The sequence below is a fragment of the Clostridioides sp. LIBA-6822 genome (genome assembly GCF_056688955.1).
In genome coordinates this window covers 1,366,102-1,423,772 of sequence record NZ_CP196995.1, presented here as the reverse complement: position 1 = coordinate 1,423,772, position 57,671 = coordinate 1,366,102, and the positions used below count along the sequence as shown (strand labels likewise).

General features: G+C 28.7%; 53 protein-coding genes and 1 other annotated feature (1 of these 54 running past the window's edge). Of the genes, 9 read left to right on the top strand and 44 right to left on the bottom strand.

Annotation, left to right across the window (positions count from 1 at the left end):
- The 15 genes from ACTG48_RS06880 to ACTG48_RS06810 form a co-directional block, all read right to left on the bottom strand.
- On the bottom strand, nt 1-494 hold the 5' portion of the coding sequence (locus ACTG48_RS06880; protein WP_021384066.1) for a polysaccharide deacetylase family protein. The gene continues 250 nt to the left of window position 1, outside the view; 494 of the gene's 744 nt are visible here — the first part of the coding sequence; it begins with the start codon at nt 492-494; the stop codon falls past the left edge of the window.
- 187 nt (nt 495-681) lie between these two features.
- Nucleotides 682-2,793, bottom strand: a complete 2,112-nt coding sequence (gene pnp / locus ACTG48_RS06875; RefSeq protein ID WP_169465617.1) for a polyribonucleotide nucleotidyltransferase — start codon at nt 2,791-2,793, stop codon at nt 682-684.
- 123 nt (nt 2,794-2,916) lie between these two features.
- Complete coding sequence (locus ACTG48_RS06870) at nt 2,917-3,762, bottom strand: DegV family protein (RefSeq protein ID WP_021384058.1); 846 nt, start codon at nt 3,760-3,762, stop codon at nt 2,917-2,919.
- Nucleotides 3,763-4,001: 239 nt separating this feature from the next.
- Nucleotides 4,002-4,259 carry a 30S ribosomal protein S15 gene (gene rpsO, locus ACTG48_RS06865; protein ID WP_021384061.1) on the bottom strand — a complete coding sequence of 86 codons (258 nt, stop codon included), beginning with the start codon at nt 4,257-4,259 and terminating at the stop codon, nt 4,002-4,004.
- A gap of 103 nt (nt 4,260-4,362) precedes the next feature.
- Nucleotides 4,363-5,292, bottom strand: a complete 930-nt coding sequence (locus tag ACTG48_RS06860; RefSeq protein WP_021384038.1) for a bifunctional riboflavin kinase/FAD synthetase — start codon at nt 5,290-5,292, stop codon at nt 4,363-4,365.
- A gap of 131 nt (nt 5,293-5,423) precedes the next feature.
- Nucleotides 5,424-6,329 carry a tRNA pseudouridine(55) synthase TruB gene (gene truB / locus ACTG48_RS06855; RefSeq protein ID WP_021384020.1) on the bottom strand — a complete coding sequence of 302 codons (906 nt, stop codon included), beginning with the start codon at nt 6,327-6,329 and terminating at the stop codon, nt 5,424-5,426.
- Between the two features lie 12 nt (nt 6,330-6,341).
- Complete coding sequence (locus ACTG48_RS06850; RefSeq protein WP_154106825.1) at nt 6,342-7,325, bottom strand: DHH family phosphoesterase; 984 nt, start codon at nt 7,323-7,325, stop codon at nt 6,342-6,344.
- Nucleotides 7,306-7,686 carry a 30S ribosome-binding factor RbfA gene (gene rbfA / locus ACTG48_RS06845; protein ID WP_021384033.1) on the bottom strand — a complete coding sequence of 127 codons (381 nt, stop codon included), beginning with the start codon at nt 7,684-7,686 and terminating at the stop codon, nt 7,306-7,308. Before rbfA ends, ACTG48_RS06850 begins: the two co-directional genes overlap by 20 nt.
- A gap of 42 nt (nt 7,687-7,728) precedes the next feature.
- On the bottom strand, nt 7,729-9,669 hold the full coding sequence (gene infB / locus ACTG48_RS06840) for a translation initiation factor IF-2 (protein WP_479918415.1): 1,941 nt from the start codon (nt 9,667-9,669) through the stop codon (nt 7,729-7,731).
- 21 nt (nt 9,670-9,690) lie between these two features.
- Complete coding sequence (locus ACTG48_RS06835; protein ID WP_021384040.1) at nt 9,691-10,002, bottom strand: L7Ae/L30e/S12e/Gadd45 family ribosomal protein; 312 nt, start codon at nt 10,000-10,002, stop codon at nt 9,691-9,693.
- The gene (gene rnpM, locus ACTG48_RS06830; protein WP_044213074.1) at nt 9,992-10,273 is read right to left on the bottom strand and encodes an RNase P modulator RnpM; all 282 of its coding nucleotides are present in this window, start codon (nt 10,271-10,273) and stop codon (nt 9,992-9,994) included. The genes ACTG48_RS06835 and rnpM overlap by 11 nt, the downstream gene beginning before the upstream one ends.
- A 6-nt stretch (nt 10,274-10,279) precedes the next feature.
- The gene (gene nusA / locus ACTG48_RS06825; protein ID WP_479918414.1) at nt 10,280-11,434 is read right to left on the bottom strand and encodes a transcription termination factor NusA; all 1,155 of its coding nucleotides are present in this window, start codon (nt 11,432-11,434) and stop codon (nt 10,280-10,282) included.
- Nucleotides 11,435-11,464: 30 nt separating this feature from the next.
- On the bottom strand, nt 11,465-11,926 hold the full coding sequence (locus ACTG48_RS06820) for a ribosome maturation factor RimP (RefSeq protein WP_021384019.1): 462 nt from the start codon (nt 11,924-11,926) through the stop codon (nt 11,465-11,467).
- 201 nt (nt 11,927-12,127) lie between these two features.
- On the bottom strand, nt 12,128-16,426 hold the full coding sequence (locus tag ACTG48_RS06815) for a PolC-type DNA polymerase III (RefSeq protein ID WP_021384036.1): 4,299 nt from the start codon (nt 16,424-16,426) through the stop codon (nt 12,128-12,130).
- A 213-nt stretch (nt 16,427-16,639) separates the two neighbouring features.
- Nucleotides 16,640-18,475, bottom strand: a complete 1,836-nt coding sequence (locus ACTG48_RS06810) for an SH3 domain-containing protein (protein ID WP_479918413.1) — start codon at nt 18,473-18,475, stop codon at nt 16,640-16,642.
- A gap of 314 nt (nt 18,476-18,789) precedes the next feature.
- Between ACTG48_RS06810 and ACTG48_RS06805 the strand changes: the two genes are divergently transcribed.
- Complete coding sequence (locus ACTG48_RS06805) at nt 18,790-19,527, top strand: NAD-dependent protein deacylase (protein WP_021384028.1); 738 nt, start codon at nt 18,790-18,792, stop codon at nt 19,525-19,527.
- A 120-nt stretch (nt 19,528-19,647) separates the two neighbouring features.
- Entirely contained in the window at nt 19,648-19,968 is a 321-nt protein-coding gene (locus ACTG48_RS06800) for a MazG-like family protein (protein ID WP_021384031.1), read from the top strand.
- A 186-nt stretch (nt 19,969-20,154) separates the two neighbouring features.
- Here ACTG48_RS06800 and ACTG48_RS06795 read toward each other — a convergent pair whose 3' ends face one another.
- Nucleotides 20,155-20,295 (bottom strand): hypothetical protein, encoded by a 141-nt coding sequence (locus tag ACTG48_RS06795; protein WP_021384055.1) that lies wholly within the window; start codon nt 20,293-20,295, stop codon nt 20,155-20,157.
- 270 nt (nt 20,296-20,565) lie between these two features.
- On the opposite strand from ACTG48_RS06795, the gene ACTG48_RS06790 reads away from it, so the two are divergent.
- Entirely contained in the window at nt 20,566-21,234 is a 669-nt protein-coding gene (locus tag ACTG48_RS06790; RefSeq protein WP_021384003.1) for a TMEM164 family acyltransferase, read from the top strand.
- A 92-nt stretch (nt 21,235-21,326) separates the two neighbouring features.
- On the opposite strand, the gene ACTG48_RS06785 is transcribed toward ACTG48_RS06790, so the two are convergent.
- From ACTG48_RS06785 to ACTG48_RS06755, 7 genes are all read right to left on the bottom strand, one after another.
- Nucleotides 21,327-22,778, bottom strand: a complete 1,452-nt coding sequence (locus tag ACTG48_RS06785; protein WP_479918412.1) for a leucyl aminopeptidase — start codon at nt 22,776-22,778, stop codon at nt 21,327-21,329.
- A gap of 15 nt (nt 22,779-22,793) precedes the next feature.
- Nucleotides 22,794-23,234, bottom strand: a complete 441-nt coding sequence (locus ACTG48_RS06780) for a MarR family winged helix-turn-helix transcriptional regulator (protein WP_479918411.1) — start codon at nt 23,232-23,234, stop codon at nt 22,794-22,796.
- Between the two features lie 248 nt (nt 23,235-23,482).
- The gene (locus ACTG48_RS06775) at nt 23,483-23,887 is read right to left on the bottom strand and encodes a spore germination protein GerW family protein (RefSeq protein ID WP_479918410.1); all 405 of its coding nucleotides are present in this window, start codon (nt 23,885-23,887) and stop codon (nt 23,483-23,485) included.
- A complete protein-coding gene (locus ACTG48_RS06770; protein WP_021384013.1) occupies nt 23,871-24,503 on the bottom strand; it encodes a DUF2953 domain-containing protein in 633 nt (210 codons plus the stop codon). The genes ACTG48_RS06775 and ACTG48_RS06770 overlap by 17 nt, the downstream gene beginning before the upstream one ends.
- Before the next feature lie 190 nt (nt 24,504-24,693).
- Nucleotides 24,694-25,233, bottom strand: a complete 540-nt coding sequence (gene scpB, locus ACTG48_RS06765) for an SMC-Scp complex subunit ScpB (protein ID WP_021384030.1) — start codon at nt 25,231-25,233, stop codon at nt 24,694-24,696.
- A 1-nt stretch (nt 25,234) separates the two neighbouring features.
- Complete coding sequence (locus ACTG48_RS06760) at nt 25,235-25,954, bottom strand: segregation and condensation protein A (protein ID WP_479918409.1); 720 nt, start codon at nt 25,952-25,954, stop codon at nt 25,235-25,237.
- 30 nt (nt 25,955-25,984) lie between these two features.
- Nucleotides 25,985-26,581: a site-2 protease family protein gene (locus ACTG48_RS06755; protein WP_021384047.1), complete on the bottom strand. Its 597-nt coding sequence runs from the start codon at nt 26,579-26,581 to the stop codon at nt 25,985-25,987.
- Between the two features lie 259 nt (nt 26,582-26,840).
- Between ACTG48_RS06755 and ACTG48_RS06750 the strand changes: the two genes are divergently transcribed.
- From ACTG48_RS06750 to ACTG48_RS06740, 3 genes are all read left to right on the top strand, one after another.
- A complete protein-coding gene (locus tag ACTG48_RS06750; protein ID WP_479918408.1) occupies nt 26,841-27,335 on the top strand; it encodes an N-acetyltransferase family protein in 495 nt (164 codons plus the stop codon).
- Between the two features lie 140 nt (nt 27,336-27,475).
- The gene (locus ACTG48_RS06745) at nt 27,476-28,312 is read left to right on the top strand and encodes an AraC family ligand binding domain-containing protein (RefSeq protein WP_479918407.1); all 837 of its coding nucleotides are present in this window, start codon (nt 27,476-27,478) and stop codon (nt 28,310-28,312) included.
- Between the two features lie 20 nt (nt 28,313-28,332).
- Nucleotides 28,333-28,755, top strand: coding sequence for a DUF2000 domain-containing protein (locus ACTG48_RS06740; RefSeq protein WP_479918406.1), 423 nt, complete (start codon nt 28,333-28,335; stop codon nt 28,753-28,755).
- Between the two features lie 164 nt (nt 28,756-28,919).
- Here the strand turns inward: ACTG48_RS06740 and ACTG48_RS06735 are convergent, their stop codons facing one another.
- From ACTG48_RS06735 to ACTG48_RS06725, 3 genes are all read right to left on the bottom strand, one after another.
- A complete protein-coding gene (locus ACTG48_RS06735) occupies nt 28,920-30,083 on the bottom strand; it encodes a D-alanyl-D-alanine carboxypeptidase family protein (protein WP_021384057.1) in 1,164 nt (387 codons plus the stop codon).
- 53 nt (nt 30,084-30,136) lie between these two features.
- Nucleotides 30,137-30,337: a CD1290 family small acid-soluble spore protein gene (locus ACTG48_RS06730; RefSeq protein WP_021384062.1), complete on the bottom strand. Its 201-nt coding sequence runs from the start codon at nt 30,335-30,337 to the stop codon at nt 30,137-30,139.
- Nucleotides 30,338-30,546: 209 nt separating this feature from the next.
- Complete coding sequence (locus tag ACTG48_RS06725; protein WP_079746946.1) at nt 30,547-32,223, bottom strand: ribonuclease J; 1,677 nt, start codon at nt 32,221-32,223, stop codon at nt 30,547-30,549.
- A gap of 216 nt (nt 32,224-32,439) precedes the next feature.
- Between ACTG48_RS06725 and ACTG48_RS06720 the strand changes: the two genes are divergently transcribed.
- Complete coding sequence (locus ACTG48_RS06720; RefSeq protein WP_021384024.1) at nt 32,440-33,177, top strand: metal-dependent hydrolase; 738 nt, start codon at nt 32,440-32,442, stop codon at nt 33,175-33,177.
- Nucleotides 33,178-33,293: 116 nt separating this feature from the next.
- On the opposite strand, the gene ACTG48_RS06715 is transcribed toward ACTG48_RS06720, so the two are convergent.
- The 18 genes from ACTG48_RS06715 to ACTG48_RS06630 all read right to left on the bottom strand — a co-directional run bounded on the left by ACTG48_RS06715 (nt 33,294) and on the right by ACTG48_RS06630 (nt 55,534).
- Nucleotides 33,294-33,752, bottom strand: coding sequence for a Fur family transcriptional regulator (locus ACTG48_RS06715; RefSeq protein WP_021384065.1), 459 nt, complete (start codon nt 33,750-33,752; stop codon nt 33,294-33,296).
- A gap of 282 nt (nt 33,753-34,034) precedes the next feature.
- Nucleotides 34,035-34,322, bottom strand: coding sequence for a DUF1292 domain-containing protein (locus tag ACTG48_RS06710; protein ID WP_021384007.1), 288 nt, complete (start codon nt 34,320-34,322; stop codon nt 34,035-34,037).
- A 77-nt stretch (nt 34,323-34,399) separates the two neighbouring features.
- Entirely contained in the window at nt 34,400-34,825 is a 426-nt protein-coding gene (gene ruvX, locus ACTG48_RS06705) for a Holliday junction resolvase RuvX (protein WP_021384054.1), read from the bottom strand.
- Between the two features lie 153 nt (nt 34,826-34,978).
- A complete protein-coding gene (locus ACTG48_RS06700) occupies nt 34,979-37,150 on the bottom strand; it encodes a hypothetical protein (protein ID WP_479918405.1) in 2,172 nt (723 codons plus the stop codon).
- Nucleotides 37,151-37,159: 9 nt separating this feature from the next.
- Nucleotides 37,160-37,417, bottom strand: a complete 258-nt coding sequence (locus ACTG48_RS06695) for an IreB family regulatory phosphoprotein (RefSeq protein ID WP_003419418.1) — start codon at nt 37,415-37,417, stop codon at nt 37,160-37,162.
- Nucleotides 37,418-37,441: 24 nt separating this feature from the next.
- On the bottom strand, nt 37,442-40,081 hold the full coding sequence (gene alaS, locus ACTG48_RS06690) for an alanine--tRNA ligase (RefSeq protein WP_479918404.1): 2,640 nt from the start codon (nt 40,079-40,081) through the stop codon (nt 37,442-37,444).
- Nucleotides 40,082-40,148: 67 nt separating this feature from the next.
- Nucleotides 40,149-40,388: a binding site (T-box leader), on the bottom strand.
- A gap of 142 nt (nt 40,389-40,530) precedes the next feature.
- Nucleotides 40,531-41,610, bottom strand: a complete 1,080-nt coding sequence (gene mnmA, locus ACTG48_RS06685) for a tRNA 2-thiouridine(34) synthase MnmA (protein WP_479918403.1) — start codon at nt 41,608-41,610, stop codon at nt 40,531-40,533.
- Between the two features lie 149 nt (nt 41,611-41,759).
- Nucleotides 41,760-44,594 (bottom strand): cell wall-binding repeat-containing protein, encoded by a 2,835-nt coding sequence (locus ACTG48_RS06680; RefSeq protein ID WP_479918402.1) that lies wholly within the window; start codon nt 44,592-44,594, stop codon nt 41,760-41,762.
- Between the two features lie 324 nt (nt 44,595-44,918).
- Nucleotides 44,919-45,359, bottom strand: coding sequence for a Fe-S cluster assembly scaffold protein NifU (gene nifU, locus ACTG48_RS06675; protein WP_021384029.1), 441 nt, complete (start codon nt 45,357-45,359; stop codon nt 44,919-44,921).
- A gap of 53 nt (nt 45,360-45,412) precedes the next feature.
- Entirely contained in the window at nt 45,413-46,606 is a 1,194-nt protein-coding gene (nifS, locus tag ACTG48_RS06670; RefSeq protein WP_021384067.1) for a cysteine desulfurase NifS, read from the bottom strand.
- 17 nt (nt 46,607-46,623) lie between these two features.
- Nucleotides 46,624-47,070: an RrF2 family transcriptional regulator gene (locus tag ACTG48_RS06665; protein ID WP_479918401.1), complete on the bottom strand. Its 447-nt coding sequence runs from the start codon at nt 47,068-47,070 to the stop codon at nt 46,624-46,626.
- Nucleotides 47,071-47,179: 109 nt separating this feature from the next.
- Nucleotides 47,180-47,950 carry a GNAT family N-acetyltransferase gene (locus ACTG48_RS06660; RefSeq protein ID WP_479918400.1) on the bottom strand — a complete coding sequence of 257 codons (771 nt, stop codon included), beginning with the start codon at nt 47,948-47,950 and terminating at the stop codon, nt 47,180-47,182.
- Nucleotides 47,951-47,980: 30 nt separating this feature from the next.
- Nucleotides 47,981-49,246 carry a replication-associated recombination protein A gene (locus ACTG48_RS06655; RefSeq protein ID WP_021384051.1) on the bottom strand — a complete coding sequence of 422 codons (1,266 nt, stop codon included), beginning with the start codon at nt 49,244-49,246 and terminating at the stop codon, nt 47,981-47,983.
- Nucleotides 49,247-49,364: 118 nt separating this feature from the next.
- Nucleotides 49,365-50,150, bottom strand: coding sequence for a GTP-sensing pleiotropic transcriptional regulator CodY (gene codY / locus ACTG48_RS06650; protein WP_021384027.1), 786 nt, complete (start codon nt 50,148-50,150; stop codon nt 49,365-49,367).
- Between the two features lie 165 nt (nt 50,151-50,315).
- On the bottom strand, nt 50,316-52,403 hold the full coding sequence (gene topA, locus ACTG48_RS06645; RefSeq protein WP_021384059.1) for a type I DNA topoisomerase: 2,088 nt from the start codon (nt 52,401-52,403) through the stop codon (nt 50,316-50,318).
- A 32-nt stretch (nt 52,404-52,435) separates the two neighbouring features.
- Complete coding sequence (gene dprA, locus ACTG48_RS06640) at nt 52,436-53,536, bottom strand: DNA-processing protein DprA (protein WP_021384018.1); 1,101 nt, start codon at nt 53,534-53,536, stop codon at nt 52,436-52,438.
- Between the two features lie 18 nt (nt 53,537-53,554).
- Entirely contained in the window at nt 53,555-55,159 is a 1,605-nt protein-coding gene (locus tag ACTG48_RS06635) for a YifB family Mg chelatase-like AAA ATPase (RefSeq protein ID WP_021384008.1), read from the bottom strand.
- A gap of 30 nt (nt 55,160-55,189) precedes the next feature.
- Nucleotides 55,190-55,534 carry a YraN family protein gene (locus tag ACTG48_RS06630; protein ID WP_021384060.1) on the bottom strand — a complete coding sequence of 115 codons (345 nt, stop codon included), beginning with the start codon at nt 55,532-55,534 and terminating at the stop codon, nt 55,190-55,192.
- Nucleotides 55,535-55,718: 184 nt separating this feature from the next.
- Here ACTG48_RS06630 and ACTG48_RS06625 point away from each other — a divergent pair, with 184 nt between their 5' ends.
- Together ACTG48_RS06625 and ACTG48_RS06620 are read left to right on the top strand one after the other, a co-directional pair.
- Nucleotides 55,719-56,879: a sensor histidine kinase gene (locus tag ACTG48_RS06625; RefSeq protein ID WP_021384006.1), complete on the top strand. Its 1,161-nt coding sequence runs from the start codon at nt 55,719-55,721 to the stop codon at nt 56,877-56,879.
- Nucleotides 56,872-57,516: a response regulator transcription factor gene (locus ACTG48_RS06620; RefSeq protein WP_021384005.1), complete on the top strand. Its 645-nt coding sequence runs from the start codon at nt 56,872-56,874 to the stop codon at nt 57,514-57,516. The genes ACTG48_RS06625 and ACTG48_RS06620 overlap by 8 nt, the downstream gene beginning before the upstream one ends.
- Nucleotides 57,517-57,671 lie beyond the last annotated feature (155 nt).

Sequence of the window (57,671 nt, the reverse complement as noted above, 5' to 3'; positions counted from 1 at the left end):
CCGAAAGAACCTGCTGGTGCTTGAAAAAATTTAGTTTTTTCACCTATGATTTCTTCAATTATTTTTTTAGATGTCTCTATTTGTTCATAATTATCTTCATATGATAATGTCGAATAATCTAAATGTTTGTATCCATGATTGCCTATTTCATGTCCCTGTTTTTTTATCTTTAATAATTCATCCTTATTCTTTTCTGCCCACTTACCTGTTACATTAAAAGTAATTTTTACATCTTCCTTTTTAAGAGTCTCTAAAATAGATTCCACATACTCTGTTTCCCATCCAAGGTCTATATTACAAGTTAATGCAACATATCCACTTTTATCTTTTGTGCCTCTTTCATATGGTAAATCTACCCCATTAAAGAAGTTGAATACTGGTTTATTATTAAACATTTTTAATACCATTACTCCTCCTGATAGCCCTAATAATAAAACTAAAATTAGTATTATTATTTTCTTGAGTTTACTCTTGTTAAGTACCATCATTATCATTAAAACTCCCCCTAATTATGTACAAATTGTTTCTTATTTAATACTATTAAAAGAAAGCTTTATTTATGCACTAAATATGATGTAAATACTTTTTTACATGTCAATATAATATATATCATTTAAGAAGATATATATTTACATTAAAAAAAGCAAAATCATAAGATTTTGCCTTTAATTATTTATTATATTATTTATTTTTATGTTCTGGTTTTGGTAAAAGAACTTTTCTTGATAAATTAACTCTTCCTTTTTCATCTATTTCTGTAACTTTAACTTCAACTTCATCTCCTATATTTAATACATCTTCAACTTTAGCAACTCTTTCATGAGCTATATGAGATATATGAAGTAATCCTTCTTTTCCTGGAAGTATTTCAATAAATGCACCAAAGTTCATTATTCTGCTTACTTTACCTTTATAAGTTTTTCCTACTTCTGGTTCGATTACTATATTATTTATAAGTTCTTGAGCTTTCTTAATCATATCAATCTCAATACCTGATATAAATACTTCTCCAGTTTGTTCGATATCTATCTTAACTCCAGTTTCATCTATTATCTTAGTTATTATCTTTCCACCAGGTCCTATTACATCCTTTATTTTATCAGGATTTATTTGCATTTTAACAATCTTAGGTGCATATGGTGAAAGTTCTGGTTTTGGTTGAGATATAGTTTTTCTCATTTCTCCTAGTATATGGATTCTACCTTCTTTAGCTTGTTTTAAAGCTCTTTGTAGAATTTCCTTATCTATACCATCTATTTTTATGTCCATTTGTATTGCTGTTATACCATATTCTGTACCAGCTACTTTAAAGTCCATATCTCCTAAATGGTCTTCCATACCTTGTATATCTGAAAGTACTGCAACCTTACCATCATGTTTTATAAGTCCCATAGCTATACCTGCAACCATATCTTTTATGGGTACACCTGCATCAAGTAAAGATAATGTTGAACCACATACACTTGCTTGAGATGTAGAACCATTTGAACTTAATACCTCAGAAACTAATCTAATAGCATAAGGGAAGTCTTCTTGAGATGGTATCACTGGTAATAAAGCTCTTTCTGCTAAAGCACCATGTCCTATTTCTCTTCTTCCTGGTCCTCTTGATGGTCTAGCTTCCCCAACACTATATGCAGGGAAATTATAATGATGCATATATCTCTTATTTTCTTCTTCATCTAATCCATCTAACTTTTGAACATCTCCTAAAGCACCTAAAGTAGCCACATTAAGTACTTGAGTTTGACCTCTAGTAAATATAGCCGAACCATGAGCTCTAGGTATCATACCAGTTTCACACCATATAGGTCTTATTTCTTCTAATTTTCTATTATCTGGTCTTACATTTTCATGTACTATAAGCTTTCTTACTTCTTCTTTTATTATATCTTGTAATACTTCTTCTATATCTCCAATATAATCTTCAAAATCTTCAAGAGTTTCTTCAAAGTGAGCTAAAGTTTCTTCTTTAACTCTATCCATATTTTCCATTCTCTCTAATTTTTCAAAAGTTTGAACTGCTTCTTTCATCTTATCAGTTGCAAATTCACGAACTAATTGAGTTATTTCTTCTCCTGCATGGTACAATTCAACTTCTAATTTTTCTTTTCCAACTTCTGCAACTATACCATCTATAAACTCAACTACTTTTTTGATTTCTTGATGTGCAAATAAAATAGCCTCTAACATCACATCATCAGGAACTTCATCTGCTCCTGCTTCAACCATCATTATTGCTTCTTTTGTACCTGAAACAACTAAGTGCATTGAACTTTTTTCTCTTTGTTCTGCATTTGGATTTACAACAAAGGCACCATCTACAAGACCAACACATACTGAACCAGTTGGTCCATTAAATGGTATGTCTGATATAGAAAGGGCTATAGAAGAACCTATCATTGCGACTATATCTGGTGTGCAATCTTGGTCTACTGATAAAACAGTTGCAACTACCTGAACATCATTTCTAAATCCTTTTGGGAATAATGGTCTTATTGGTCTATCTATCAATCTTGATGTAAGTATCGCTTTTTCTGAAGGCTTACCTTCTCTTTTTAAAAAGCCTCCTGGTATCTTACCTACAGAGTATAATTTTTCTTCATAATCTACACTTAAAGGAAAGAAGTCTATTCCGTCTCTAGGTTTAGCCGATTTAGTTGTATTCACCATTACCATACTATCACTGTATCTAACTATACAGCTACCACTAGTCATTTCACAAATTTTTCCTATTTCTACAGAAAGTTCTCTTCCTGCAAAATCCATTTTAAATATTTTATGTTCAAACATTAATGCTTGTCCTCCTCTTATTAAAAACACGTATATCACTCTATTTACTATATTATCAAAAATACTATAAATTAACAATATAAAATTATCTTTACACATATATGCAAAAAGCTTATATTACTACTAATTAGAGCAACTTATAGCTAATATATCTGGCCCTGTATGAGAGCAAATAGAAACGCCTCCTCGAGTAAATAACACTCTTCTTGCTTTTATTCTTTTGTTTACTTCTTCTTTTAATATTTCACAATCATGAAGATTATCTCCACAACCTATCGTAACAATTTTTCCTTCTAAAGACCCTTCATTCATCTCTAATATTATATCAACCAATTTACTTGCTATATTCTTTACTCCTCTAACCTTATTTACTAACTTAGCTTCCCCATTATCAAAGAAAAATATAGGCTTTATATTCAACATATTTCCTATCAAAGCAGTTGCCACTGGAACCCTTCCGCTTTGTTTTAAAAAATCAAGTGTATATGGTGCGAAAAGTAATCTCACACTACTACGAGTATTTTCTAATTCTTCTATAATTTCTTCAAATGCCAATCCTTCTTCAAGAAGTTCACATGCTTTTATAACATATTGTCCACTACCAAGAGATAAGTTTCGAGTATCAAATATATGTATTTTTTCATTTTCATCTACATCATTTTTAGCTATCATAGCACTTTGAAAAGTCCCTGATGCATTTGCTGCTCCTGTCATGCAGATTATATGGTATCCATCTTCTACAAACCTATCAAATACTTCCTTAAACTCCATATATGTAGCCTGTGATGTTTTAGGTATTTGCTTAATTTCTTTTACTTTTTTATAAAACTCTTCTTTATTTATATCTACTCCTTCTATATATTCTCTATCATTAAAAATAACTGTAAGTGGAACTATTTCTATATAATCTTTTTCTGATATTTCATCTGGAATATCACATAAACTATCACATACTAACTTTATTTTCAAAATAATATCCTCCTTATTCCAACTAATTATACTGTTATAAAGTTTCTATATTTATATTGTCTTTCCTTTTAAATTAATTATGTATTTATATATTTCTCTAATATTCTTACCCAATATTATTCATTTTATAATTTTTTATAATATATAAACTACTTTTATTATTAACTATTTTACTTTATAATGAATTAACTATAAAAAAGCAGGTATACACTATACCTGCTTTTTTATAAAGAATGAAATTACTTTCTTAATCCTAACTTAGCTATTAATGCTCTATATCCTTCAAGATCTTTTTCTTTTAAGTAAGCTAATAAGTTTCTTCTTCTACCAACCATTTTTAATAGTCCTCTTCTTGAATGGTGGTCTTTCTTATGAGTTTTTAAATGTCCATTTAACTCGTTTATTCTAGCTGTTAATAAAGCTATTTGTACTTCTGGAGAACCAGTATCTCCTTCAACTCTTCCAAATTCTTTGATTATTTCTGACTTGTTTATCATTTAGATTACCTCCGTATTTTTTTAGAAACGCCTATTACTAAGCATTGATTGGAGTATTCAAATGCCGAGTAATGGTTATTTTCCTTAATCATTTTATCATACATTACTTGTTTTTGCAAACATAGTTTTCGTATACATAATTTGTGTCATTAAACAATTGATTTTTTAAGTCATCTATTGAATTAAATTTTCTCTCATCCCTTATTCTTTCCAAAAACTCAACAATTATATTTTTACCATAAATATCTCTGTCAAACTCTAAAATATTGGTTTCAATAGATAAAGATTTTCCATTGACTGTTGGGTTATAGCCTACATTTGTAGCACCAAAATAAGCCTCATCTCCAATATGTACAATAGAAGCATAAATACCTCTCTTTGGAACGAGCATATTGTTCTTAAGGTCAATATTTGCTGTTGGAAATCCCATAGTTCTTCCAAGGTGTTTAGAATGTATAACACACCCTTCTAACTTGTAATTACGACCTAAATACTCTTTAACATTAGCCATGTCGCCTTGGGATACTAAACTTCTAATATAAGTACTACTCACTCTTACATCATTTATTTTGATTGGTTTTATTACTTCTACCTCAAAACCAAATTCATGTTCTAAGCTTTTTAATAGATTAACATTACCTTCTTTTGCTCTTGCAAATGTAAAGTCATGGCCAATTACTATTTTTTTAGCTTTTAATTTTTTTACTAGTATCTCGTCTACGAAATCCTTTGCAGGTATTTTAGTCATATACTCATCAAATGGTATGATTACAACTATATCTATTCCCAAGTCTTCTAATAATTTTATCTTGTCATTATTGCTTATAATATTTTTTGTTGAGTTTGGTCTAAAGTAATTTACAGGATGATTTGCAAAGGTAAATACAATACTTTGTATATTTTGTTTTTTTGCATATTCAACTGTTTTTTTTATAAGAACTTGATGTCCTTTGTGTACACCATCAAAGTTTCCTATGGTAATGACGCTTTCTTTTATGTTTGCTATTTCTGCTATAGATTTTATAATCACCATAATAAATGTTCCCCGCTAAAATTATAATTTACTCTTAACTTATTCACAAACTATTATAGCATAAGTAAAAGAGATAGACTATAGAAGTTATTATAGTACTATCTCTTTTGGAATTCTTTTAAATACATTAATTATATGAACATCTTATCACTTTTAACACTTATTGTATTATTATGTTTTGATAATTTTCCTAATCCTAAGAAGTTATCTGTGCTATACACCCTTACAAATTCATCATTCTTATTGAGATTATCTTTCAAAAATCTTTTATCATCTATTGAACCACCATTGCTATAATATTTTATAGCATTAGGATTTAATACAATATAATTAAATGAATCAAGTACATAATCTATATCATATAAGTGTTTGTCTAAAGTTTTATTTTCATAAAATGATTCTAGTTCTTCTAATGTTATTGAATTATCTAAATCAAATTTACCAGAAGATGTTCTATTCAAAAATGACATATGTGCTCCACAACCTAGGTATTCTCCTATATCATGACAAATACTTCTTACATAAGTCCCTTTAGAACACTCAACATAAAACATTACTTTGTTACCTTTTATACTGAGTATTTTTATGTCTTTTATATTCACTCTTCTAGTTTTTAAAGTAATTTCAGATTGTCTACCACTTCTTACTAAATCACACATTCTCTTTCCATTTACTTTTAAAGCTGAATAGATTGGAGGAAGCTGACTTATTTCTCCTCTTTGTGTATCAAAAGCTTTTTCTATATCTTCATTACTCAACTTAAAATCATCAACTTTTTTTAAAATTTCACCTGAGGCATCATAAGTATCTGTACTTATACCTAAAGTAAGCTCACATATATATGATTTATCTTTGTTTAAAATAACTTCACATACTTTTGTAGCTTTTCCTATACAGATTGGTAAAACACCTGAAGCATCTGGGTCAAGAGTACCTGTATGACCGACTTTTTTTATATTTAAAATCTTTCTCACTCTACTTACAACATCATGAGATGTCATACCTGTAGGTTTCAATATACTTATAATCTTATTCATTTTACTGTCACCTTAAATTGATTTTAACACTGCCTCTAATACCATTTTTTTTGCATTCTCAACATTATCTCTAATAGTACATCCAGCAGCTCTTACATGACCACCACCGCCAAATAACTTGGCTATTTCACTTACATCAACATAATTTTTTGACCTAAAACTTACTTTAATTTCATCTTGTTTTTTCTCTTTAAATAGAATTCCAACTTCAATTCCTTTTATATCTCTTGTATATGTTGTTATTCCATCAACATCGTTGAAACTTGTATTATTTCTATTCATCATGTCTTGAGTTAAAACTATACTAGATACTTTTGAATCAAATATTTCCAAAGATTTTAAAGCTTCTCCTAATAATTTATAGTAATCAGAAGAATTACTTTGATATATATTTTGTATTATAGTATTTTTTTCTGCACCTAAAACAAGTAAATTTTTTGCCATTTCAAAACTACTTGCATGCACATTTGAATATGAAAAGTTTCCAGTATCAGTTACAAGACCTGTATATAAACATGTTGCTATATCTTTATTTATAATCTCAATATCTTTTATTTGCTGGAATCTAATCAATAAATTATAAACTAGCTCACATGTAGAGGATGCATCCATATCTACATAATTTAAATCCCCATATGAATCATTACTAGCATGATGGTCAATACAGATTACTTTTGATGCATTACTTTTGATTTCATCACTTACGCATATTCTCATTTCATCTCCACAATCAAGTGCTATTAGAGAATACTGATTCATATCAAGTTCATTAGACTTATAAATTTTTACGTCTTCAACCAAAAACTTTAAATTTAATGGTGCTTCATCATCAAGTACATAATATACTTTTTTCCCTAAGTTTTTTAATGTATAATACATCGAAAGTGTAGAACCAATATTATCTCCATCTGGGCTAATATGAGAGGTAACTATAAAATAGTCACCCTCATAAATATGGTTTATAATACTATCAATATTATTCATCATAATTTTCATCCTCATTTTTTTGAGTATTTTTTTCATTAACTCTTTTTATAAGGCTATCCATATACATTCCTTTTTCTATTGAATCATCAAGCTTAAACATTATTTCAGGAATATATCTAAGTTTTATATTTTTTCCTACTTCTCTTCTTATATACCCTCCAGCACTTTTAAGTCCAGTTAGTGTAGATTCTTCATCTCCACCTAAAATGCTTACATATACATAAGCGTATCTTAGGTCATTTGTAACTTCTACATCAGTTACACTTACCATAGATGTTATTCTAGGGTCTTTTACTCCATTTATAAGCATAGTACTTACTACTTTTCTTATTTCTTCTGCTATTCTTCTTGTTCTATTATATGATGCCATACCATCGACCTTCTTTACTAACTGATTTTCTTTGATACGAATTTATAATTTTCTTTCTACTTCTTTAGTTATATAAGCCTCTACTACATCGCCTTCTTTTATATCGTTATAATTTACAAAACTCATACCACATTCGTATCCAGAATTAACTTCTTTTACATCATCTTTAAATCTCTTAAGTGCTGCAAGTTCACCTTCATGTATTATTATACTATCTCTAACTAATCTAACTTTACAGTTTCTAAATATCTTACCATTAGTTACATAACATCCAGCTACTGTTCCAACACCAGATATTTTATATATTTCTCTTATTTCAGCTTTTCCTGTTTCTTCATCAACATATTCAGGGTCTAACATACCAGTCATAGCAGCTTGTATATCTTCTATGGCTTTGTATATTATAGTATATGTTCTTATATCAACATTTTCTTTTTCTCCTAGAGATTCTGCACCTGGAACTGGTCTTACATTGAATCCTATTATTATTGCATTAGAAGCTGCTGCAAGTAATATATCTGATTCTGTTACAGCTCCAACACCTCCATGTATTACTTTAACTTGAACTTCTTCATTTGATAGTTTTTCTAAAGATTGTTTAACTGCCTGTACTGAACCTTGTACGTCTGCTTTTATAACTATATTAAGGTCTTTTATAGAACCTTCACTCATTTGACTAAATAAAACATCTAGTGATAATCTTTGAGTTGATTTTAACATTTCATCTCTGACTATTTGCTGTCTTCTTGCTGCTACACTTCTAGCAATTTTGTCAGTTGGAACCTCAACAAATTGGTCTCCACCTTGTGGAACTTCTGATAAACCTAATATCTCAACTGCTGTAGATGGTCCTGCTGTTTTTACTCTTTTCCCTTTTGCATTTATCATTGCTCTAACTTTACCACATGCAGCACCTGCAACGATTGGGTCACCTACTGTTAAAGTACCACCTTGAACAAGTACTGTTGCAACTGGACCTCTTCCTTTATCAAGCTCAGCTTCTATAACAGTTCCTACTGCTCTTTTATTTGGATTTGCTCTTAATTCTTCCATTTCAGCAACCAATAATACCATTTCTAAAAGTGTATCTATTCCTTCTTTTTTCTTAGCTGATACTGGAACTGCTATTACTTCTCCACCCCAGTCTTCAACTAATAATCCTTGGTCTGCTAATTCTTGTTTTACTTTATCTGGATTTGCACCTGGTTTATCTATTTTATTGATAGCAACTATTAAAGGTACTCCTGCTGCTTTAGCATGGTTTATAGCTTCTACTGTTTGAGGCATTATACCATCATCTGCTGCAACCACTAATATTGCTATATCTGTAACTTGTGCTCCTCTTGCTCTCATTGATGTGAAAGCCTCATGTCCTGGAGTATCTAAAAATACTATTTTTTGTCCATTAATTTTAACTTCTGAAGCACCTATATGCTGAGTTATTCCTCCTGCTTCACCTGAAATTACATCAGTTTTTCTTATTGCATCTAGTAGAGATGTTTTACCATGGTCAACATGTCCCATAACTGTAACAACTGGTGGTCTAGATTTTAAATCCTCTTCTTTATCTTCTTCAATTTCCATTAAAGCTTCTATTTCTAAAGCTTCTGTATCATCACTTTCAGCTACTGTTAGTTCAAATCCATAGTCTTTGGCAACTAAAGCACCAATTTCAAAACTTATCTCTTGATTTATTGTTGCCATAGTTCCCATTTTCATGAGCTTCATAATTACTTCTGATGGAGATTTATCTAACTCTGTTGCTAATGCTTGAACTGTTAGCTTTCCATCTATCTCTATAACATTTTCATTTTCTTTAGATGAAGCTTCATTTAAGAATTCTAATACTAATTCTAATTCTTCTCCTTCTAATACTGAATCTTTATCAGCTACATTTATATCTAATTCAGTTAACTTATTCATAAGCTCTTCATTTGATATATTTAATTTTTCTGCTATTTGGTATACTCTTGTTTTTGACACAAGATCACCCCCTATTTTATTTTAAACTTCTATTAGTTCAATTATCTTTTTAGAAAAATTTTCATCTTTTACTCCTACAACTGCTCTTGGAGATTTTCCTATTGCAAATCCTATTTCCTCTTTTGTTGAAAAAAATAGATATGGAATATTTCTAAAAGTTGATTTATCCTTAAAAAGTTTTTTAGTATTATTTGATGCATCTTCTGCTATTAAAACCAACTTTACTTTTCCTTTTTTCAAGTCAAGCAAAGTTGAGTCATCACCAGACACTATTTTCCCTGCACGAGTTGCGAGCCCTAAGAATGAATGTATTTTTTCTTTATTATTTTTCATATTCTTCTAACTCCATAAGTAGATTATCATAGACTTCATCAGGAACATCTATCTTAAAAGCTTTATTTAATGCTTTGCTTTTGATAGCCTTTTTGAGACATTCAGAGCTTTTACATACATATGCTCCTCTTCCATTAGCTCTTCCTGTTTGGTCTAAAAATATTTTTCCTTCTTTATTTTTAACTATTCTTATAAGCTCTTTTTTAGAGTCTCTATCTTGACATGCTATGCATTTTCTTTGAGGCACTTTTTTTACTTTTTTCAAAATCATCCCTCCTTACTCTTCTTCACTAAAAGTATCATCTGAAGTATCTAACTCTTCTTGGTTGATAAATTCAGCTTTAACATCCTCATCTTCTATTTCTCTGGAATTTTCAAGATTTAACATTTCTTGTTCTGCTTGAGATTCGCTCTTAATATCTATCTTCCAGTTAGTCAATTTTGCTGCAAGTCTTGCATTTTGACCTTCTTTACCTATAGCAAGCGATAACTGATAATCTGGAACAATTACTAAGGCAGATTTTTCATCTTCATTTATATCTACTCTAACAACTTTTGATGGGCTAAGTGCTGCTGATATAAACTCTGCTGGGTCTTCACTATATTTTATTATATCTATTTTTTCATCACCAAGTTCATCCACTATATTTTTTACTCTAAGTCCTTTTGGTCCAACACAAGCTCCAATTGGGTCTATTTTTTCATCTATAGACCTTACTGCCATTTTAGTTCTTGACCCTGCTTCTCTTGCTACAGATTTTATTTGAACTATTCCTTCATATATTTCAGGAACTTCTTCTTCAAACAATCTCTTTACTAGACCTGGATGACTTCTTGATACAACTATTTGAGGTCCTTTATTAGTCTTTTTAACTTCAAGTATATAGAATTTTATTTTTTGACCTGCTTTATAATTCTCAAATGGTATTTGCTCACTTTGAGTCATTATACCTTCTATTCTTCCAAGGTTTACATAAACAATGTTTTTATTTGCTCTAGCAACCTCTCCTGTAACTATTTCATTTTCTTTTTCTATAAATTCATTATACACTATTTCTCTCTCAGCTTCTCTTATTCTTTGAACAACTACTTGTTTTGCTGTCTGAGCTGCAATTCTTCCAAAGTTTTTAGGAGTAACTTCATGCTCTATAATATCGCCTAATTCATAATTAGGGTTTATCTCTCTAGCATCTGCTAACTCTATTTCTAAGAAAGTATCATATAAATCTGATTCATCAACAACAACTCTTTGAGAAAATACTTTTATATCTCCCTTGTCTCTATCAAATTCAACTCTAACGTTTTGTGCTGAACCAAAGTTTTTCTTATATGCAGTTAAAAGAGCTTGTTCTATAGTATCTATAAGTATCTCTTTATCTATACCTCTATCAACCACTAATTCGTTTAGTGCTTCCATAAATTCATGATTCATTTTTTTATTTCCTCCCTATTTAATATACCACTAAAACTTTATTGCTAATCTGACAATAGCAACATCTTTTCTATTAAATTCCATTTCTTCACTATTTACAATGATTTTTATATTATTATCTTCTGTTAGTCCTACAAGTTCACCTTCAAATTGTTTACATCCATTTAATGCTTTATATAGTTTTAAATCTACATCTCTACCTTGGTATCTTACAAAATCTCTATCTTTTTTTAATGCTCTATCAAGTCCTGGAGAAGATACTTCTAAAAAATAATTCTCCTTTATAGGGTCTTTTTCATCTAATATTGGGCTTAATTCTCTACTAACTAATTCACATTCATTTAAAGATATTCCTTCTTCTTTATCTATGTATACTCTTAAGTAGTATTCTCCCGCTTCTTTTACATATTCAACATCAACCATTTCAAATCCATGTTCATCTGTTATTTTAGTTACAATCTCTTCAATTGTAGCTTCTAAATTTTTTTTCATTAAATTTCCTCCTATTCAATTGTAAATGACCAGTTACTATAATTTTAAATAAAACATATTTAATAAAATTAAACTGGTTTTAATAATATATTTAAAATAAAAGAGTGAGAACAGCTGTCTCACTCTTAGTTTCTGCAAAGTATACTATTTTCTATACTATGATATCATAAAATTCTTTTATTTGCAACTTTTTGAACTAACTTAAAACAGTGACAATTGATTTCTCTCACTCATATTCTCAAGTGAACCATGATTAGTAAGAGTTTCTATTACCGTTTTTGATATTTTCGTTCTCTTTCTCAAATCTTCTTTTGATATAAATTCACCATTTTTTCTTTCATTTTGAATATTTATAGCAGCATTACCTCCAAGGCCTTGTATTGCTGCCATTGGTGGAAGTAATGTCTTTTCTCCCACTACTATAAAATCAGTCGCATCTGATTTGTATATATCAACTGGCAATAGCTTTATTCCTCTAGCATACATTTCAAGAGCAACTTCTAATACTGTTAACATACCTTTTTCTTTCGTAGTTGCATCGTTCCCTAATGCTTCAATTTCATTTATTTTTGATTTTATAGAATCTAGACCTTTAACAATTAAATCTGCATCAAAATCTTCAACTTTTGTAGTAAAATAAGTTGCATAAAATGCTTCTGGATAGTGAACTTTACAATATGCAATTCTGAATGATGTCATAACATAAGCAACAGCATGCGCTTTTGGGAACATGTATTTAATCTTTTTACATGAACCTATATACCACTCTGGAACATCATTTTTCTTCATTTCTTCAATATGTTCTGGCTTTAGACCTTTACCTTTTCTTACACTCTCCATTATTGTAAAACTCATTTTTGGAGGTAATCCTTTAAATATTAAATAGTTCATTATATCGTCTCGTGTTGATATAACATCTTTTAACCCAACTATGTCTTCTCTAACTAAATCTTGTGCATTGTTTACCCAAACATCTGTACCATGGGAAAGACCAGATATACGTACAAGCTCAGCAAATGTAGTAGGCTTTGTGTCAAGTAGCATCTGACGTACAAATTTAGTTCCAAACTCAGGTACAGCAAGACAACCTATTGGACAATTTATCTCTTCTGGAGTAACTCCCAATGCCTCTGTAGATGTAAATAAAGACATAGTCTCTTCATCATCTAATGGTATTTCTGTTATATTTATTCCAGTAATATCTTCAAGCATTCTTATTATGGTAGGACCGTCGTGTCCAAGTATATCCAATTTCAGTATTCTACCACTTATTGAATGATAATCAAAGTGAGTAGTTATTACACCACAAGAAGTATCATTTGCTGGATATTGAATAGGTGTAAAATCATACACATCTTTATAATCTGGTATAACCATAACTCCTCCTGGATGCTGTCCTGAAGTTCTTTTTACTCCTGTACAACCATTTGAAAGTCTGAGTACTTCTGCATTTGGTACGCTTATATTATTTTCCTCTACATATTTTCTTGCATATCCAAACGCTGTTTTCTCTGCTACAGTACCTATGGTACCTGCTCTATATACATACCCCTCCCCAAATAATTCTTCTGTGTATTTATGAATTATCGGCTGATAATTTCCAGAGAAATTTAGGTCTATATCTGGCTCTTTATCACCTTCAAAACCCAAAAATACTTCAAATGGTATATCATGACCATTCTTTGCAAGCTTTCTTCCACATTTTGGGCAATCTTTATCTGGTAAATCAACTCCTGAACCCCATTCACCTATTTCATAAAAGAATGAATATTTACAATCTTCATTTTCACAAATATAGTGTGCTGGAAGAGGATTAACTTCTGTTATATCACTCATTGTCGCTGCAAAAGACGACCCAACTGAACCTCTTGAACCAACTAGATAACCATCTGAAAGAGATTTTGCAACTAGTTTCTGAGCTATAATATACATGACTGCATATCCATTACTTATTATCGAATTTAATTCCCTATCTAGTCTTTTTTGAACTATTTCTGGTATTGGTTCCCCATAGATTCGTCTAGCTTTTTCATAACACATTTCTCTTAATTCTACATCTGAACCTTCTATAATTGGTGGATAGGTATCGTCTGGTATAGGTTTTATATCTTCAACCATATCAGCAATTAAATTACTGTTTTCCACTACAACTTCATATGCCAATTCTTCACCAAGATAACCAAATTCTTCTAACATTTCATCTGTTGTTCTAAAATGTAAATAAGTTTCTTCTTCATCTACCTTAAAACCTTGAGAATACTTAAGAACTTTTCTTAACACTGCTTCATGTTTATCTAAAAAATGAACATCTCCAGTGGCTACTGGAATTTTATTAAATTTTTTAGCTGTATCAATTAGCTTTCTATTAAGTTCTCTTAACTCTTCTTCGTCTTTGACTTCTCCTTTATCAATCATAAATCTATTATTATCTATAGGCATTACTTCAATATAGTCATATAAATCTATTATTTTTTTCATTTCGTCATCAGGTACATTTTTCTTTACAGCTTGAAAAACTACTCCTGCTTCACATGCTGAACCAATTATCAAGCCCTCTTTATATTCATTCAATACACTTCTAAGTATTCTTGGAGCTCTGAAAAAATGATTTACATGTGCATCTGAAATTATTTTATATAAGTTTTTTATACCTACAGAATTTTTTGCTATTAAGGTTATATGATTTGTGCTAAGCTTTGTATAATCAATTTTCCCAAGTACATTGTTTACATCACTTAAAGTTTTTGCACCTTTTTCTGTAAGTATCTGTAAAAATTTATTAAATATAAGTGCTGTAGCCTCAGCATCATCTACTGCTCTATGGTGATTCAAAAGAGGTATACCAAGCTCTTTAGCAACAAGATTCAATCTATGTCTTTTTAATTTTGGCAACATGACTCTTGCCAACATAAGGGTATCTACTTTTTTGTTATTGTATAATAAACCTTGTTCTCTACACTTTTGTGATATAAATCCTGTATCAAACTCTGCATTATGTGCTACTAATACACTATCTCCAACAAATTCCATAAACTTAGGGAGAACCTCTTCAATGGTTGGCTTGTCTTTTATTAGCTCATTAGTTATTCCTGTTAATTCTTGTATTTTATAAGAAATATCTTTTTCTGGATTTATTAATTCACTAAATCTATCTACAATCTTAAAATTTTCTATTTTTACAGCACCAATTTCAGTTATTTTATCATTTGTATTGGAAAATCCAGTTGTCTCTATATCAAATACAACAAATGTTTGTGAAAGTTCTTTGTCATTTGCATCCTCTATAATAAGAGAATCATCTTCAACCAAGTATCCCTCTACTCCATAAAGTATTTTTATGTTATTTGCCTTACCTGCATTCATAGCATCAGGAAATCCTTGTACGACACCATGGTCTGTTATAGCAATAGCAGGATGTCCCCATTTAGCTGCACGTTCTACAAGCTTTTTGACAGAACAAATAGCATCCATAGAAGACATTTGTGTATGTGCATGTAATTCTACTCTTTTTTCTTCTGATTTGTCTTCTCTCTCTGGCCTAGATTCTTTTCTTATCCCACTAATCATCATACTAATTTCTCTTTGATATGTATCATAAACTATGTCACCTTTGATTTTTAAATATGCTCCTTTTTTAACATTTTCAAGTACTCCATCTTTATTTGTGTCTGTTAAAAATAGTTTACAACTTATTGAACTCGTATAGTCTGTAATTGATGCTATCATAAGTATTTTTCCGTTTTTAAGTTCCTTAGTTTCAACATCAAATATATCCCCAACAACTGCAACTGTTCCAGAAGATGAGTTTAATTCAGCTATATTCTCAATCATGGCATTTGCATTATCTCCATAGACTAAGTTTTCATCTACTTCAGACTTAATGACATAACTTTCTTCTTCATGTTCTTCACAATTATTAATCTTTCCAATTTCTAAAGCTCTAATTTTTTCTTCCATCTCTCTATCATTAATTCTTATAAGTCTCTCTTTATTTATCTTTTCATCAACAGCCTTTTCAATTGTTATATTTAAATCTAATCCTAGCTCTTCACTAAGCACAGTTCTAAGCACATAAATTACATTTTTTTTCATTAATCGCTCATAAAATATACCTTTGGGAAGTTTTATTTTTAGTTCTTCATCTAAACAAAGAAATTCTACTTGTTTATACCATCCTGCTATAGATGGACAAAGATACTTCAATATATACAATATATTATTCCAATATTTTTTTATGACATCTTTATTAGATTTTCTTTCAAAACCAGTGAACCTTATCTTCATTCTCATATCTTTAAAGTAATCGAGTTTATACATCAATTCCTCTTTAAATTTATCTAAAAGCTCATGAGAAACAATATCTTTAGAAGTTAGGTAAAAGTAAACTATCTTGTCTTCTTTAAAATAAACTACTCTATTTATGTAAACTTCTTTAAGTTGCTTTCCAAGACCACTATTGTTAATTTCCAACTTATCTAAATATTCCTTAATACTTTCCATGTATATCCTCCTTTCTCAAAATTATCTTTTATATATTATTACCACTTTTTATCTATTTCTATCTATTATTCACTTATCTTTACTTAGAATTAATATTATAACATAAAAATTTTGCTAATATTAACTTTATACCTTGTAAATTATATACAAAAAGACTATAGATAATTTAAATAAAATGAAAACTACCCATAGTCTGTATTTTTTACTTATGTATTACTTGTATTGAGGAACCTCAAAAACTAAACTGCTTCCTCCTCCATAAAGACCAATTAGATTTTCCATAATCCCAGAAATTCCATTCGCCCAATTTACATCAGTTGCATATTGATGCCATGTATAATCATAATTCCACTTCATCTTGTAAATAGTATTTTGATTATATTTAGAACTGTTTATATAATTTTGAGATATCCACTTTGCAGAACCATCTATAGTAGCTTCTACACTAGTCCATCCATTAGAGTATGCTGCTTCTGCCCCTGAAACATTAGCACTTTTATCTATTGCTCCTATTCCAAAAAAATTGTATACTTTAACTGGTTTACTAAGAGGTTGTCCCTTATAAGATGTTAGCGTCTGACCTTGTGCAAGTGTAGATTTGCCATAGGCAGTTTCCCACATAGCATGTGATACCAGATATACAACATCTATATTGTACTTCTTAGCAGCATTTATAAATGCTGCTCCTTGATTTTTAAAGATACTAGAAGATAGACCATTAAGATATGAGTTTAAACTCGATTCTGAAATACCTCCTCTATAACTATTAATCTTCAAAAACTGCATCATACCTTTAGTAGTATTTGTAAAGTTTTTAGGATTTAAATAATACTCTATATCACTTGAACTTGCATTTACAAATGAACTTGTTCTCTGGGCTGAAAAAGTACTATATTCAGGACTTGGAGTGCTTTTTCTATTTCCTGGTGCTACTACATTTCCTCCTGCTGCTGCTTTCTCAACTTGTTTACTTATGTGAGATGCTAAAGTATAACTCAAAGATTTATAATCAATTTTAGCTCCACTTATACCAGACATTCCATTTACTTGACCTGATGATGATGAATTATTTCCACTATTATTAGAATTACTATTTGAGTTATCATTATTCGAATTGTCATTATTCGAATTGTCATTGCCTGTTGAATTAGATAAATAATTACCTACTACAAAGGCTTCTTTATTATTAAAATTAATTTTAGCCCATCCACTACTTTCTGATAATACTTCTACTTTACTTCCTTTATAGACCTTTCCTAACTTACTATATGTAGAACCAGGTCCACTCCTTACATTTAAAGAAGCTGTATTTACAACTTTATCAGTATTTTTTTTATCATTATTTTGATTAGAATTATCTGAATTACTTTGGCTTACATCTGATAAGTACATACTAGATACATATGCATCTTTTCCATTATACTTTATTTTAGACCATCCATTACTCTCTGAAAGTACTTCCACTTTACTTCCTTTTGGTAACTTACCTAATAAACCATAACTTGTATTCGGCCCACTTCTTACATTTAGTGAAGTTGTATTTACTTGTTTAGTTTTTGAGTTATTAGTTGAGTTTGAAAAATCTCCTAAATAAGAACTAGATACATATCCTAATCTTCCATCATATTTGATTTTAGACCATCCATTACTCTCTGATATTACTTCTACCTTTTGTCCTTTTTTTAATACAGTTATTATTCTATAACTTGTACCTGCTCCATTTCTCATATTTAAACTATTTGAAGTAACTTGTTTTTCTTTATTTGTAGATGTTCTTAAAGAATCACCATTTGATTTTGCTATATATTTTGACGAAGCCCAACCTTCTTGTCCAGATTCAGCTTTTATTTTATACCATCCATCAGAAGAGTCTTTAATCAAAACCTTGTCATCTTTCTTAGCAACAAAGGCTATACTACTTTCGGCAGTTGGCTCATTTCTTACATTTAAATAATTTATAGTCACTATACCTACATCACCATCAGCATGTGCATTTATCATACTTAAGGGTAATACAGCTAATGTTGCTAACGCTGCTTTTTTCTTCACGTACTTCCCCGCCCTTCTTATACACTAAAACAATTTTAATATAATTATACGACAACTTGTGATTTTAGTAAATATTGTCTATTTACATTTTGTATACATTCTTTTTATAAATTCTTTATTCTTCTTATTAAGCTATAGGTTTTTTAAATATGAAAATAGATTTTTTTTATAGTACTTGTAATGTTACATGTGATTACCACATAAATTTATTTTGAGAATACCAAACTTATTTTAAAAACACTGAGTTCTAATAAAGTAACATAAACATCCTAATATGTAGTACAATTTATATATAATAATTTGGAGGTGTAACTATGGATGCAAATAACTTAAAAGAATTGATAGCTAATCATAACAATATAGTATTTTTTGGTGGAGCTGGTGTGTCAACTGAGTCTAATATCCCAGACTTTAGAAGTTCTACTGGACTGTTTAGTCAGAAACTTAATAAACAATTTACTGCTGAACAATTAGTTTCACATACTTTTTTTGTTAGATACCCAGAAGATTTTTTTGAATTTTATAAAGATAAATTAATATATCCTAATGCAAAGCCAAACAATGCTCACATAGCTTTAGCAAAACTAGAAGAGATGGGTAAGCTTAAAGCAGTGATAACTCAAAATATTGATGGTCTTCATCAAATGGCTGGAAGTAAAAATGTTTTAGAATTACATGGCTCTGTACACAGAAATTATTGCACTAAATGTGGTAAGTTTTTTGATTTAGAAGCTATGTTAAACTTAGGTGGTAATATTCCTTACTGTGACAACTGTGGTTCTATAGTAAAACCTGATGTAGTGCTTTATGAAGAAGCTCTCGACAATGATGTTATTACTAAAACAATCTCTGCTATAAGTAATGCTGACTTACTAATCATAGGGGGTACATCATTAGCTGTATATCCAGCTGCAAGTTTTATAGATTATTATAAAGGTAACTATATAGCTCTTATTAATAAAGCAAATACAGTTTATGATAAATCAGCTTCTCTTGTAATAAATAAGCCTATTGGAGAAGTTTTATATGATGCTGTATTAAGACAAATGTAGATTTATTTCACTATTTTTACTATATATATGAGTTTTTATGTTGAATTTAAAGTTTATTTTTAGTATTATCTTTGTTATGATGTTTTAGTAAAAATATGAATAACTTGAAAGGAGCTTTTTATGAAACTAAAAACTATATCCTTACCAGAACTTAATAATTTAGACCCAACACTAGAATCTACATTTATCAAAATGGGTGAAGAACAAGGTGAATTAGCTGAATGTATAGGTAAATTCAGAAATCTAAGTGGAGAAAATAATGACTTAGATGAAGTTGATATTATAAAGAAAACTGCTAAGGAGCTAATGGATGTAGCTCAGACATGTGTTACTATGATGTTTAAGCTAGAAGAGCAATATGGTATTAATCTTGATGAAATACGCAAAGAACATATAAGTAAGTTAGAAAAAAGAGGCTACATAAAAAATATAGATAAGTAAGATTTATTGTTTGTACATTTTTATTGCTTGTACATTATTGAAGTAAATATTTAAAGATGGTATCACAAAATGATTTTTTACTTACATTTGAAATACCATCTTTTTTATTTATATCATTTTTAATATTTTTATAAAAATTTAAAATTCTTTAAGTAAATTTACTTTTACCATCAAGTTTTTATTACCCTATTCCTTTCGCCTTTCTTCATAAAGTTTACTGTATTCTTCCACAGCTTCATCCCATGCTTCTATATCATCTATCCCCTTTTCAACAGCTAATAAATGAACCATCTCAGCCAATTTTGATGCTGACTCTATTATTCCCATTTGTTACACCCTCTCTATTGTCAAATACTTACAAAAACTGTTAATTAGTTCTAATATTTGTTATTATTATTTCCAAAAACTCTAGTAAATAAAAATTTTTTTATTTTTTGACATGATTAGAATATATCTACAAAACAATAGAATGTTTTTAATTATCAAAATTTCTATAAAAAATCTAACTATTATTAAATTTTTTATATATTAAATTGAGAGATAATGAATATATTTATATAGATACATATTAAAATTTATTATAGGAGAGAATATTATATGTTTAAAATTTTTCTTTTTTCTAGTGAACAATTTGTAAGCCTCTTTATATTTGGATTGTTTTTATACTATTGTCCAAAACTAACAAAAAATATTTTACCTTATAGCTACACCGTTGAGAAGATAATTTGTACATTAATGGTAATAGTTATGGCTTTAGAGCAATTCTTAATTATTTCTTCTGGTAATTATAGTACTCTAAACTCTTTACCAATTGGAATTAATTATATCTGCATATACCTGTGTATAGCTATACTTGTTTTTAAACAGTATCATCTTTTTAACATCTTTTTTTCTTGGAGTTTAGTTTGTTCAGTTGGAGAACTCATTTTTTCTAAAAACTTGGGTTATGAATTTCCTAGCTTAATATATTTTATATTTGTCTTTTCTAAGTGTCTGATAATTTATGCAAACATCTATATGGTCGATGTTAGAAAATTTAAAGTTAACAGATACGCACTTAGAGATAATTTAGCTATTTGTTTAATTTATTTTTCATTCATATTTTTACTAAACACATTTACAAATTCACAATACTATTATGGATTTTTAAGCCATAGTATAACTGCTATTTTTACATTTATTTTTGTTACTAGTATTATGTACATACCCGCTCTTTTATCTAATAGAGATACTTTTATACTTGAAAAAAAGAAAAAGAGTAAATAGTTTATTTAAATTCAAAAATAAAGCCACATAGATAATCTTATATATAAAAATTATCTATGTGGCTTTATAAGTTATATTTTATGATTCTTCCTTTACATTTCTGCTAAATAGTACAAAGTTCTAACAGGTTCTCCTGTTGCTCCCTTTGATTTGTATCCAATTGATTTTGATGATGTACTTGTTCCGGCGATATCCATATGTATCCATGGAGTATCACCAACAAATTCACCAATAAAAGCTCCGGCTGTTATACACCCAGCATTTTTACCTCCTATGTTTTTAAGGTCTGTTTCTTCTCCTTTTATCATATCTATAAATTCATCATAAATTGGCATCTTCCATACTCTTTCTCCAGACAAAGTAGATGCTTTTTCTAATTCACAATAGAATTCATCATTATTTGTAACTACAGGAGTTGCAACATTACCCAATAATGTTAAAGCAGCACCAGTTAATGTAGCTACATCAACTACCTTTGTTGCTTTTTCATTATTTATAATGTAATATATTGCATCAGCTAATGTAAGTCTACCTTCTGCATCTGTATTTAAAACTTCAATAGTTTTCTTTGCCATAGAATTAATTATATCCCCAGGTTTATATGAGCCTCCCGATAAAGAATTCTCACATGCAGCTATTACTGATATAACATTTTTCTTTAGTTTATTTTGAGATATAGCACACATAGCGCCTATGACACTTGCAGCACCAGCCATGTCTGTTTTCATGTCTAACATAGAAGCATTTGATTTTAAAGAATATCCACCTGTATCATAAGTCAATCCTTTACCTACTAATCCTAGTATATCTTTACTTTCTTTATTCCCAAAATATCGCATCACTATAAATCTTGGTTTATTAACAGAACCTCTTGAAACAGCAAAAAAAGCTTCCATTCCCAATGCTTTTATTTTTTCTTCTTCATAAACTTCAACATTAAATCCGAACTCTGCACCAAGTCTAATTGCTTCTATTGCTAATGTTTTTGGATAGATTATATTTGATGGTTCATTGACTAGGTTTCTAGCTATTATATTTGAATTAGCTAACATCATTGATTTTTCAATTTGACATTCAGCTTCCTTCTCAGTAAATATAATTATATTATCAATTTCTCTTTTTTTAGAATCCTTGTCTTTTGTCTTATATTTATCGAACTTATAATTTCCAAGTAATACACCTTCTGTAAAAGCACCAATTTCATCGCTATTTAAATCAAGATTCAATATATTAATGTCATTACTCTTGTATTCTTTATTTTTCAATATATTTTTTAACTTCTTACATAAGTTTCCACCTATGATTCTAATTTTTTCTCTATTTAATAGCTCCCTCTTACCAAAACCAACAAAACAAATACTTACTAAATTGCCATTTTCAAGTAATGTTACAGTATCTATATTATTTTCTTTAGCTTTAAAGTTTTTACTTACAGTATTTAATTCTTCAAATGTTGTAGAAACATCTTCACCATCAAACATTGCTACTACTGTTATAGCATTCTCTAGATTTTTTAATATTTCTTTAGAGCATTTTATCTTCATACTAAATTCTCCTTTTTAAAATAATTGTTCTATTATGTTTTTGGATTCTTCTAAAGAAGAAAATAATTTATCTTTATTATCTATATCTAAGCAATCCATTTTATCACTTATTATAGAAACAAACTTTAATATTTCATCATCTAATATCTTTTCTCCATTTTTAGTTATGCCATAAAATGTATTTCGTCTATCTCTACTATCTTCTTCCCTATACACATAATCTTGCTCAACCAATTTATTAAGTAGTATACATAAACTAGAAGTAGATACATGCAAATCTCTACTTAAATTTTTAAGTTCTATTTTATCATGTTTTCTTATTTTTACTAAAGCAAAAAATTGTCTTTCTGTAAGCATCTTGCTTTTTTTATATCTTTCATTATTAATAATTTTTATTAAATTATGAAAGTTATTCATACTTTCTAACAACAAAATAGATAACTCTTTATCGTTCATAACACTCACCTCAAAACTAATGATTTATAACTCCCTCTTATATCCTCAAATACGTTTATATATCTATAACATAATACTTTCTTTTCTTTTTATAATTATACTATATATCAACTTTATTATCTATTTAAATTGTTTTAAACTAAAATCTTACTAAAGATAAACGTTTAAATTACACAGCAAAATAGTGGGATTTATACTAATCCCACTACTTTATTTGTAAGCACATCTATATTTGTAAATATTTTATCTTATTTTTGCATATTGTTTTTATCTTGATTTTTATTGCTTTGAGATATATTTTGAATTTTCTCCAATACTCTAGGAGTTATAGATAATATATTATCTACAAGATTAATGTTACTATCTAAACTCATTATTCTAGTCTCTCCACTTTCAACAACTACAAATGCTACTGGTTGCACAGATATAGCACCTGCGCTACCTCCAGCAAAATTCGTATCTGCTTTTTCATTTTTTGATTCAATTTCTTTATCTTTCTCATCATATCCTTTTGAGTATTCTCCTCCTCCTATACCAAATCCAATCGTAACCTTTGATATAGGTACAACTACTGTAGTATCTGTTTTTATAGGGTCTCCTATAATAGTATTTGCATCTATAGAACCTTTAATTGTTTCAAGAGTTGTTTCCATAAGACTTTGTATCGAACCTGTTGCTCTCATTACTATCACCTTCCTTATAATTTCCTTTATTCTTATTCATAATTTTATTAATCATTATTATAGTGCGAAATAAATCTTTTATTCTTGACCTTATATGTATCCTTATATTTCCCAAAACATAATCTTTTGTAAAATCCGGATTTACATTTAAATACATTTTTTCTGCATCAATTATATTAAATAAATTTCCATATAGCGTATTTATTAATACATACACAGAAGATGTTAAGCCGATATTTTCAGTTCCAAAATTAATATTTGAATAAAGTTCATGTATTTTTATTTTTTTTAATAGTCTATAAACGCTTAAAAGGTCATCAGCTAATAATATACTTGAATCTATATTATTCTTCATCCCTTCTTTTTTATCATTATTTTTACTATTTTCAGCTGGATAAAGTTGTCTATTTATATTTATTAAATTAAACATGTATTTTATATTAATTGTTAGAAGAATATCGTTGTTATTTATATCAGCTATTAATAAGATGTTTATATGTGACATTAAAATCAATATAAGTATACTTATTATAAAAATTATAGCTATTATTAAATACTTAAAATTAAATAATTCATTAAACTCCATGTTTATATTATCATCAAAAAATTACTATTTATACTTAATTATCCATATTTATTTCGATATAATTCTAATTTTGTATTTACATAAAAAAACACAATAACTTAGAGCCTTTTAAATCCTTAAAAATTTAAAATTGCAAACTAAATCATTGTGTTTTTTAATTTTAATACTATCACTATACATATATAACATTTTATTCATTTGTCGCTACTTCTTGATAATTTTCTATAGGAGGTAACTCTTCAAGAGTTTCTATATTCAATAATTTTAAAAATTCATCCGTTGTTTTATAAATTATCGGTTTGCCTATCTTGTTAAGCCTCCCAGCCTCTCTTATAAGCTCATTTTCAAATAAAGTTTGTAGTACCTTATCACATTTTACTCCTCTTATATCTTCTATCTCCACTTTTGTTATTGGTTGTTTATAAGCAATTATAGTAAGAGTTTCTAATGTAGCTTGACTCAAACTTTTCTTTTTCTTTGGTTCAATAATCTTCTTTATATATTCTGCATAATCTTTATTTGTACACATTTGGTATTTGTTTTCTAACTTAATTATCTGGATACCTCTATTTTTTTCTCTATATTCCTCAATAAGTGAATTTAACATAATCTCTATCTCTTTTGATGAAAGTTCTTCATTTATTATATAGTTTAATTCTTTTATACTTATTGGTTCTCCATATGCAAACATAACAGATTCTATAATATACTTTATATCTTCTCTTTTCATTTTAACACTCCGAACTTTTTCTTATTAGAATATCGTCAAAAAATATATCCTGCACTACTACTATTTCTTTTTCTTTTATTAGCTCTAATATAGATAAAAATGTAGCAATTATTTCATCATTTTCATATGATTTTATGATATTTGTAAAAGTAACTTCAATCTTCTCTTTTATAATATCTCTTATATATAATATTTTTTCTTCTACAGATATTATCTTCTTCCTTACTATTTTATCTAGTTTCTCATCATTAGAATTTTCAATTTGTGATGTTTTAACTTTAAATATGTATGGAAGTATATTTTTTATTGCTTCTATTGATATATCTTCTAAATCTACATTATCATCAATAATTATTTCTTCTTTATTTCTATAAAATCTCTCATTGACACAAGCTACATTTTCTTTTATATCTTGTGATGCTATCTTGAACTTTCTATATTCTTCTAATTTTTCCATAAGTTCTATCCTTGGGTCTTCTTCTTCATCCTTTTGTTTATAAAGTAGATATTTGGATTTTATCTCTAGGAGTTTTGATGCCATAGTTATAAATTCACTAGTTATTTCTAAGTCCATTTTATCTAATAATTTCAGATAATTTAAATACTGCTTAGTTATATCTATTATAGATATATCCTTTATGTCTATCTTATGTTTTGTTATTAAATCATACAGTAAATCTAATGGCCCCTCATAGACTTGCAATTGTATATTATACTTCATATCAATCCCTCTTTAATCTATTTATTTGTATTAAACAAATAAATATACTATTTTTAGTAACACAGCATATATTGGTGTTAATATTATTCTATATATACCAGTAAATAAAGCAATTAATAAAATTATATAACTCATACTTTCAAATTTATACACATATTCATTCCATTTATATGGTACAAATGTAGATATTACTCCCCATCCATCAAGTGGTGGTATTGGAAGTAAATTAAAAGCGGCAAATCCAATACTATATAAAAACACGTATTCAGCTATTGTGTTTATCGCATACATATGCACATACTTATTTATAATTACACAAAGTATGGCGGTCAAAAGATTACAAAAAACACCTGCAAGTGAAACTATCAGATTTCCTATCTTGTAGTTTTTAAAGTTATTTGGGTTTACTGGTACTGGTTTTGCCCATCCTATTCTAAGAATAAACATAGCCAAAAGACCAATTGGGTCAACATGTCTTACAGGATTTAATGTCATTCTACCATAAGATTTAGCTGTATCATCTCCCAATAAGTGAGCTGAATAAGCATGGCCAAACTCATGTATTGATATTGCCATAGCTATACCAACTAAACTTGCTACTATTTCTCCTATATTCATACTTAACATTAATGTACATCTCCTAAATTAAATTTTTAATATTATTATAACAATTAAATAACTTATAAGCAAAATTATTTTATATTATAATGATTTTAGCATACAGACATAAAATTAAAATTCACTTTTTATTTTATAACTTTTATTATTATATCATATTCACTGTGAAAATATAATAATTACACCTATTGTAAATACAATATTATGTTGACATGAATTGACATTATTGTTATTTTATTTATGTATCACTGATGAAAGGAGTACTAAAATGAACAATATTGTGGGAAAAAATGAACTTAAATTTAGATATGCAGTTGAATCAGATACACATCTTATTCTAAATTTCATAAAGGAACTTGCTTCTTATGAGAATCTGTTAGATGAAGTTGTTGCTACAGAAGAGATACTCAATGAATGGCTATTTGTAAAGAAAAAAGCTGAGGTTCTGATTGGTGAATATGATAATAAAGCTATAGGTTTTGCTCTATTTTTTCATAATTTTTCGACTTTTCTTGGTCGTGCAGGAATTTATTTAGAAGACTTATATGTTAAGCCAGAGTTTCGTGGTAAAGGATATGGTAAAGCATTTTTAAAAAAATTAGCAAGCATCGCCATAGAACGTGGATGTGGTCGTTTGGAGTGGTGGTGCCTAGATTGGAACAAACCAAGTATAGATTTTTACATATCAATGGGTGCAGAGCCAATGAAAGATTGGACAGTATATAGAATTGCTGGAGATACACTTAATAATTTAGCAAAATAAATTACATATAAATAAAAATAGCAACTAAAATAGATAAAGTTGCTATTTTTTTATTCATATTTAGATTTTAGTCAATATCATACAAGAACTACAAAAAAATATGTGTTACACTTTGTATAATGTGAAGGGAGGTTACTTAAGTGAAACAAGAAGAACGCACAGTATGTTTTGATAAAGAATTGAAAGTCGAAGCATATAGATTTAAAGGTATAATGCAAAAATTCCCAAACCATTTTCATGAACATTATGTAATTGGTTTTATAGAAAAAGGTCAAAGATATTTATCTTGTAAAAATAAAGAGTATACTACCAGTACTGGGGATTTACTACTTTTTAACCCTTTTGATAGTCATACTTGTGAACAAATAGATAACAAAGTACTCGATTACAGATGTATAAATATTAAGCCAGAAATAATGAAAAAAACTGTATTTGAAATTACGGGTGAAAATTATTTACCTAAGTTTAATCAATCTGTAATATTTCGTAGTGAGCTAGTACCTCTACTACAAGAATTACATCATATAATCATGGAAGAAGAACTAGATTTTAAAAAAGAGGAACTTTTTTTCTTTCTAATTGAACAATTAATTGAAGAATATACAGAACCAAATCTGCAATTTAACTTAGAGAAAACAAGTATAGAAATCCAAGCAGTCTGTGACTATTTAGAAAACAATTATGATGAACATATATTGCTTGATGAATTAAGTACTATAGCAGGAATGAATAAATACTCATTACTTCGCAACTTTACAAAATTAAAAGGTATTACACCATATAGATACTTAGAAAATATACGAGTAAATAAGGCTAAGAGACTTTTGGAAAAAGGGGTAGAACCTATAGATGCTGCCATACAGACAGGATTTGTAGACCAAAGTCACTTTACAAATTTCTTTAAGAACTTTATTGGTCTTACACCAAAGCAGTATCAAAACATATTTATAAACAATGACAAAAACAACTTTAAATAAAACGAAAAGGGGAATTAAAAATGGAAACTAAAAATTCAAAATGTGTTATGGTAATAGATGAAAATTTACCAATGGGAATTATATCAAATACAGCAGCTATAATGGGAATCACACTAGGAAAATATGCACCAGAAACTGTTGGTTCAGATGTGATTGATAAAACAGGAAATAGTCACTTAGGAATAGTCGAACTTCCTGTACCTATTTTAAAAGGAAACAAAGAACTTATAAAAGATTTACGTAAAAAACTATATAGTACTGACTTTGAAGAACTAACTGTTGTAGATTTTTCAGATGTTGCACAAAGCTGTAATGTTTATGATGAGTTTATTCAAAGAATTGCTAATGTACCAGAAGATGAACTACAGTATTTTGGTATAGCAATCTATGGAAACAAAAAGAAAGTAAATAAACTTACTGGTAGCATGCCTTTACTTAGATAAATATTAAATAATATTTTAAGTTTTATATATTTTTCTAACTCTCTATAAAAAACATAAAATTATAAAATCCTTCTATAAACAATAAATAAAAATACCCCTATAGTAAATAATTCTATACGGGTATTTTTTATGTGGATTATGGTTGTATATCATTTGGTAATTATTTATATCATATTATCAATTATTCTTTGAAGCATTTGTAGATAGCTTGCCTTATTTATATCTTTAGTATTTATTAATTCCACTTCGCCTATTACTTTTTTATCCTTACATATCTTTATCTTTCCTAAAACAGTTCCTTTTTTAATTGGCATTTTAGGATTTTTTACTATTTCAATTTTCTTCTCAAATTCTTTAGAACTTCCTTTTTTGATAAGAGCATTTAAATCTTCCTTAGCAACTAATTTAACTTTGTTTTCATCAGCCTTATCCAATGTAAGTGTTGCTATATTATCTCCTTTACTGCATAGCTTAACGCTTTCATAATTAGCAAATCCATAGTTCAAAAGACTAGATGCATCGTTAAATCTTTCTGGAGAAGTCTCTGCTCCCAAAGTTGCTGCAACCAGATGAGTATTACCTCTCTTTGCAGCTGCTGATAAACAGTATTTTGCTTCTTGAGTAAATCCAGTTTTAACACCAGTTGCTCCTTGATAATGCTTTATAAGTTTATTAGTATTTGCAAGACCTACTGTAACTTGTTTTTTTCCTACTACAACTTTATCCATCCATGTAGTTAAGTATTTACTTATCATTTCATGCTTTAACAGTTCTCTAGACATTAAAGCTATATCATGAGCAGATGTATAGTGATTTGCAACTGGAAGTCCATTTGTATTTGCAAAATGAGTATCATTCATATTTAACTCTTTTGCTTTAGCATTCATTCTATCAACAAATCCTTCAACACTTCCAGCTAAATGTTCAGCCATAGCAACACAGGCATCATTTGCTGAAGCAACAGCTATACCTTTTAATAATGTATCAACCTTTTGAGTTTCTCCTGGCTCTAAGAATATTTGACTACCACCCATACTAGATGCAGTTTCACTTACTTGAACTTCATCATCAAGCTTAACCTTACCTGAATCCAAAGCTTCTACGATAAGTAGCATTGTCATTACCTTTGTTACACTTGCAGGAGGAAGCTTTTTATGAGCATCCTTTTCATATAAAATTTGTCCACTGCCAACATCCATCAAAATTGCTGATTTTGAAGATATATTTAGTTGGTTGGCATCAGCATTTTCCTTATTATTTGCAAAAGAAAAGCTTAAAGGAGTAAACGCAAGTAATATAGCCAAAGCAGTACTAGCTAATTTTTTCATCGATGTCACCTCTTAAAGTTTATTTAAACTTATTTTCTCACATTTAACTTTTTTTATTCTAAATGCCTAGATATACCTTGACCTAAATTTTTTTTCTTCTCAAGCTTTTTAAAATAACCTTCTAAAACACCTTTATTAGATGCATTTTCTATTATTTCAAAAGCATCTTCATAATTCATTCCATATTCTCCTGCTATTTCCATTTTAGTTTGTTTCAAAGCTTTTATAGCATTTTGTCTTGAAATATTATCCATAAGAATCCTCCTATTAGTAAAATTTATATATAATTAGTTTTTACTAATAAAAGATTGTTATAATTGGTATTTTATGTAATACGTATATATTTTCAACATGATAAATTAAAAAGACCTCTTATAATTCTTAAGATAGTATCAATTGGATTTTTGATATTATTTTAAAAATTATAAGAGGTCTAATTTTCAATTTTATAGTTTTTTATATATTACACTTCCATTATTATAGGAAGTATCATTGGATTTCGTTTAGTTTTTTGATATAAATATTCTTTTAAGTTTTCTTTGATATTATTCTTTAAATAAGCCCACTCTTTAATATTTTTCTCTTCACATTCATTTAGGACATTCTTGATTATATCTTTTGCTCCATCCATTAAATCTTCTGACTCTCTTACATATACAAAGCCTCTAGAAATTATGTCTGGACCTGCCAGAACTTTACCTTCATCCTTAGAAATAGTCACTACAACTATCATAAGACCATCTTCTGATAAATGCTTTCTATCTCTTAAGACTATATTACCTACATCGCCTACACCTAATCCATCGACTAGTATGTTTCCTGTTTGTATACGATTTGCTACTTTAGCAGAATTCTTATCTAATTCCAAAACATCTCCTGTTTGCATGACAAAAATATTTTCTTTGTCCATACCAAGTTGTTCAGCTATTTCAGCATGTCTTTTTAACATTCTATATTCACCATGAGCTGGCATAAAAAACTTAGGTCTAACTAATGCATGTATCAATTTTAATTCTTCCTGACAGGCATGTCCAGAAACGTGTATATCAGCTATATCGCTATAAACTACTTCTGCTCCCTTTTCAAATAAGAAATTGATTACTCTTGATATTAATTTTTCATTTCCTGGTATTGGATGAGCAGATATTATAACTAAATCGCCACTCTTTATTTCTACTTTTTTGTGTTCTGAAAAAGCCATTCTAGCAAGAGCTGACATAGGTTCACCTTGTGAACCAGTTGTTATTATCACTAATTCACTATCTTCATATTTGCATATATCATTTAAATCTATAAGCATATCATCAGAAATATCTAGATATCCTAATTCTTTTGCAACTCCAACTACATTGACCATTGAGCGACCTGATATAGCAACTTTTCTATTAAACTTTTCAGCTGTATTTATTATTTGTTGTAATCTGTGTATGTTGGATGCAAACGTAGCAACTATAATCCTTCTGCCATTTCCTTTTGCAAATAATTCATCAAGACCTACTCCAACAGTCTTTTCAGACATAGTAAATCCTGGTTTTTCTGCATTAGTACTATCAGCCAGCATTAAAAGAACTCCTTTTTTGCTTAACTCACAGAGTCTATGCATATCCATAACATCACCATCAATAGGAGTCAAATCAATCTTAAAGTCTCCTGTGTGGTATATTATACCTTGGTCTGTGTGTACTGCAATAGAGTAAGCATCTGGTATACTATGATTATTTTTCAAAAACTCTACTTCCATGTTATCAAGTTTTATAACTTGTCTTGGAGTTATGACATTTAACTTAACATTATTCATCTTATGTTCTTTAAGTTTCACTTGTATAAGACCTATACTAAGTCTTGCTCCATACACAGGTACATTTATTTTCTTTAATATATATGGAAGAGCCCCTATATGGTCTTCATGTCCATGTGTAATAAATATACCCTTTATTTTATCCCTATTTTTGACTAAATAAGTTATATCTGGTATAACTATATCTACCCCTAACATTTCATCTTCTGGAAAACTAAGTCCAGCATCTATAACAATTATTTCATCTTTATACTCAACAACAGTCATATTTTTTCCAACTTCGTTAAGTCCACCTAAGGCCATTACCTTTATCTTATTGGTGTTCTTTTTGAACAATTGCATCATCTCCTTCTGTCTATTTAATTTTTTAACACGTTCTACAATCCTAAATAATATCAAATCACGCACTCGCTACCAGTTATTCTTATTGTACCATAATTCGTATCATATTTTAAGCTATATTTAAAATACATTTAACGTATTATTTTGACAAACCTATTTTATTTTGATATCCTCTAAATATTATATAATTTAATATCGGATATTTTAGGAGGATTTATGCGTGGTAAAACTCATTGTGCAATAGGAATCTTAACAGCTATCCAAACGTCTTTGATATTTAAAATTCCTATATCTTTAGTTGACATTTTAGTTTCAGCTACTTTCGCTGTACTGCCCGATTTGGATAAATCTAATTCTATGGTCTCAAATTTTATTCTAAAAAACAATATATCCAAATACATATATAGAATTTTTATATATGCTGTTAATATTATTATTTTCTTTATTTCAATAAATATAAATGATAATTTTTATTTAAGTGCAATAATTACATTTATTGCAATTATAATTATTGAAGCAAAACTAACCCACACGTTTCTTAGAAAAGTTTTTCTATCATTAATATTTATACTATTAGCTATATGCTTATACATCATAGAAGTTGAAATATATTTTACAATTTTTTGTCTAATGTTGTCAATTTTTCCCTGGTTGAAGCACAGAAGTTTTTCTCATAGCATATTTGCAACTATAATAATATATTTTTTACTAAAACAGATAGAATTAATCACTAGTATTAATAATTTATCTTTTTATGGGACACTTGGTTATGCAAGTCATATGTTTTTAGGAGATTTATTTACAAAACAAGGAATACCAATTTTTTATCCGTTAAGCGAGAAAAAAATTTCTTTAGGTTTTTTAACAGTTGGAGGTCCCTTTAGTAATTTTATAGAAAAATCATTCATTTTCATACTTATAGGATTAATTATATTTTCGATATTAAAACTATAAACACTTTGAAAATTATATATTTATATCTTATAACTGATTTATAATAAAAAATGGAAGAATAGCATAGAATATAAAAGTTCTATACTATTCTTCCATTGACATTAAGCAATAGAAGGTTATTCTTCTGAGTCGCTTATTCCATTACACTCATCACATAGTCCATAAAATTTAACATCATGATCAAGTATTTTAAATTTGTACAATGATTGTATCTCTTTTTCTATATTGTCTAAAAGGTCTTCTTTAGCTTCCATTATCTTTCCACAATTTTTACAAATAAGATGATGATGATTATGACAGTCTTCTTTATGTAGACTAATCTCATATCTTATACATCCATCGTCTAAGTTTAGTTTTGATATTAATCCTATTTCATCTAACAACTGCATTGTTCTATATACAGTAGCTAAACCTATCTCAGGACAGTCAACCCTAACTAAATCATAGATTTCTTCACTACTTAGATGTGAATGGTCATGTTTAAGCAATATTTCAACTATTGCTCTTCTTTGTGGCGTAATCTTAAAACCAGTTTCTTTTAACTTGTCTTTTAATAAATCCATTGTGTTTGCCATAACATCACCCTTACTATTTTCAATTGATAATCTTTATTAAATAATATTGTAATTGATAATTCATTTTTTGTCAAGACATTTGAAAAAATTTAATTTATTCTCACAATATAAATATATACCCATAAAAGATATATTATTCACCAAAATCTATAATTTTTTTAATATTTTTAATAAAAAATAAAAAAACAGATACATACTACAAATGCTTTTTATAATTAATAAATCTTAATTATAGCAAATATAATAAATATCTGAATTTTTATATCAAACTTAATTCTTTATCTAGTTAAGTCCATTTGAGTCATCTTCATCGTAATTTAAACCTTCTTCTTCCATTATAGCAGTATATACAGCTACAACAGTTTCGTACTCTTCATCACTTTCTAAAGGTATTAATATTTCACCTTCTTCGTCTTCATCAATTCTGAAGATTAAAGCTTCTTCAGCCTCTTCATCATCTAAAGGCATTAATATTGCATATTCTTTTCCTTCTGCTTCTAATGTTAATATTATTTCAAATTGGCTTTCAACGCCATTTTCGTCTATTAAATTTATTATATTTTCTTCCATAATGTCATTCACCTCAAATTTATTTTTATTTTTATTATTTATATTATATATCATAAGTATTCAATTTTATAGCTCTTTTATGAATTTATTTTAAAATCTAAATATCCTTGCAAAATTATTACTGCTGCTAACATATCTATAACCTTTTTTCTTTTTTGTCTACTTACATCTGCCTCTAATAGAGATCTTTCTGCTGCTACTGTAGAAAGTCTCTCATCCCAAAAATCTACATCAAGACCAGTTTCTTCTTTTACTAACTCACAAAACTTGATTACTTTTTCTCCTTGTGGACCTAGAGTTCCATTCATATTTTTTGGCAATCCTGATACAATTTTATTTACTTGCTTTTCTTTTATTATTGCTTTTATTTCTTCAATATCTTTTTTCTTACCAACTCTTCTTATTGTTTTTACACCTTGTGCAGTTAATCCCATTAAATCACTCACAGCAACTCCAATAGTTTTATCACCAACATCAAGCCCCATTATTCTTCCGTCTAACATATTGCCTCCTCTGTTTATTTATATTCTACAAGTTAAATACATATTATCAATCATAAAAATTGCAATATGATTTTTCGATGTAAACTGTTCAGTTTACATTAGTAATCATATTGCATTTTTTATTTAAATAGTATATAAACAGTAAAAAATTCTTTAGTTATTTTTTTCAAATATTATCATATTTATACTTATTATTATAAGTGGTATAAGTATATATATAGATGCTGTAGATGCCGCAACTATACCAGAATCGTTAACTAAAAGAGTAATTATACAACCAACCATAGATGCAATAAAACCTTTAAATAAGATTGGGAAGTTGTTCATTATCTTCCTAAAGTGTCTAGATGGCTTGAATATAAGTACTGCAATTACTCCAATTCCTACAAGTAAAATATTTACCCATACACTTGTCTGTGCTAATTGCATATTCATTTGAATTTTTCTTCCAAATGTCTGCAATATCTCTCCTGGCCCATTTAGGAAAATTCGCTGTACAAACATACCTAAATGAGATTCACTACCTGAAACTATATCTAAAGCTGCAAATGCACAAACGACAACCACAGCTGAAATAGCCAGTAATAGGACTTTCTTAAAGTCTAATTTAATATCATATATAAGCATTATAAACAACAAATATGCTACACATTCTGATATAGCTCCACCAACATTTGCCCCCATTGAAGGATATGCACTAGTTATAAGTATTATTAATGAAAAAATTACAACAAGTGCTTTAGAGACCTTCTTATAATGTAATAGTACTGCTAAACCAAATACTGCACTTGCTATAGTTACACCTTCATATTCATTTCCTACTCCATAGTATCTAGCTCCAATAACAGCATCATAACTCATTATGTTATTTTGCATTAAATATGTTCCAAATACAGAATCTATAACTATGACCAAAATAGTAAGTGTCGCAAAAAATCCCATGTGTTTTATATCATTGTCTTTAAATAATTTTCTACCCAGTAAGTATAATATTAATGTAGTAGCAAATATCCCTAGAGATATTGAAAGTGGAGTTTTAAAATTCATCAAAGGAGCTAACATAAATGATAGTGGCATTATTATACCCAATTTTATAAACTCTTTAAGTACTTTGAATACACGCTCTTTATGTGGCATGTGATTTCTAAAGAAAACTGCAAACATTGCAATTACCCAAGAGGCAGATATCACTCCTACAAATCCATTTATAATACTTGACCTTATTGAAGATATAGATACTATCCTTTCATAAAGTGATTTCAGATAACTGGCATTGTCTTCTTTGTTTACCAAAGTGTAACTTCTGCCTACCATCTCTTTATTTTTAAGACCAAATTCATTTAATATATCTACTCCAACATCTAGATTTGCAACAATCCCAGCCTTTCTTGTTGTGGCCGATTCCAATAGACCTTTCCCTTCTCCACTAAATTTTATTATTGGAGAAAGTCTTCTTTTATTTTTATAATCTAAATCGCTTGGGAATGCACTTGATATATAAACAGTGTCATTTTCTCCAACCATAGAAAATACTTGTTCAAGATATTTATTTATATTTTTTACAATGTTTTTCTTCATTGTAGCATAAGTATTATCATTTAGGTTCAATCTATACATATCTAATCTATATGTATCTCCAAGTTCCACAAATATAGCATCGCTATTATTATAAGATTTTTTAGTCTCATCTAGTAACTTATTATAGTCTGTAGACATTCCAAATGGCATTTTAGAATCTTTCTTGTTAATATCATCAATATTACCTGAATCAATTCTTCCATATTGGTCCATAGCAACTAAACATAGATTTCTATTTTTAATTACTTGATTATTTTCAATAATGTCAGAATTTCCAATCACAGATGTCTTTAAACCATTTTCAGATAAAGTTTTCCCTAATGAACCTAAGTTTGCTCCATACTCTCCATACTCAAGATTTTCGTTTATAGATTTATTAATACTTAAATCATTTATTTCTTTAGCCTTTTGACCTGTTGCAACTTCAAAAACTTTAGAAGTATCTTGGTCTACTTTTTGAAAATTGATATAGTCTTCAGTAGTTACACTAGCTCTTGTTCCTGCACCCATACTTGCATAAGACCTTCTATCGTCAGTACCTTGATCCCCTCTTATATTCATGAGAGCTATATAACCTCTCTTTTCTAACTCATTTTTTAAGATTGGAATATTCATCATACTTCCAAGATTAGTCCTATTCATATCAATAAATATAACCTTGCCTTTTTCTTCAGCAAAACTATAGCTGACAGTTGATACAAAAATCATAATGACTACCGCAAACAATGACATAATCTTTTTTCTCATTTATTTGACCTACTTTCTATTCAGATAGTGCGTGATTACTTCTTCAAGTATCTCATCTCTTTCAAATTTTTTAATTATAGCTCTTGCATTTTTATGACTAGTTATATAGCTAGAATCACCAGAAAGGAGATACCCTATAATTTGATTTATAGGGTTATATCCTTTTTCAACTAGTGCTTTATATACAAAATCAATAGTGTCTCCTACACTCATTCTATCCTCTGGTATCCCTTCAAATTTCATAGTGTAGTCTAAATCTTTTTCCAAATTAAAAACCTCCTTAAGTGAATGTTATTTAACTTGTGTCTTAATAACCTCACTTGCATAGCTTAAAGCTTGGTCAACCTTAGATACATCACTAGCTCCTGCTTGTGCCATATTAGGTCTTCCACCACCTTTTCCTCCAGCTATTTTTGCAACTTCTCTAACAATATTACCTGAATGTATTCCCTTGTCTAATACATCTTTAGTGGCAGTAACTACAAAGTTAACTTTATCATCTACTACATTTGCTAGTACCACTACACCAGAACCAAGCTTATCTCTTAGATTATCTGCTGTTTCTCTTAGTGTATCCATGTCCATACCTTCAAATTTATTAGTTATTAAATTAACTCCATTTACTTCAACTTTAGAATCAAAAATAGAATCAGCTGATTGTAAACTCATCTTAGCTTTCATATCATGTAATTCTTTAGATAAATTTTTATTCTCTTCTAATAAAGAGCTTATTCTTTGAATTAAATTATCTTCCTTAGATTTTAAGCTTACACAAACTTCAGAGATAATACCGTCTCTTTCTTTTAGATATTCATAAACAGCTTTTCCTGTTATTGCTTCTATTCTTCTTACACCTGCTGCTACTCCACCTTCAGATAATATCTTGAACATTCCTACTTGAGAAGTATTTGTCAAATGAGTTCCTCCACAAAGTTCTGTAGAATAATCTCCCATAGAAACTACTCTTACCTCATCACCATATTTTTCACCAAATAGTGCTGTAGCTCCTTTTTCTTTAGCTTCCTTTATATTCATAATATCACATTTTATGTCTAAAGACGCTAAAATAACATTATTTACTTTTTCTTCTATTACTTTTAATTCTTCATTTGATATAGCTTCAAAGTGAGTAATATCAAATCTAAGTCTTTCTGGAGTAACTAAAGAACCAGCTTGATTAACATGGTCTCCTAATACTTCTTTTAATGCCTTATGAAGTAAATGCGTAGCACTGTGATTTCTTGCAGCTGCCATTCTAATTTCTCCATCTACCAGTGTCTTCACTTTATCTCCATTGCTTATTTTTCCTGATTTTATTACACCTATATGTTTTATACTATTATTAGCTCCTTTTTTAGTATTTAGTACTTCTACAACTAGGTTTTCATTAGTTATTAATCCACAATCTCCAACTTGTCCTCCACCTTCAGGATAGAAAGTAGTATTGTCTAGTACTATAGATACCTTATCGCCTTCTTTTGCACTTTGAACTAACTCATCGTCTTTAACTATAGCTTCAATAATTCCTTCTCCATATATTTCAGTATATCCATTAAACATACTATCAACTGTAGATTCTAATTTTGATAGAGGGTCTTCCTTCCAACTTTCTCCATCCATATTTCCTCTCGCATTTCTAGCTCTTTCTTTTTGTTTTTCCATTTCTTCATTAAAAGCTTCTTCATCTACAGATAAATGTTCTTCTTCTAAGATTTCTTTAGTCAAGTCTATTGGGAAACCATAAGTATCATATAATTTAAAGGCTTCTTGACCACTTAAAACAGTTTTTCCTTCACTTTTTAATACTTCTATATAAGAATTTAATATTTCTGTTCCTTGGTCTATAGTTTCATTGAATTTTTCTTCTTCTATACCAACTACTTTTTTAATATAGCTTTCTTTTTCAACTAAAACTGGATATGCTTTATCATTTACTTTTATAACTTCATCTATTAGTTTCTGTAAAAATAATTCTTTTACACCTAATAATTTACCATGACGAGCAGCACGTCTAAGAAGTCTTCTAAGAACATATCCTCTTCCTTCATTTGATGGAAGTACTCCATCGCTAACTAAGAACGTTACAGCCCTTATATGGTCAGTTATTATTCTTAGTGATATATCATTTTTTGGATTCTCTCCATATTTTACTCCTGTTAATTTCTCAACTGCTTCTAATATAGACTTAATTGTATCTACTTCAAAGATAGTATCAACTCCTTGCATGATACATCCCATTCTTTCAAGACCCATACCTGTATCTATATTTTTACTTTCTAATAAGCTATAGTTTCCTTCTTCATCTCTATCAAATTGAGTAAATACATGGTTCCAAAATTCCAAATATCTATCACAATCACAGCCTGGTTTACAATCTGGATTATCACATCCATACTCTTCTCCTCTATCAAAATAAATTTCTGAACAAGGACCACAAGGACCTGTACCTATTTCCCAGAAATTATCATCTTTCCCAAGTCTAACCATTCTTTCTTCTGGGAAATTCATTTCTTTTGCCCATATATCATAAGAATCATCATCTTCTTCATATACAGTTACCCAAATCTTATCTTCTGGTATATTTAACCATTCTGTAACAAATTCCCATCCCCATTTAATTGATTCTCTTTTAAAGTAATCTCCAAATGAAAAGTTACCCATCATTTCAAAGAATGTAGCGTGTCTTGCAGTTATACCTACATTTTCTATATCTCCTGTTCTTATACATTTCTGAGATGTACACATTCTTACATTTGGAGGTACTTCTACACCTGAAAAATAGTTTTTCAAAGGTGCCATACCTGAATTTATAAGTAATAAACTCTTGTCATTGTTTGGTACTAAAGAATAACTATTTGCTACATAATGACCTTTTGACTCAAAAAACTCTAAAAACTTACTTCTTATTTCGTTTAATCCCATCTTTTCCATATTATGTTCCTCCTAATAAATTTTATTTTTTCGTTTAAATAAAAAACCTCGTCCCTATAAATAAATTTATAGGGGCGAGGACAATCGCGGTACCACCCTAATTATCATAAAAACTATGATATCTTCGGAAAACCTTAGCTATAACGTAACTACCGTCAATCTCTACTTATATATTCTTTACATAATATAAATTGTTCAAGATTGCTACTAAAAGGCTGCTTCAAATATTGTATTCTAAGGGCTTCCAGCATTTTCCCTCTCTCTGTAAGACATCAAATATTTTACTATTCCTTATCACTGTATTTGCTTTTTAATTAATATACTAATTATATTACTAAATTTTACAAAATTAATCAATACTATATTTCCATATACAATAAATTTATTTTATAAACTTTATTCCACTTTAATATACTTTATTGTTTATTTTTTTAATTTTTTAGATGTTTTTATAAACTTTTCTCAATTATTCCTCCACCTACTACAACGTCTCCATCATACATTACTACAGATTGACCTTTAGTAATAGCCCTTTGAGCTTCATCAAAAACTATTTTAATAGTATCTTCTCCTATTTTGTGAATAGTCGCTGGTGATGGTTTTGCTGAATATCTTATTTTTGCTTGAACTCTTAGTGGTTCTTCTAATTTATCTATTGATATAAAGTTAACATCTTTTGCAATAAGTTCTTTTTTAAACAATTCTTCATTATCTCCAAGAATTATAGTATTATTTATTGGATTTATATCTATTACAAACATTGGTTTCCCAAAGGTAATTCCAAGCCCTTTTCTTTGACCTATTGTATAGTATAGTATACCCTTGTGTTTTCCAAGTATATTTCCTTTAGTATCTACAAAAAAACCTTCTTCAATACGCTTTTTAGAATGTTTTTTTACATAATTTGCATAGTCATTATCTTTAACAAAACAAATTTCCTGACTATCAGGCTTATTGTGGACTGCCATTCCCATTTCTTTAGCAATTTCTCTTACTCTATCTTTTTCATAATCACCTATTGGCAATAAAGTATGTTCTAGTTGTTCTTGTGTAAGATTATAAAGTGCATAAGTTTGGTCTTTTTTATCCGTAACAGATTTTTTTAGCAAATATCTTCCTGTACTTTCATCCTTTTCTATCTTTGCATAGTGACCTGTAGCCACATAATCACAACCTATTTGTCTAGCTTTCTTATAAAAATCATTAAATTTTATATGCTTATTACAAGCTATACAAGGATTAGGAGTTTTTCCTTCTAAATATTCATCTATAAAATAATCTATTACTTTTTCTTTAAATACTTCTCTAAAATTTAGAACATAAAATGGTATACCTATTTTATTTGCTACTCTTCTAGCATCTTCAACTGCTGATAAAGAGCAACAACCACCTTCATTTTCAACATCGTCATCATCTTGCCACAATTTCATAGTAACACCAATGACATCATAACCTTGTTGTTTTAAAAGATATGCAGCTACAGAGCTATCCACTCCTCCACTCATACCTATCATTACTTTTTTATTCATAAACAAATTTCACCTCATCTTTTGCATTACTTATTATTATACCATATAGAGCAAGCATTGTATTTATTTAAAATATAGCTTGCTCTATTTTCTAAAAAAAATAATATTATTAAGTAATTTTAAAAGATTTAAGGTTAATTTTTTATTTACTAATTCTTAACTACATCTACTGATGCTGTTGTTTCTGTTATTATTTTATTAGAATTACTAACATCAACTAGCTGTATTTTTACTTTATAAGTACCTTCTGTATTTCCAACTAGATAAACTGGTGTTGTTGCATCTTGTAATGAAAATCCTTCCATTGGACCCCATCCTGTGTTTACTATGTTAAACCAATTTCCATTGCTATCTTTGGCAATTAATTGTATTCCACCTAGACCTGCTGAACCATCTCCCTCTTTTATTTTTACTCTTACATTCTGATAATCATTTTTACCTTTGTTTAACGTAATCTCTACTGGTGTTCTATTTTCAGTATTTTCAAATTTAGGTATACTACCATCTTGATTTTCATCTATTTTATTTTCTTGTGTTATATTAACAAGTTCATTCATAGTGATAGAAGCTTTGCCCCAAGTAGCAGTTTTTGAATCTTGTGATAGTTTACACTCTCCAAATCCATTAACAACAACTTTATCTTTATCATAATCATCTGTTTGTATTGGAGTATATTCACTTATATTACAATTATCTGTCAAAGTTAAGTTTGCATTAGTTTCACTTACAACTCCATCAGCTTTTACATATTCTACATTTACTCCATACCATCCATTTCCACTTGTTCTAAGATTTGAAGCTGTTACTGATGAGCCATTTACTATTAGACCTGCACCCTTATTGTTATTCAAAGTTACATTATTTAATTTAATATTTTTTGATAAATAAACATGCATTCCTGATTTATTTATCCTATCAGAATCTAAACCAGTTACTTTTAGATTGTTTATTTCTACATTATCTATTCTGTCTAACGTCACTATATTTTCATATCCTGGTATAGTATCAGTAAATTCTGCAGATTTTATTAACTCAGCATCATTAATGCCATTTATAATTATTTTTTTATTTATAACAATTGGCTTTTCGACATTTATTTGTCCATCTATTTCCCATATTTGACCATCTTCTTGTAAATCAAGTGCTTTTTCTAATGTAGCAGTATTATTAATTTTTATTGTCTCAACTTTAACAGGTTCAGCTACTTTTACTGTAATACTTGGTAGTGATAATCCTTCTGATAGTTTATATCCATTTGCTAAATTGGCCTTGAATACATATGTTCCTGATGTTGTAGGACTATACTCTGGTGTACTTTTCCAGGTTACCCCTACTTTAGTATTAGCTACTCCAGATACTGTTGCTGATAGCTCTTTTGGTAAGTTTAGTCTGCTTAACTCTGTTCCATTTTCTACATTTTGAATTTTTATTGAATCTTCAAGTGCTGTTATTGATGTTATCAATTTGTCTTTTACAGACGAACCACCACTTGAACTACCTCCACTTGATGAAGAACCTCCAGATGAACTTCCACCTGGTTTAGTACCATCTATACTTGGACTCTGAGAACCTTCTACTTTATCAGTTATTGTTCCTTCATTTTTTATATTTGTTCCTGTTGCATCATTTTTTATATTTGTTATTTTACCATTATTCTTAACTACAACATTACTAGAATTATTTTGTATCTCTACTTTTTCTATTTTTGCTCCACTTTCATTTATTATTGTTCCACCTTTACTGTCTTTAACTAATACTTTACTTATTGTCCCTTTATTAACTATATCTGCATTTGGAGCAGTTACTACTATAGTCCCTGTATATGTACCGTTTAAATTTACAGAAATTGAATTATTAGTACTTAATGATAAATCATTTGATATAGTTCCTGATGGCTTAACATTTATAACATCATTTGCATCAGCCTTAACTAAGGCTGTTTTTAATTCTTCTAAGTTTTTAACTTCATATACTGTTGTAGATTGTGATTTTTTTATTTCAGAAAAAGCATTTTCATTACCTGAGCCTCCAACCTGTGTGATTGTTTTTAAGCTTTTAGTATTCAATACTTTTTCTTGTTCTTTATTTAACTTGTTTCCAACTAAAACTACTGGAGAATTATTTTTTGCTGCTAGTGAACCTACTGCTAGTGAGTCTATAAGGTCACCTTGTTTATTCATACCATCTTTTGTTATATATGCATTTTTCAACTCTTTTGTCTCGTATAGACCTCTTATAGCAGCAGCATTAGTTTCATTTCTATCATTTCCTGACAATCTTTTAGGACTAGGTAAAGTATTTTTTGTTGCTTCTGAGATTGACTTTACACCACCAATTACATAAGATGTTTTTATACCTTTATCTTTTATAAATTGACTCGATAATTTTATACCCTCATTTGGACTAGAAAGTATTATTGGCATTTTATTTTGAGCTGCTGCTGCTCCTACACTTACTGCGTCAGCTAGACCTTTTTCACCATTAACAACAACTATTTTTGAAATATTACTAGTAGTTTTTCTTCCAAGAGATTCATCTAATTTTTTAGCTAATTCTAAAGATGTTTGATACCTATCATTTCCAGATATTCTTTCTGTATCAATTTTTAGAGATTTTAATTGAGCTTCTACTTCTGAACCTAGAGTTTTTACTCCACCTATTAAGTATACTTTTTCGGCTTTTAATCTTATTATTTCAGCCTTCGTTCTATCATCTAATTTATTATTTTGTGTTAAAAGAATTGGTGCATTTTTAGAGCTTGCAAAAGGAGTTGCAGTCAATGCATCCACTATAGTATTATCATTTACTAATATTACATTTTTAGATGTATCCCATCCTTTTTTACTTATTTGTATAGCAGTCTCCCATCTACCAGAACCTTTAAGTGTGTCACTGTTCGTTTGAGCATTTGATATGCTTACTGTTACACTGCTAACTACTAATGATATAGTAAGAATTACTGCTATTTTCTTTGGTACTTTCATAATTTTTCCCCCTAATAGTGTTTTAATTTGAAATGTGCCTTTTTCACGAAAATAGCATTTTTAGATAATTTCTTGGAAAATATATTTATATATGAAAACCTTCTAAACGATTGATTTGCTGGGATTTATTATATTCTTATTGTTTAGAGATTATAGAAGTGTATATTTTTTATTATTAGATTAATTTATAAAACGGGTTAAAACAAGGAATCTGGGCAATAAAAAATAGCCATTTTCGTGAAAACGGCTATTTTTCTTTACTACATCATTATACACTTTTTTAAAATTGTTTTAAACCAATTTTTGGAAAATTATTCCTTATTTTTATTCTTCTTCCTCAACATCATGGTCATGAGCATCATCTATAACATATCCATCTAATTCTGGTATATGAATATTATTCTTTTGAGCATAATCTATAAGAGCTGCTTTTACAGCTTGTTCTGCTAAAACTGAACAATGCATCTTTACTGGTGGTAAACCATCTAAAGCTTCAGCAACAGCTTTATTTGTAAGTTCTAATGCATCTGCTATAGTTTTACCTTTTATCATTTCAGTTGCCATAGAAGAACTTGCTATAGCTGAACCACAGCCAAATGTCTTAAACTTAACATCCTTGATTATGTCTCCTTCTATGTCTAAAAATATCTTCATTATATCTCCACATGTAGGGTTTCCAACTTCACCTACACCACTTGCATTATCAATTTCTCCCATATTTCTTGGATTCATAAAATGTTCCATAACTTTATCACTATATTGCATTATTTTTTCCTCCTACTCAATTTATGTCTATTTTTTATGTTTTATCTCTCTGTCTACTTTACTAAGCCTTGTTTCTTCGCATCATCATAAAGTGGTGACATACTTCTAAGTCTTTCTATAACATTTGGTAAATTCTCTAATATATAATCTATATCATCATCTGTTGTAAAATCTCCAACTGTAAGTCTTAATGAACCATGTGCTATTTCATGTGGTAAACCTATTGCAAGAAGTACATGTGAAGGGTCTAATGAACCAGAAGTACAAGCAGAACCGCTTGAACCAGCAATTCCTAGCATATCTAATAATAAAAGTATTCCTTCACCTTCTATAAATTGAAATGCAAAGTTTGCATTTCCTGGAAGTCTATTTTCTAAACTACCATTTATTCTTGTATAAGGTATTCTTTCTAACACACCATCTATTAGCTTATTTCTAAGACGAGTTAAAGTCTCTACATGATTTTGCATATTTGCTTTAGCTAATTCTGCTGCTTTTCCATATCCAACTATTGCAGGTATATTCTCTGTACCAGCTCTTTTACTTTTTTCTTGTGCTCCACCATGAACAAAGTTATGAAGTCTTACACCTTTTCTTATGTATAAAGCTCCTACACCCTTTGGTCCATATATTTTATGTGAAGACATACTCATCAAGTCTATTCCTAGTTCTTTAACATCTACTGGAATATTACCTGTAGCTTGTACTGCATCAGTGTGGAATAATATCTTGTGTTTTTTAGCTATCTCAGATATTTCTTTAATAGGTTGTATAGTTCCTATTTCATTATTTGCAAACATTATACTTATAAGTATAGTAGTATCTTTTATGGAATCTTCTAATTCCTTTAAATCTACTTTTCCTTCACTATCAACATCCAAATAAGTTATTTCAAATCCGTGATGTTTTGCTAAGTATTCACATGTATGAAGTATCGCATGGTGCTCTATCTTTGAAGTTATTATATGATTGCCTTTATTTTTATTAGCATAAGCTACACCTTCTAATGTCCAGTTGTCACTTTCTGAACCACCAGCTGTAAAATACACTTCACTAGGTTCAGCGTTTATAAGGTCTGCTACTTGTTCTCTTGCTTTATCTAATGCATCTTTTGCTTCTCTTCCGAATGTGTGAAAACTAGATGCATTACCAAAATAATCTGTTAAGTATGGCATCATTGCATCTAATACTTCTTTTTTAACAGGTGTTGTTGCAGAATAATCCATATACAATCTTCTTTTTTCCATTACATTCATCTCCAAATCTATTTTTTAATATTTGTTATATCATTTTCTAATTTATTTTTGTTATAGTCATTTATCATATCTTTAAGAGTAATTGAGTCTATAACATCTTCTATACCCTTTTTCATCTTTTCCCAAACTATTTTCGTTACACACATGTTTGAGTTTTCACATACATCTTCATCTAGTACACAGTCAGACAATGCAACTGGTCCTTCTAATACTACAAGTATATCACCTACTGTTATGTCTTCAGCATTCTTTGAAAGCAAATATCCTCCTTGAGCACCTCTTACACTTTTTACTAGACCTGATTTTTTTAAAGATGAAAATATTTGTTCTAAGTACTGATCTGATATTCTCTGTTTCTTAGCAATAAATTTTAATGATACTGGTCCATTATCTTGATTTAATGCTAATTCAAACATTGCTTTTAATCCATATCTACCTTTCGTAGACAACTTCATATATTATCACCTCTATATAGAAATCTAATTCATACTGATTTAGTAGGAATTACTTTCAACATAATTTTATTATACCCTACTAATTTTGTCAAGATTAATTTGAAATTTTTTATTTTGAATAAATACCCCATTTTCCAATATTCTCAAATCCTAGCTTTTTATATATCTTTCCAGCTTCTTCATTATCATAAAACAAACAAGGTATTTTATTTTCTCTTAGGAGTTCTGAACATAGTTTAATAAGGCACTTTGTAGCAAGTCCTCTAGCTCTATACTTTGGATGTGTACCTACTCCAATTATCATTGCATGAGTTTTATTTTCTGAAGTACTCTTTGCCATGGATACTACTTGTTTGTTAATCTCTATACAATACCCTCTACCTGTCCTCAATCCATTTTTTAAATTATCTAAAGTCGTACTGTGAAATTCATCTATCAAATCATAAAGTCTTACTGTCTTTTTAAGATTTCCCAGCCTAATCTTTTTTATCTTTTCACTACAGTTATTATCCACCAAAAACTTTCTAGTTTGAAGTTTACAAAAATCAACTGTCTTTAAATTATTAAGTCCCAATCTATTAGCTAAAGCTCCTACAGCACATATTTTACCAGAAATTTCTTCATAATTAGTATTACAAAGTAGATTATAAAAACCTTCAACATCATATTCTCCATCAGAATAAAACATCATAAACTCAAAATATTTAAGTAATATTGCCCTTATCTCACCCTTTTCATCTATATCTCCCCAGATATTTAAAAAATTATGCCCATATCCATATCTTTCGATATCTCCTATTATAAACAAATTGTACTCAGGTTCTCTTTTTAAGTATTTCATAACTCTACTATGGTAAGTTGAATTAAGTCTTATAATCATAATATCTACCCCCGATACATAACGTTCAGTTTAAAAATCACTATCTAGATATTCTAAATATTTCTTTATATTTGTCTCAGTTTTATTTTCTTGTGGTATGTAGTAGATACTATCTTTTATACTATCTGGTAAATACTGTTGCTTTACATAATGATTTTTAAAGTTATGAGGATATTTGTACCCACAACCTCTACCTATATCTTTAGAACCAGAATAATGTGCATCTTTTATACTGTTTGGTATGTCCTTAACAAACTCTTTATCCAATTCATCCATAGCTTTCATTATTGCTATACATGCAGAATTAGATTTAGGAGATGTAGCTAAAAGAATAGTAGCTTCTGCCAGTGGTATTTTTGCTTCTGGAAATCCAAGTTGCATAGCTGAATCTACACATGCCTTTACAATCATAATAGCATTTGGATAAGCTAGACCTATATCTTCACTTGCTATTACCAAAAGTCTTCTACATATACTTATCAAATCTCCACCTTTTATAAGTCTTGCTAGATAATGTATAGACGCTTGAGGGTCACTTCCTCTTATAGATTTTTGAAATGCACTTAAAATGTCATAATGACTATCACCATTTTTATCATAGTTTATAATCTTATTAAAGGTAGATGACTGTATTACATCTGAATCTATATGAGTTATATTATCTTTATTTGGTTTAGTTGAATAAACTACCATTTCCAAAATATTCAAAGCTCTTCTCATATCTCCATCAGAAAGAATAGCTATATCTTCAATTGCATCCTTATTACATTCAATATCCATATAACTTTCTTCATTTAATACTTCAATAGCTCTTTCCAAACCTTTTTCTATATCAAACTTCTCTAAAGGTTTAAATTCAAACACAGTAGACCTGCTTAAAAGAGCTTTATACACATAATGGTATGGATTTTCTGTGGTACTAGCAATTAAGGTTATACTTCCATTTTCCATAAATTCTAATATTGATTGTTGTTGTTTTTTATTAAAGCTTTGTATTTCATCTATATATAACAAAACTCCATTTATATTATTTATACTTCCAAGTTCTGATATTACCTTTTTTATATCTTCTAGAGATGAATTCGTAGCATTTATTTTATAGAAATTTTTATTGCTTTTTTCTGCTATTATTTCTGCTACTGTGGTTTTACCAACACCTGGAGGACCAAAAAATATCATATTTGGTAAAAAATTAGATTGTAATATCTTAGACAATATTTTGCCATTACCTATTATATGACTTTGACCTATTACATCATTCATTGTTTTTGGTCTTATTTTATCTGCTAAAGGCATCTCCTCACTCCTTTTTTGATTAAAATACTTACTCTATAATTATTTCAATAATTCGTCTAAAAAAGGTATCTATTTGAAATAGATACCTTTCCTAATCTCAATCTATAAAAAATATAGATTATTGATTGTTTTTTAATTTTTTCAATTCATCTGTAAGTTTATCATTAAGTATTCTTATATGAGTACCTTTCATACCTAATGATCTTGATTCTATCACACCTGCACTCTCAAATTTTCTAAGTGCATTTACTATTACTGATCTAGTTATACCAACTCTATCAGCTATCTTACTTGCAACAAGTAAACCTTCTTTACCATCTAATTCAGCAAAAATATGTTCAACTGCTTCAAGTTCGGAGTAGGACAGAGTGCCTATTGCCATTTGAACTACAGCTTTCTTTCTCATTTCTTCTTCTAACTCTTCACCTATTGCTCTTAATATCTCAAGACCAACAACAGTCGCACTGTATTCAGCTATTACTAAATCATCATCATTAAATGAAGCTGAATATCTTGAAAGTACTAATGTTCCAAGTCTTTGACCGCTACCTAAGATTGGTACTACTGTAGTATATTTTTGTAATCTTCCATGTTCTTCTGGAAAAATTTCCAATATCTTTTCACCATTTAAATTTTCTAATGTCTCATCAATCTTTAATACATTTTGAGTATATTCATCTGAAAATTTCTTTTGTTTAGTATACTCATCTTCTATAACTGAACTGTCTTGAGCATCATTTAAATGAAGACCTAATACTTTACCTTTTGCACTTACTACATAAACATTAGAATTTAAAACATCTCCTAATGCTCCGGCCAGTAAATCAAAAGAGACACTACTTCCACCACTTGTTTGTAATGTTTTATTTATTTTCCTTGTTTTTTGTAACACTTCACTTGCCATTTAATCATCTCCTCATGAAATTTAGGCCTTTTAATAACCTTTTATATTTTCTAATATTATTTTCATCTCTAATGAAAATTTATTTTTTATATTAGTTGTTTACACTTGAAAGATTATCATAGATTGGAACCTTTTTCAAGAGAATTATGTGATTTTTTTCAATTTTCACTCTTTTCCGTCATTATGCTCTTTTGACTCTTTATTACATTCTTTATTAGAACACACTGTTTTTGTTTCAGATTTAGTCACTTTTTCAACCATATACGAACCACACTTCTCACAAAACTCTCCTGTCGGCTTATTCCAAGCTACAAAGTCACAGTTTGGATAATTAGAACATCCATAAAAAGCTTTACCTTTTTTAGATTTTCTAAGTATAATATCTCCTTCTTCACATTTTGGACATTTAACACCAATTTTATTCATAATTGGTCTAGTTGTTTTACAATCTGGATAGTTTTTACAAGCCATAAATTTTCCAAATCTACCATATTTTATAACCATATTAGAGCCACAATTTTCACATATTTCATCAGTTTCTTCATCCATATTTACTTTTTCTATATTTTCAAGTGCTTCTTCAATAGCTTCTTTAAGTGGAGCATATGATTCAGATACAATCTCTTTCCAGTCTGTATTTCCGTCTTCTATAACATCAAGTTTACTTTCCATATCAGCGGTAAAATCTACATCTATAAATTTATTAAAATTATTTTCTAAAATGTCAGTAACTATTATACCAAGTTCTGTTGGACATAGACTCGTTCCTTGTTTTTCAACATATTCTCTATTTAATATAGTAGCTATAGTTGGAGCATACGTACTTGGTCTACCTATCCCTAATTCCTCTAATGTTTTTACCAAACTAGCTTCTGTATATCTTGCTGGTGGTTGTGTAAAGTGTTGGTCTGGTAATACATTTTCTATATTCAATATATCGCCTTTGTCTATACTTGGTAAAATTTTATCTTCTCTCTCTGAAAAATTGTATACCTTAGTGTAACCATCAAATTTCATTTTTGAACCAGTAGCTTTAAATACAAGGTCTCCTATTTTGCATTCTACATTTAATATATCGAATACTGAATCCTCCATTTGGCTAGCTACAAATCTTCTCCAAATTAAATTATATAACTTGTACTGGTCTTTGCTCAGTGAAGCTTTTATACTATCTGGAGTTCTGTCAACAGAAGTTGGTCTTATTGCCTCATGGGCATCTTGAACTTTTTTAGTATCTTTTTTTTCTTTTTTATCACTACTATTTTTATAGTAGTTTTCGCCTAGATTACTTACTATATAACCTTTGGCTTTTTCTCTTGCTTCATCAGAAATTCTCTTAGAGTCAGTTCTTATATATGATATAAGACCAACAGTACCTTCACCTTCTATATCTATACCTTCATATAATTCTTGGGCTATCATCATTGTCTTTTTAGTAGTGAAGAATAGCTTATTTGCTCCTTCTTGTTGAAGCATACTTGTCGTAAATGGTTTTGGAGCTGATTTACGTCTTGATTTAGATTCTATCTTCTCAACTTTTAAATCTTTGCCTTCCATTTCTTTTAGTATTTCGTTTACAGCTTCTTCATTTTCTAATTCGATTTTTTCATCATTCTTACCATAAAATTTTAAAGTTATATCCTTATCTTTTGCTGTCTTTGCTTCCACATCTATTGTCCAATATTCTTTTGGAATAAATGCTTTTATTTCTTTTTCTCTATCACAAATTAATTTTGTTGTAACAGATTGTACTCTACCTGCACTAAGACCTTTTCTAACCTTTTGCCACAATATAGGGCTTATCTGATAACCTAAAAGTCTGTCTAATACTCTTCTTGCTTGTTGTGCATCAACCAAATTTATATCAATATTTCTAGGATGCTTAATTGCTTTTTTAATTGCATCCTTAGTTATTTCATTAAACTCTATTCTACAATCTTCAGATTCATCTAAATTTAGTATATGAGCTAAATGCCATGATATAGCTTCACCCTCTCTATCAGGGTCGGTTGCTAGATACACTTGTTTAGACTTTTTAGCTTCTTTTTTTAATTCTTTTATTACATCGCCTTTACCTCTTATGTTTATATATTGAGGTTCAAAATTATTTTCTATATCTACACCTAATTTACTTTTAGGTAAATCTCTGACATGACCAACTGATGCTTTCACTGTGTAATGACTTTTTCCTAAAAATTTTTCTATGGTCTTAGCTTTTGCAGGCGATTCTACGATGACTAATGTTTTGGCCATAAAACCACACACCCCCACTACCTAATCTTAATTTATACATTTAAACTGTACGTTTTATTATTCATTTCTACTACTAACTCATTTAGTACTAATTCATTGATTATTGAATTTACATACTTTATTTCTATACCAGTATAATCACAAATACTATCTATATGCAAGTTTCCTTCTCTTTTTATAGCTTCTATTATTTGCTTAGACTTGGCATTTAGACTTATATTATCATATTTTTGATTTATTTTTTTATCAATAATATTAAATATGTTATATTCATTCAAAATATCATCTATATTTTCAATTAATTTTGCACCTTCTTTTATAATTTTATGACAACCTCTACTCATTTGGGAATTTATATTACCAGGTATTGCAAAGACATTTTTTCCATGTTCAAGAGCAAAATCCACTGTGATTAATGCACCACTTCTAATTGCTGCCTCTACAACCACTACTCCATCACTTAATCCGCTAATAATCCTATTTCTATTAGAAAAATGATATGGTGCTACTGTCGAGTTAATATTATACTCTGATAATAATAATCCCCCATTTTCTAATATTTTATTTGATAAATATAAATTTTGTTTTGGAAGAGGATTGTCTACTCCTGAGCCAAGCACTGCTATAGTTTTAGATTTTCCATTCATACAACCTATGTGTGAATATGCATCTATTCCTATAGCTAATCCACTTACTATATTAACCCCATACTGGGATAGTTGACAACTTATTGTTTTTGCACAATTAATTCCATAGGCTGTAGGTTTTCTTGAACCTACTATAGCTATATTAAAATTATTATTAACTAAACTTATATCACCTTTATAGAATAATAACTTTGGAGCATTGTATATATTTTTTAATTTCTCAGGATATTCTTTATCATATTGACAAATATATTTAATTGTTTTTTTATAAAGAAGTTCTTTTATATTTTCTAAATAAGCGTGACCTCTATATTTTACTATATTTTTTCTAATATTCAAGCTTATATTTTTTAAATTATATATTTCTTTTTCAGAAAAATCAAATATATCCTCAATATTTACTATTTCACTTTCTATTATTTCAATTGTTTTTGTTGTTATTCCACTAATTGATTTTAACCACAAATAGATATCTCTTTTTTCCATAAAATCCACCTCAAAAACTTATTTAAAATAACTATAATAAGCCTTTCTAAATGAAAAAGCTTCTATAATACACTGCGAATTTATTGTTTCTATTTCTTCCAAATCCGCTATTGTTCTTGCCATTTTTAAAAGTTTTGTATAACTTCTACTACTGAGATTATATTTATTAATTATTGTCTCAGCCGTTTTTGAAGCTTCTTTTTCCAATTTACAATATTTTAATAAATTAGAAGATTTAATTTCACTATTATTTTTTATATTATCTTTTCTAAATCTATTTATTTGTATTTTTCTAGCATTTTCTACTCTTCTCTTTATTTTTTGAGAACTTTCTTCTTGTTTTGAAGAATTAAAATCAACATATTTTATAGAATTAACTTCTACAAAAATATCAAACCTATCTAATAATGGACCTGATATTTTATTTATGTATTTATCAATTTCGTTACTCCTACATCTACATTCTGTATCTGACATATAGTAACCACATGGACATGGATTCATAGCTGCAATTAACAATACTCTACAAGGATATTTTGTATTATATTTCACTCTGGATATATTTACATATCCATCTTCTATAGGTTGTCTTAAAGTCTCAAGTATTTTTCTATCAAATTCAGCTATTTCATCTAAGAATAATATACCTCTATGTGCTAAAGCAACTTCTCCAGGTCTTGCATCTACTCCGCCACCAATCAAAGATTGCTTTGTAGTTGTGTGATGAGGTGCCCTAAAAGGTCTATTGTCAATTATTCCTTTGGTTTCATCTATCATACCTAGTATGCTATAAACTTTACTTACTTCTATCATTTCTTCTATACTTATGTCTGGTAAAATTGTCCTTATCCTTTTTGCAATCATAGTTTTTCCTGAGCCTGGAGGTCCAATCATAAAGATATTATGATTACCAGCTGCTGCAATTTCTGCACTCCTCTTTACAAAATAATTGCCCCTTACATCTTTAAAGTCTTCATCATATTTATTTTCTTTTATACTGTGAATCTTTGTATGCTCACAGTCTTTATAAGTATCATACTTTTCTAATCTTCCATTATATATTTCTAGCTCCTCATTCAAAAAAGACATTATCCTTTCTTTATCGACTTTTATTTCTTCATTTAAAAAATCAATACATTCATTTAAACTTTTAACAGGGATTATATCAATTTCATCTATAAATAAACTTTCTCTTGTATTCTCAATTGGTATAAAAATACGTTTTATATTTTGGTTTTTTGCACCTATAATGATAGGCAATATACCTCTTACTTTTCTTATCTTTCCATCTAATGATAACTCTCCTATAAACATACTTTCTTTTATGTAATTTTCGTCTTTTTTTATTAATCCTCTTAAAAGACCTATACTTATAGATAAATCTAAAAAAGCGCCTTCTTTTTTTATATCTGCTGGTGATAAATTCACAACTATTCTCGTGCTTGGGAATTTATACCCACTATTAAGAATTGCTGATTTTACTCTCTCTCTTGCTTCTTTAATTTCTTTACTTGGAAGACCAACAATATTAAAACTAGGTATACCATTACTTATATCCACTTCAACCTTTACCAAAAAACTATCTATTCCTACTAAATTACTTGAATTAATAATACTTAACATTTTTAATCCTTTCAAAAAACTTTATATTTTTTAAAAAGCATTTATTATATGATTTACTCTCTTTTCCAATAAATAGACCTCTATAATATCAAATCTTATTGGAGTATTATATAAATTATTTTTTATAATATAGTATTTTGCTACATCAACTATCTTTTTTCTTTTTTTAAAACCTACAGATTCGCAAGGGTAACCATACTTTATATTGGACCTTGATTTCACCTCCACAAATACAATTTCATTACCTATATTTGCTATTATGTCTATCTCTCCTAACTTCAGTCTGTAGTTTTTTTCTAGTATCTTCGCACCTTTTGCTAGCAGATAATTAACTGCTATTTCTTCTCCAAAATCACCTTTTTCTTTATTATTCATTATCTACTCCAATACATTAAATTTGTACGTTTAAATTATCGTCAGTATACAATTTAACTATTCAATTTTTTGAGATTGATTTTATTTCCATTAATATTAATAAATACTTCTATTGACTTTATTCTTTTATGATATTATGCTAGTTTTCATAAGGAAAGTTTATTTTTATGGAGGAATGTCTTTAATGAACAGAAAAAAATTATTTATTTTTATACGATATTTATCTCTATTTATATTACTTGTAAGCTATTTGAATAATGCTGAAAATACATTGTATCCAGTTATAACAATAATTATATTATTTCTAATAATAAATAACCAAGTCAGATTTTTTTCTTTATCAAATGAGAATAAATTTATACTTATTTCTTATTTTTTAGAGCTTATTTTAATTTTTATATTATACAATTATACAAAAACTTTTAATTCACTATACTTTGTTCCTTTAGTTTTGGATGCCTCATTTTTAATAAAGGAAAAGTATAAATACATATTATTCTTTTTAGTTATAATATCTTCTTTTATTATTGGTTTAGATAAAAGTGTATATTTAGCACTAGAATCAAGTTCTATATTACTAATTATTACTATACTTTCTATGTATCTAGAAAGTGAGAATTTATCTAAATTATACAATCAAAGTCTTTACGATAAACTCCGTGTTTCTAAAGATGAATTAAAAAAAGCTAATGCTGATTTAGAGATTTATGCAAGTTCTATAGAAGAATTAGCAATTTTGAAAGAAAGAAACCGTATATCGAGAGAAATACATGATAGTGTTGGACATTCTCTTTCTACAACAATAATTCAATTAAGTGCTATAGAAAAGCTCTTAAAAGACAAACCTCTCATTTCTGATTTAGTTCATGAACTTAGAGAATTTGTGACTGAAAGTTTCCAAGATGTAAGAAGAGCTATATCTGAACTAAAACCTGTTGAATATGAAAATTATCAAAATTTACTTAAAATCAAAGAACTGGTTAAAAGCTTTATTAAGCTTACAAATATCAACGTTAGATTAACTATATCAAAAAATACTTGGAACCTATCTAGAAATCAATCTATCGCTTTATATAGACTCGTTCAGGAATCGCTTTCCAACGCATCAAGACATGGAAAAGCAACTGAAATTAGAATTTTTATAACATTTAATCCTTCAAATCTTATAATTACTATCAGTGATAATGGTATAGGATGTAACAATATAAAAAAAGGAAATGGACTTAGCAGTATTAGCGAAAGAATATATGAATTAAATGGCAAAGTTGAATTTGATAATTCTAATACTGGATTCACAATTAGAGCGTCTTTTCCTAAATTTTCAGGAGGTGATTTTTTTGAATAAAATCAAAGTTCTTATAGTAGATGATGAAAAATTGATTAGAAAAGGTCTTAAGATTATTTTATCATCTTATGACGATTTAGAAATTGTAGGAGATGCTTCCAACGGATATGAAGCATTAGAATTCTGTAAAAAAAATGATGTAGACATAGTCCTTATGGACATTAGAATGAAAGTTTGTGATGGAGTTCTAGGTACAAGACTTATAAAAGAATACGATAGTTCCATAGCGTTATTAATTTTGACAACCTTTAATGATGATGAATACATAAAAGACGCTATGAAGTTTGGAGCTTCAGGATATCTTTTAAAAGATAGTTCGGACGAAGTATTACACGAGGGGATTCGTTCCTCGTTTTTTGGCAATATTGTACTTGATAAAAGTGTTGCTGAAAAAATCATGTCCCCTGAAAAAACTATAGGACAAGAACATATTTCTGATATGTATAATTTAACAGAAAAAGAAATATCCATAATTAAATTAATTGCAAATGGACTTAATAATAAAGAAATTAGCCAAGAATTATTCTTATCTGAAGGTACAATAAAGAATAATATCACTAATATCTTGGGAAAACTAGGACTTCGTGATAGAACTCAACTAGTTATATTTGCCTTCAAAAATAAAATTGTAATATAGATATATATGTAAGAAACCTATACTCTTAAAAAATTTCTTACTTACAAACTTATTTATAATAAATAAAAATATAAAGTGACTTAAGTCACTTTTTTTAGTGACTTATAGTAATAGAATTATGATTCATAATTCTTTATTATAGTATTATAGATTTT

Excerpts from the sequence above, each read along its gene's own strand:
- scpB (WP_021384030.1), bottom strand. The coding sequence starts at position 25,233 with ATGAAAAGAGAAGATATAAAGTATATTATAGAATCTGTTATGTTTGCA.
- nifU (WP_021384029.1), bottom strand. The coding sequence starts at position 45,359 with ATGCAATATAGTGATAAAGTTATGGAACATTTTATGAATCCAAGAAAT.
- ACTG48_RS06775 (WP_479918410.1), bottom strand. The coding sequence starts at position 23,887 with ATGGAAACAACTCTTGAAACAATTAAAGGTTCTATAGATGCAAATACT.
- ACTG48_RS06755 (WP_021384047.1), bottom strand. The coding sequence starts at position 26,581 with ATGTTAAGTATGAATATAGGAGAAATAGTAGCAAGTTTAGTTGGTATA.
- ACTG48_RS06760 (WP_479918409.1), bottom strand. The coding sequence starts at position 25,954 with ATGAAGTATAATATACAATTGCAAGTCTATGAGGGGCCATTAGATTTA.
- ACTG48_RS06850 (WP_154106825.1), bottom strand. The coding sequence starts at position 7,325 with ATGAAAATTATGATGAATAATATTGATAGTATTATAAACCATATTTAT.
- ACTG48_RS06700 (WP_479918405.1), bottom strand. The coding sequence starts at position 37,150 with ATGAGAAAAAAGATTATGTCATTGTTTGCGGTAGTCATTATGATTTTT.
- ACTG48_RS06715 (WP_021384065.1), bottom strand. The coding sequence starts at position 33,752 with ATGGCAAACACAATGGATTTATTAAAAGACAAGTTAAAAGAAACTGGT.
- dprA (WP_021384018.1), bottom strand. The coding sequence starts at position 53,536 with ATGGAAAAAAGAGATATCTATTTGTGGTTAAAATCAATTAGTGGAATA.
- topA (WP_021384059.1), bottom strand. The coding sequence starts at position 52,403 with ATGGCCAAAACATTAGTCATCGTAGAATCGCCTGCAAAAGCTAAGACC.
- ACTG48_RS06725 (WP_079746946.1), bottom strand. The coding sequence starts at position 32,223 with ATGCAATTGTTCAAAAAGAACACCAATAAGATAAAGGTAATGGCCTTA.
- ACTG48_RS06795 (WP_021384055.1), bottom strand. The coding sequence starts at position 20,295 with ATGGGAATAATAGAGTCAGCATCAAAATTGGCTGAGATGGTTCATTTA.
- ACTG48_RS06815 (WP_021384036.1), bottom strand. The coding sequence starts at position 16,426 with ATGGAAAGTATTAAGGAATATTTAGATAAGTTGGAAATTAACAATAGT.
- ACTG48_RS06785 (WP_479918412.1), bottom strand. The coding sequence starts at position 22,778 with ATGAAGATAAAATGCTCTAAAGAAATATTAAAAAATCTAGAGAATGCT.
- alaS (WP_479918404.1), bottom strand. The coding sequence starts at position 40,081 with ATGGAAAAGATGGGATTAAACGAAATAAGAAGTAAGTTTTTAGAGTTT.
- ACTG48_RS06750 (WP_479918408.1), top strand. The coding sequence starts at position 26,841 with ATGAACAATATTGTGGGAAAAAATGAACTTAAATTTAGATATGCAGTT.
- ACTG48_RS06660 (WP_479918400.1), bottom strand. The coding sequence starts at position 47,950 with ATGATTATAAGACTTAATTCAACTTACCATAGTAGAGTTATGAAATAC.
- ACTG48_RS06805 (WP_021384028.1), top strand. The coding sequence starts at position 18,790 with ATGGATGCAAATAACTTAAAAGAATTGATAGCTAATCATAACAATATA.
- ACTG48_RS06730 (WP_021384062.1), bottom strand. The coding sequence starts at position 30,337 with ATGGATAATATTTCAAGACAAAATGCTATAAAAGCTTTGAAACAAACT.
- rnpM (WP_044213074.1), bottom strand. The coding sequence starts at position 10,273 with ATGATTTTGAAAAAAGTAAAAAAAGTGCCTCAAAGAAAATGCATAGCA.
- ACTG48_RS06735 (WP_021384057.1), bottom strand. The coding sequence starts at position 30,083 with ATGAAAAAATTAGCTAGTACTGCTTTGGCTATATTACTTGCGTTTACT.
- ACTG48_RS06680 (WP_479918402.1), bottom strand. The coding sequence starts at position 44,594 with ATGAAAGTACCAAAGAAAATAGCAGTAATTCTTACTATATCATTAGTA.
- codY (WP_021384027.1), bottom strand. The coding sequence starts at position 50,150 with ATGGCAAGTGAAGTGTTACAAAAAACAAGGAAAATAAATAAAACATTA.
- ACTG48_RS06770 (WP_021384013.1), bottom strand. The coding sequence starts at position 24,503 with ATGGAGTTTAATGAATTATTTAATTTTAAGTATTTAATAATAGCTATA.
- ACTG48_RS06835 (WP_021384040.1), bottom strand. The coding sequence starts at position 10,002 with ATGAAAAATAATAAAGAAAAAATACATTCATTCTTAGGGCTCGCAACT.
- ACTG48_RS06860 (WP_021384038.1), bottom strand. The coding sequence starts at position 5,292 with ATGGTGATTATAAAATCTATAGCAGAAATAGCAAACATAAAAGAAAGC.
- ACTG48_RS06655 (WP_021384051.1), bottom strand. The coding sequence starts at position 49,246 with ATGCCTTTAGCAGATAAAATAAGACCAAAAACAATGAATGATGTAATA.
- ACTG48_RS06720 (WP_021384024.1), top strand. The coding sequence starts at position 32,440 with ATGCGTGGTAAAACTCATTGTGCAATAGGAATCTTAACAGCTATCCAA.
- ACTG48_RS06790 (WP_021384003.1), top strand. The coding sequence starts at position 20,566 with ATGTTTAAAATTTTTCTTTTTTCTAGTGAACAATTTGTAAGCCTCTTT.
- ACTG48_RS06740 (WP_479918406.1), top strand. The coding sequence starts at position 28,333 with ATGGAAACTAAAAATTCAAAATGTGTTATGGTAATAGATGAAAATTTA.
- nifS (WP_021384067.1), bottom strand. The coding sequence starts at position 46,606 with ATGGAAAAAAGAAGATTGTATATGGATTATTCTGCAACAACACCTGTT.
- ACTG48_RS06665 (WP_479918401.1), bottom strand. The coding sequence starts at position 47,070 with ATGAAGTTGTCTACGAAAGGTAGATATGGATTAAAAGCAATGTTTGAA.
- rpsO (WP_021384061.1), bottom strand. The coding sequence starts at position 4,259 with ATGATAAACAAGTCAGAAATAATCAAAGAATTTGGAAGAGTTGAAGGA.
- nusA (WP_479918414.1), bottom strand. The coding sequence starts at position 11,434 with ATGAATCATGAATTTATGGAAGCACTAAACGAATTAGTGGTTGATAGA.
- mnmA (WP_479918403.1), bottom strand. The coding sequence starts at position 41,610 with ATGAATAAAAAAGTAATGATAGGTATGAGTGGAGGAGTGGATAGCTCT.
- ACTG48_RS06635 (WP_021384008.1), bottom strand. The coding sequence starts at position 55,159 with ATGTTAAGTATTATTAATTCAAGTAATTTAGTAGGAATAGATAGTTTT.
- ACTG48_RS06780 (WP_479918411.1), bottom strand. The coding sequence starts at position 23,234 with ATGAACGATAAAGAGTTATCTATTTTGTTGTTAGAAAGTATGAATAAC.
- ACTG48_RS06630 (WP_021384060.1), bottom strand. The coding sequence starts at position 55,534 with ATGAATAATAAAGAAAAAGGTGATTTTGGAGAAGAAATAGCAGTTAAT.
- truB (WP_021384020.1), bottom strand. The coding sequence starts at position 6,329 with ATGAATAAGATTATAAGTATATTGAAACCTACAGGTATGACATCTCAT.
- rbfA (WP_021384033.1), bottom strand. The coding sequence starts at position 7,686 with ATGGCATCATATAATAGAACAAGAAGAATAGCAGAAGAAATAAGAAAA.
- ACTG48_RS06800 (WP_021384031.1), top strand. The coding sequence starts at position 19,648 with ATGAAACTAAAAACTATATCCTTACCAGAACTTAATAATTTAGACCCA.
- ruvX (WP_021384054.1), bottom strand. The coding sequence starts at position 34,825 with ATGTTAGACGGAAGAATAATGGGGCTTGATGTTGGTGATAAAACTATT.
- pnp (WP_169465617.1), bottom strand. The coding sequence starts at position 2,793 with ATGTTTGAACATAAAATATTTAAAATGGATTTTGCAGGAAGAGAACTT.
- ACTG48_RS06820 (WP_021384019.1), bottom strand. The coding sequence starts at position 11,926 with ATGAAAAAAAATTTAGAAGCTACAATTGAAGAGATTGTAACTAAAATA.
- ACTG48_RS06710 (WP_021384007.1), bottom strand. The coding sequence starts at position 34,322 with ATGGAAGAAAATATAATAAATTTAATAGACGAAAATGGCGTTGAAAGC.
- ACTG48_RS06625 (WP_021384006.1), top strand. The coding sequence starts at position 55,719 with ATGAACAGAAAAAAATTATTTATTTTTATACGATATTTATCTCTATTT.